This window comes from Streptomyces sp. NPDC026377 (assembly GCF_055567715.1).
The window spans coordinates 1-56729 of record NZ_JBVHPV010000016.1; the positions used below are offsets into that span (position 1 = coordinate 1).

The 56729-nt window shown below is 71.8% G+C and carries 49 protein-coding genes, 5 tRNA genes and 2 pseudogenes (1 of these 56 running past the window's edge); 40 read left to right on the forward strand and 16 right to left on the reverse strand.

The features are described from left to right. From ACZ4MU_RS27435 to ACZ4MU_RS27450, 4 genes and pseudogenes are all read right to left on the reverse strand, one after another. A pseudogene (locus tag ACZ4MU_RS27435) lies at positions 1-67 on the reverse strand (ATP-binding protein); the annotation flags it as partial. Next, complete coding sequence (locus ACZ4MU_RS27440; RefSeq protein WP_067164662.1) at positions 48-455, reverse strand: DUF742 domain-containing protein; 408 nt, start codon at positions 453-455, stop codon at positions 48-50. The gene ACZ4MU_RS27440 and the pseudogene ACZ4MU_RS27435, both read right to left, overlap by 20 nt. Positions 456-565: 110 nt before the next feature. Beyond that, entirely contained in the window at positions 566-979 is a 414-nt protein-coding gene (locus tag ACZ4MU_RS27445) for a roadblock/LC7 domain-containing protein (protein ID WP_067164664.1), read from the reverse strand. A 9-nt stretch (positions 980-988) separates the two neighbouring features. Further along, positions 989-4675, reverse strand: a complete 3687-nt coding sequence (locus ACZ4MU_RS27450) for a sensor histidine kinase (protein ID WP_467881654.1) — start codon at positions 4673-4675, stop codon at positions 989-991. A gap of 583 nt (positions 4676-5258) precedes the next feature. Between ACZ4MU_RS27450 and ACZ4MU_RS27455 the strand changes: the two genes are divergently transcribed. The 9 genes from ACZ4MU_RS27455 (at position 5259) to ACZ4MU_RS27495 (ending at position 9266) form a co-directional block, all read left to right on the forward strand. Continuing rightward, positions 5259-5444, forward strand: coding sequence for a hypothetical protein (locus ACZ4MU_RS27455; RefSeq protein ID WP_467881656.1), 186 nt, complete (start codon positions 5259-5261; stop codon positions 5442-5444). A gap of 145 nt (positions 5445-5589) precedes the next feature. Further along, the gene (locus ACZ4MU_RS27460) at positions 5590-6381 is read left to right on the forward strand and encodes a fumarylacetoacetate hydrolase family protein (RefSeq protein ID WP_467881657.1); all 792 of its coding nucleotides are present in this window, start codon (positions 5590-5592) and stop codon (positions 6379-6381) included. After that, positions 6374-7852 (forward strand): glutamate--tRNA ligase, encoded by a 1479-nt coding sequence (gene gltX, locus ACZ4MU_RS27465; protein WP_467881659.1) that lies wholly within the window; start codon positions 6374-6376, stop codon positions 7850-7852. Before ACZ4MU_RS27460 ends, gltX begins: the two co-directional genes overlap by 8 nt. A gap of 68 nt (positions 7853-7920) precedes the next feature. Then, positions 7921-8640, forward strand: a complete 720-nt coding sequence (locus ACZ4MU_RS27470; protein ID WP_467881661.1) for an HAD family hydrolase — start codon at positions 7921-7923, stop codon at positions 8638-8640. An 89-nt stretch (positions 8641-8729) separates the two neighbouring features. Further along, positions 8730-8801 (forward strand) — tRNA-Gln (locus tag ACZ4MU_RS27475). 41 nt (positions 8802-8842) lie between these two features. Further along, positions 8843-8915 (forward strand) — tRNA-Glu (locus ACZ4MU_RS27480). A gap of 62 nt (positions 8916-8977) precedes the next feature. Continuing rightward, positions 8978-9050: transfer RNA gene (locus tag ACZ4MU_RS27485), tRNA-Glu, on the forward strand. A 16-nt stretch (positions 9051-9066) separates the two neighbouring features. Beyond that, positions 9067-9138 (forward strand) — tRNA-Gln (locus ACZ4MU_RS27490). Between the two features lie 55 nt (positions 9139-9193). Further along, positions 9194-9266, forward strand: a tRNA-Glu gene (locus tag ACZ4MU_RS27495). Positions 9267-9346: 80 nt separating this feature from the next. Here ACZ4MU_RS27495 and ACZ4MU_RS27500 read toward each other — a convergent pair. After that, positions 9347-9994, reverse strand: coding sequence for a MerR family transcriptional regulator (locus tag ACZ4MU_RS27500; RefSeq protein ID WP_467881663.1), 648 nt, complete (start codon positions 9992-9994; stop codon positions 9347-9349). A gap of 107 nt (positions 9995-10101) precedes the next feature. On the opposite strand from ACZ4MU_RS27500, the gene ACZ4MU_RS27505 reads away from it, so the two are divergent. Further along, positions 10102-10566: a DUF4188 domain-containing protein gene (locus ACZ4MU_RS27505; RefSeq protein ID WP_467881664.1), complete on the forward strand. Its 465-nt coding sequence runs from the start codon at positions 10102-10104 to the stop codon at positions 10564-10566. Between the two features lie 229 nt (positions 10567-10795). Here the strand turns inward: ACZ4MU_RS27505 and ndgR are convergent, their stop codons facing one another. Continuing rightward, complete coding sequence (ndgR, locus tag ACZ4MU_RS27510; protein ID WP_005311436.1) at positions 10796-11512, reverse strand: IclR family transcriptional regulator NdgR; 717 nt, start codon at positions 11510-11512, stop codon at positions 10796-10798. A 171-nt stretch (positions 11513-11683) separates the two neighbouring features. Between ndgR and leuC the strand changes: the two genes are divergently transcribed. The 4 genes from leuC to ACZ4MU_RS27530 all read left to right on the forward strand — a co-directional run bounded on the left by leuC (position 11684) and on the right by ACZ4MU_RS27530 (position 15023). Beyond that, on the forward strand, positions 11684-13108 hold the full coding sequence (leuC, locus tag ACZ4MU_RS27515) for a 3-isopropylmalate dehydratase large subunit (RefSeq protein WP_467881666.1): 1425 nt from the start codon (positions 11684-11686) through the stop codon (positions 13106-13108). Positions 13109-13114: 6 nt separating this feature from the next. After that, positions 13115-13708 carry a 3-isopropylmalate dehydratase small subunit gene (gene leuD / locus ACZ4MU_RS27520; protein ID WP_467881668.1) on the forward strand — a complete coding sequence of 198 codons (594 nt, stop codon included), beginning with the start codon at positions 13115-13117 and terminating at the stop codon, positions 13706-13708. A gap of 247 nt (positions 13709-13955) precedes the next feature. Further along, complete coding sequence (locus ACZ4MU_RS27525; RefSeq protein ID WP_467881669.1) at positions 13956-14183, forward strand: SCO5555 family protein; 228 nt, start codon at positions 13956-13958, stop codon at positions 14181-14183. Positions 14184-14327: 144 nt separating this feature from the next. Continuing rightward, positions 14328-15023 (forward strand): HU family DNA-binding protein, encoded by a 696-nt coding sequence (locus ACZ4MU_RS27530; RefSeq protein WP_467881671.1) that lies wholly within the window; start codon positions 14328-14330, stop codon positions 15021-15023. 393 nt (positions 15024-15416) lie between these two features. Here the strand turns inward: ACZ4MU_RS27530 and cofC are convergent. After that, a pseudogene (gene cofC, locus ACZ4MU_RS27535) lies at positions 15417-16010 on the reverse strand (2-phospho-L-lactate guanylyltransferase); the annotation flags it as partial. Positions 16011-16249: 239 nt separating this feature from the next. Here cofC and ACZ4MU_RS27540 point away from each other — a divergent pair. From ACZ4MU_RS27540 to ACZ4MU_RS27550, 3 genes are read left to right on the forward strand one after another with little or no spacing between them, the layout of a single operon-like run. Then, entirely contained in the window at positions 16250-17002 is a 753-nt protein-coding gene (locus tag ACZ4MU_RS27540) for a lysophospholipid acyltransferase family protein (RefSeq protein ID WP_358837620.1), read from the forward strand. Next, complete coding sequence (locus tag ACZ4MU_RS27545) at positions 16999-18012, forward strand: NAD(P)H-dependent glycerol-3-phosphate dehydrogenase (protein WP_467881673.1); 1014 nt, start codon at positions 16999-17001, stop codon at positions 18010-18012. Before ACZ4MU_RS27540 ends, ACZ4MU_RS27545 begins: the two co-directional genes overlap by 4 nt. A gap of 34 nt (positions 18013-18046) precedes the next feature. Continuing rightward, positions 18047-19213 (forward strand): D-alanine--D-alanine ligase family protein, encoded by a 1167-nt coding sequence (locus ACZ4MU_RS27550; RefSeq protein ID WP_467881675.1) that lies wholly within the window; start codon positions 18047-18049, stop codon positions 19211-19213. 57 nt (positions 19214-19270) lie between these two features. Here ACZ4MU_RS27550 and ACZ4MU_RS27555 read toward each other — a convergent pair whose 3' ends face one another. Both ACZ4MU_RS27555 and ACZ4MU_RS27560 read right to left on the reverse strand, forming a co-directional pair. Then, a complete protein-coding gene (locus tag ACZ4MU_RS27555; RefSeq protein WP_467881677.1) occupies positions 19271-19753 on the reverse strand; it encodes a DUF3515 domain-containing protein in 483 nt (160 codons plus the stop codon). 20 nt (positions 19754-19773) lie between these two features. Continuing rightward, positions 19774-20007 (reverse strand): Lrp/AsnC family transcriptional regulator, encoded by a 234-nt coding sequence (locus ACZ4MU_RS27560; RefSeq protein ID WP_064070330.1) that lies wholly within the window; start codon positions 20005-20007, stop codon positions 19774-19776. A 248-nt stretch (positions 20008-20255) separates the two neighbouring features. Between ACZ4MU_RS27560 and ACZ4MU_RS27565 the strand changes: the two genes are divergently transcribed. Next, entirely contained in the window at positions 20256-21218 is a 963-nt protein-coding gene (locus tag ACZ4MU_RS27565) for a thiamine-phosphate kinase (RefSeq protein ID WP_467881679.1), read from the forward strand. Further along, complete coding sequence (gene thiD / locus ACZ4MU_RS27570) at positions 21215-22024, forward strand: bifunctional hydroxymethylpyrimidine kinase/phosphomethylpyrimidine kinase (RefSeq protein WP_467881681.1); 810 nt, start codon at positions 21215-21217, stop codon at positions 22022-22024. Before ACZ4MU_RS27565 ends, thiD begins: the two co-directional genes overlap by 4 nt. A 136-nt stretch (positions 22025-22160) precedes the next feature. Here thiD and rpmB read toward each other — a convergent pair whose 3' ends face one another. Beyond that, complete coding sequence (gene rpmB / locus ACZ4MU_RS27575; protein ID WP_003957616.1) at positions 22161-22346, reverse strand: 50S ribosomal protein L28; 186 nt, start codon at positions 22344-22346, stop codon at positions 22161-22163. Positions 22347-22589: 243 nt separating this feature from the next. Here rpmB and ACZ4MU_RS27580 point away from each other — a divergent pair, with 243 nt between their 5' ends. The 9 genes from ACZ4MU_RS27580 (at position 22590) to mutM (ending at position 31925) form a co-directional block, all read left to right on the forward strand. Beyond that, the gene (locus ACZ4MU_RS27580) at positions 22590-24200 is read left to right on the forward strand and encodes a DAK2 domain-containing protein (protein WP_467881849.1); all 1611 of its coding nucleotides are present in this window, start codon (positions 22590-22592) and stop codon (positions 24198-24200) included. 136 nt (positions 24201-24336) lie between these two features. Continuing rightward, entirely contained in the window at positions 24337-26553 is a 2217-nt protein-coding gene (gene recG, locus ACZ4MU_RS27585) for an ATP-dependent DNA helicase RecG (RefSeq protein ID WP_467881683.1), read from the forward strand. Between the two features lie 126 nt (positions 26554-26679). Next, positions 26680-27264, forward strand: coding sequence for a 16S rRNA (guanine(966)-N(2))-methyltransferase RsmD (gene rsmD, locus ACZ4MU_RS27590; RefSeq protein ID WP_467881685.1), 585 nt, complete (start codon positions 26680-26682; stop codon positions 27262-27264). Between the two features lie 20 nt (positions 27265-27284). Continuing rightward, positions 27285-27767: a pantetheine-phosphate adenylyltransferase gene (coaD, locus tag ACZ4MU_RS27595; RefSeq protein ID WP_467881851.1), complete on the forward strand. Its 483-nt coding sequence runs from the start codon at positions 27285-27287 to the stop codon at positions 27765-27767. Positions 27768-27863: 96 nt separating this feature from the next. After that, complete coding sequence (locus ACZ4MU_RS27600) at positions 27864-28970, forward strand: ATP synthase F0 subunit B (protein WP_467881687.1); 1107 nt, start codon at positions 27864-27866, stop codon at positions 28968-28970. Positions 28971-29176: 206 nt separating this feature from the next. Then, positions 29177-29824 (forward strand): YceD family protein, encoded by a 648-nt coding sequence (locus tag ACZ4MU_RS27605; RefSeq protein WP_467881853.1) that lies wholly within the window; start codon positions 29177-29179, stop codon positions 29822-29824. Between the two features lie 2 nt (positions 29825-29826). Then, complete coding sequence (rpmF, locus tag ACZ4MU_RS27610; RefSeq protein WP_026165248.1) at positions 29827-30000, forward strand: 50S ribosomal protein L32; 174 nt, start codon at positions 29827-29829, stop codon at positions 29998-30000. 19 nt (positions 30001-30019) lie between these two features. Next, a complete protein-coding gene (gene rnc / locus ACZ4MU_RS27615) occupies positions 30020-30853 on the forward strand; it encodes a ribonuclease III (RefSeq protein ID WP_467881689.1) in 834 nt (277 codons plus the stop codon). Positions 30854-31064: 211 nt separating this feature from the next. Then, positions 31065-31925, forward strand: coding sequence for a bifunctional DNA-formamidopyrimidine glycosylase/DNA-(apurinic or apyrimidinic site) lyase (mutM, locus tag ACZ4MU_RS27620; protein ID WP_467881691.1), 861 nt, complete (start codon positions 31065-31067; stop codon positions 31923-31925). Here the strand turns inward: mutM and ACZ4MU_RS27625 are convergent. Both ACZ4MU_RS27625 and ACZ4MU_RS27630 read right to left on the reverse strand, forming a co-directional pair. Beyond that, positions 31898-32296, reverse strand: coding sequence for a winged helix-turn-helix transcriptional regulator (locus tag ACZ4MU_RS27625; RefSeq protein WP_467881693.1), 399 nt, complete (start codon positions 32294-32296; stop codon positions 31898-31900). The two genes, mutM and ACZ4MU_RS27625, sit on opposite strands and share 28 nt — an antisense overlap. A gap of 74 nt (positions 32297-32370) precedes the next feature. Continuing rightward, a complete protein-coding gene (locus ACZ4MU_RS27630) occupies positions 32371-33213 on the reverse strand; it encodes a CAP domain-containing protein (protein ID WP_467881695.1) in 843 nt (280 codons plus the stop codon). A 183-nt stretch (positions 33214-33396) separates the two neighbouring features. On the opposite strand from ACZ4MU_RS27630, the gene ACZ4MU_RS27635 reads away from it, so the two are divergent. The 4 genes from ACZ4MU_RS27635 (at position 33397) to ACZ4MU_RS27650 (ending at position 39708) form a co-directional block, all read left to right on the forward strand. Beyond that, positions 33397-33678, forward strand: coding sequence for an acylphosphatase (locus tag ACZ4MU_RS27635; RefSeq protein WP_467881697.1), 282 nt, complete (start codon positions 33397-33399; stop codon positions 33676-33678). A gap of 382 nt (positions 33679-34060) precedes the next feature. Then, positions 34061-34279 carry a hypothetical protein gene (locus tag ACZ4MU_RS27640; RefSeq protein WP_067164723.1) on the forward strand — a complete coding sequence of 73 codons (219 nt, stop codon included), beginning with the start codon at positions 34061-34063 and terminating at the stop codon, positions 34277-34279. Between the two features lie 228 nt (positions 34280-34507). Then, on the forward strand, positions 34508-38086 hold the full coding sequence (gene smc / locus ACZ4MU_RS27645) for a chromosome segregation protein SMC (RefSeq protein ID WP_467881698.1): 3579 nt from the start codon (positions 34508-34510) through the stop codon (positions 38084-38086). Positions 38087-38292: 206 nt separating this feature from the next. After that, positions 38293-39708 (forward strand): sugar porter family MFS transporter, encoded by a 1416-nt coding sequence (locus ACZ4MU_RS27650; protein WP_467881700.1) that lies wholly within the window; start codon positions 38293-38295, stop codon positions 39706-39708. A 41-nt stretch (positions 39709-39749) separates the two neighbouring features. Here ACZ4MU_RS27650 and ACZ4MU_RS27655 read toward each other — a convergent pair whose 3' ends face one another. After that, complete coding sequence (locus ACZ4MU_RS27655) at positions 39750-40721, reverse strand: LLM class flavin-dependent oxidoreductase (RefSeq protein ID WP_467881702.1); 972 nt, start codon at positions 40719-40721, stop codon at positions 39750-39752. A gap of 86 nt (positions 40722-40807) precedes the next feature. Then, entirely contained in the window at positions 40808-42256 is a 1449-nt protein-coding gene (locus ACZ4MU_RS27660) for a cytosine permease (RefSeq protein WP_467881704.1), read from the reverse strand. Positions 42257-42461: 205 nt separating this feature from the next. Between ACZ4MU_RS27660 and ftsY the strand changes: the two genes are divergently transcribed. Beyond that, the gene (gene ftsY, locus ACZ4MU_RS27665; RefSeq protein ID WP_467881855.1) at positions 42462-43679 is read left to right on the forward strand and encodes a signal recognition particle-docking protein FtsY; all 1218 of its coding nucleotides are present in this window, start codon (positions 42462-42464) and stop codon (positions 43677-43679) included. A 158-nt stretch (positions 43680-43837) separates the two neighbouring features. Here the strand turns inward: ftsY and ACZ4MU_RS27670 are convergent, their stop codons facing one another. Further along, entirely contained in the window at positions 43838-44485 is a 648-nt protein-coding gene (locus ACZ4MU_RS27670; RefSeq protein WP_467881706.1) for a bifunctional DNA primase/polymerase, read from the reverse strand. Positions 44486-44914: 429 nt separating this feature from the next. Between ACZ4MU_RS27670 and nsdA the strand changes: the two genes are divergently transcribed. The 6 genes from nsdA to ftsH all read left to right on the forward strand — a co-directional run bounded on the left by nsdA (position 44915) and on the right by ftsH (position 55067). Further along, positions 44915-46390, forward strand: a complete 1476-nt coding sequence (gene nsdA / locus ACZ4MU_RS27675) for a transcriptional repressor NsdA (RefSeq protein WP_467881708.1) — start codon at positions 44915-44917, stop codon at positions 46388-46390. Between the two features lie 335 nt (positions 46391-46725). Further along, positions 46726-48069, forward strand: a complete 1344-nt coding sequence (locus ACZ4MU_RS27680; RefSeq protein WP_467881710.1) for an ammonium transporter — start codon at positions 46726-46728, stop codon at positions 48067-48069. Next, positions 48066-48404 (forward strand): P-II family nitrogen regulator, encoded by a 339-nt coding sequence (locus ACZ4MU_RS27685; protein ID WP_004924863.1) that lies wholly within the window; start codon positions 48066-48068, stop codon positions 48402-48404. Before ACZ4MU_RS27680 ends, ACZ4MU_RS27685 begins: the two co-directional genes overlap by 4 nt. Positions 48405-48441: 37 nt before the next feature. After that, positions 48442-50889, forward strand: a complete 2448-nt coding sequence (locus ACZ4MU_RS27690) for a [protein-PII] uridylyltransferase (protein WP_467881712.1) — start codon at positions 48442-48444, stop codon at positions 50887-50889. Positions 50890-51387: 498 nt separating this feature from the next. Further along, on the forward strand, positions 51388-52929 hold the full coding sequence (ffh, locus tag ACZ4MU_RS27695) for a signal recognition particle protein (protein WP_467881714.1): 1542 nt from the start codon (positions 51388-51390) through the stop codon (positions 52927-52929). 221 nt (positions 52930-53150) lie between these two features. Further along, positions 53151-55067 (forward strand): ATP-dependent zinc metalloprotease FtsH, encoded by a 1917-nt coding sequence (gene ftsH / locus ACZ4MU_RS27700; RefSeq protein WP_467881716.1) that lies wholly within the window; start codon positions 53151-53153, stop codon positions 55065-55067. A 13-nt stretch (positions 55068-55080) separates the two neighbouring features. Here the strand turns inward: ftsH and ACZ4MU_RS27705 are convergent, their stop codons facing one another. Next, positions 55081-55914: a methyltransferase domain-containing protein gene (locus ACZ4MU_RS27705; protein ID WP_467881718.1), complete on the reverse strand. Its 834-nt coding sequence runs from the start codon at positions 55912-55914 to the stop codon at positions 55081-55083. Positions 55915-56079: 165 nt separating this feature from the next. On the opposite strand from ACZ4MU_RS27705, the gene proS reads away from it, so the two are divergent. Continuing rightward, positions 56080-56729 carry the start of a proline--tRNA ligase gene (proS, locus tag ACZ4MU_RS27710; protein WP_467881720.1) on the forward strand. 763 nt of this gene lie beyond the right edge of the window, so only the first 650 of its 1413 coding nucleotides appear in the window; the start codon lies at positions 56080-56082; the stop codon falls past the right edge of the window.

The window sequence follows — 56729 nt, forward strand, 5'->3', positions numbered from 1 at the left end:
CCGCCACCACGATCTTCGCGGAAGTGGTGGAGCGGGCAGCACCGCCGCTAGAGCTTGCGAAGTCCACTGAGCACCCTTTCGAGCAGTGTCACATCCGGCGTGCCGCCGGCCTCTCCATTGCCCGGCTGGTGGATGGCCACCATGCCGGCCTCCGCCAGGTCGGCGACAAGAATCCGGGCCACACCGAGCGGCATCTGCAGCAGCGCCGAGACCTCCGCCACCGACTTGACCTCGCGGCACAGGTGGCAGATCCGCTGGTGCTCCGGGAGGAGCGTGGCCAGGTGCGCCGGGTCCGCGGTCGTGCTGACCAGCGCCTCGATGGCCAGCTGGTAGCGCGGCCGGGTCCGGCCGCCCGTCATGGCGTACGGGCGGACCAGCGGCTGGTCGCCTTCACTGTCGTAGTGCGCGTCGTGCAGCGCGCCGTACGAATCGTGTGAGGCGGGTGGCGGGGTCATTGATCCTCCGGGCGGGACAGCAGGGACAGCGAGTGTCTTCGAGCCGTCTGATGTGGCCGGTGGGGGGGCGGGGCGCGGCCGGACGGTGGTTTCTGACTGAGTGGGGGGCCTCAGTGGAGCAGGCTCCCCTGGAGCTCCGCTCGCAGGTCCGGGGTGAGGACGGAGCCGGCGCGGTCGACCAGGAGGGCCATCTCGTAGCCGACCAGGCCGATGTCGCACTCGGGGTGGGCGAGCACGGCCAGCGAGGAGCCGTCGGAGACGGACATGAGGAAGAGGAAGCCGCGCTCCATCTCCACCACGGTCTGGGCGACGGTGCCGCCCTCGAAGATCCGGGACGCACCCGCGGTCAGCGAGGTGAGGCCGGACGCCACGGCCGCGAGCTGGTCGGCCCGGTCCCGCGGGAATCCTTCGGACATGGCAAGCAGCAGGCCGTCGGCGGAGACCACCACCGTGTGGGACACCCCTGGGGTGTTGTCCACGAAGTTGGTGATCAACCAGTTCAGGTTCTGCGCCGCCTGGCTCATCTGACTCAACTATCGCTCCTGCTGGTGAGTGGGGTCCATCGAGAAACTGCCGGTCGACGGGCCGTTGCCGGCCTGCCGCCCCTGCTGGATACCCCGGCGGAGATTGGTCAGGCGGCCGCGCACATCGTCGGGCGCGCGCGAGACCTGGGGGCCTGCCTGGTTCTGCTGCTGCTGTGCGGTACCCGCGACCAGGTTGGCACGCGGTACCCGCTTGGGCAGACCGGAAGTGGTGACACCGCCGGCGGCGGGCTTGCGGGCCCGCTCGGCCTGGCGGACGAGTTCGTCGTTGGGCGAGGGCCGCCAGCTGCCGTTGCCGGCCGCGCCGCCCGCGTCGCGCTGCACCGGCGCCGGGCGGCGCTCGGGGCTCTGCGGCGCCGCGGCCGGGGGCTGCGCCGGACGCAGACCCTGGGGCCCGCCCTGACCGGCCTGGCCCGGGTGGCCCGGACCCTGCTGGGGCGCGGGCTGACCCGGCTGCTGACCGTTCTGACCGCCCTGGCCGTGGAACCAGTTGGTCTCCAGGGTGTCATACAACGGCGTACGGCCGTCACCGGCGTTCGGCGCCGGCGGCAGGGCCTCCGGCTGCGACTGCCGCGGCGGGGTCCCGGCGCCCGGACTCCGGCGGCCCTGGGGCTGCTGCGGTGCCTCGTACTGCTGGGGCTGCTGCTGCGCGGGGCGCGGTGCGTCGAAGTCCGGCCGGGCGAACTCGGAGGTGGCCGCGGGACCCTGGCGGTCGTCCATCGGGGGGCGGGCGTACTGGCCGGTGTCCTGGCCGGCGCCCTGACCCTGGCCCGCGTTCTGACCGTACGCGCCGGGGCGCTCGAACTGGCCGGTCGCCTGCGGCGGCAGGGACGCGGGGTCCTGGGAGCCCTGCGGGGCGCCGAAGACGTCCGGGCGCACGAACTGGCCGGTGGACTGCGGCGACTGGGGCGCGTCCTGGCGTCCCGGCGGCGGCCCGTCGAAGTCGGGGCGGGCGAACTCCGCCGTGGAGCCGGGGCCCTGGCGCTCGTCGAGCTGCGGCCGGGGGTACTGGCCGGTGTGCTGCTCGCTCTCCTCGTGACCGCGCGGGCCGTCCTGCGCCGCCTGCTCGTTGCCCCAGCTCGCGGCCTGCGGGCGCTGCGGGGCGCCGCCGCCGGGCAGCTCGGCGCGCGGGGCGCCGCCCTGCGGGGCCTGCGGGCGGTCACCGCGGCGCGGGGCCGGGGGCTGCTGGGCCGGGATGCCGGTGCCGAAGGCGCCCTGGCCGAAGCCGCCCTGGTTCTGGTTCTGCTTCTGGCCCTGGCGGGGCTGCTGGGCGCCGCCGTCACGCGGGGGCAGCGCGGCGCGCGGACCCGTACCGCCGGCCACCGCACCGCGCGGGGCGCCCGTGCCGAGCCGTCCGCCGCCGGCGGGGCCGCCGGCCGGGCCGCTGCCGAGCGCACCGGCGAGACCCGCGCGGGCACCAGGGCCCGGGGTCACGCCGGGACGGCCGGCGCCGGGCCCCGAGGGCGCCTGGCCCTGGGGGCCGCCGGGCTTGCCGGGAGCCTTCTTGCCGCCCTGGGCGACGTCGACGGGCAGCATGACGAGCGCCGTCGTACCGCCGGAGTCGGAGGGGCGCAGCTGGATGCGGATGCCGTGACGCAGGGACAGCCGGCCGACCACGAACAGACCCATGCGGCGCGAGACCGAGACGTCCACGGTGGGCGGCGACGCGAGCCGTTCGTTGATCGCGGCGAGGTCCTCGGGGGAGAGGCCGATGCCGGTGTCGTGGATCTCGACGAGCACCCGGCCGTCGGGCAGGGCGTGACCGGTGACGCGGACCTTGGTCTGCGGCGAGGAGAACGAGGTGGCGTTCTCCAGGAGCTCGGCGAGCAGGTGCACGAGGTCGTTGACCACGCGGCCGGCGACGTCGGTCGCGGGCACGGCGGCCAGTTCGATGCGCTCGTACTGCTCCACCTCGGAGGCGGCGGCGCGGAGCACGTCGACCAGCGGGACCGGGCGGGTCCAGCGTCGGCCCGGCTCCTCACCGGCGAGGACGAGGAGGTTCTCGCCGTTCCGGCGCATACGGGTCGCGAGGTGGTCGAGCTTGAAGAGCGAGGAGAGCTGGTCCGGGTCGGCCTCGCGGGACTCCAGCTCGGAGATGAGCGAGAGCTGGCGCTGGATGAGGCCCTGGGAGCGGCGCGAGAGGTTGGTGAACATCGCGTTGACGTTGCCTCGCAGCAGCGCCTGCTCGGCGGCGAGGCGGACCGCCTCGCGGTGCACGTCGTCGAAGGCCGCGGCCACCTGGCCGATCTCGTCCCGGGAGTGCACGCCGACCGACTCCACGGAGGTGTCGACGTCCTGCGGGTCGGACTCGGAGAGCTGCTTGACGAGCTCGGGCAGCCGGTCCTGGGCGACCCGGGTCGCGGTGTCCTGGAGGCGCCGCAGCGAGCGGATCATGGACCGCGCCACGACGAACGCGCCGACCAGCGAGACGCCGAGGACGATGAGGATCAGGGCACCGTTGAGGATCGCGTCCCGCTGCGACTGGTCGCGCAGCTCGCGGGCCTTCTGCTCCATCTCGCCGAGCAGGGTCTGCTCGATCGTCTTCATCTGGTTGATCTTGTTGGAGTCCTGGTCGTACCAGTCGAGGTACGAGCGCTTGGTCTCCGTGGCGAGGCCGCCCTTGAGGACGCGCTGGGAGTACGCGTTGGCCGCGGTGATCTCCGAGTTGCCCTTGTCGAGCGGGGCCATCAGCTCTTCGGGGTTGCCGTGGTTGCTCTCGTAGACGATCGAGAACGACGACAGCTCCTGGCGCTCGCCGTCCGCCGCGGACTTGGCGTAGAGGCGGTCGGACTCGGCGAGGGTGCCGGTCTTGTCCTTGGTCGCGGGGAGCGCGGCGGCGATGATCGCGCGCTGGATGGAGGCGTACTCCTTGGCGGAGGAGAACGCGGCCAGCGCACGGGTGCGCTTGATCATCTCCGGGTTGGAGGTGGCCTGCGCCATGTCCTGGGAGAGGCTGAGCAGACCGCGGATGAGGCGGCTGTAGCCCTCGACGGTCTGGGAGTCCGAGACGTCGCCGCGGTAGGCGCTCTTGCGGATGTTGTCGAGGTCCTGGAGCTGGATCGCGATGGCCGTGACGTTACGGCGGATCGACTCCAGGGCGTCGTCGTTGTCCGGGTTGTCGACGTCCTGGGTGGCCGTCATGAACGACTGCTTGACCCGGTCGGTGGTGCCCTTGGCCGTCTGGACCATGTCCGCGCCGGTGCGGGTGGCCAGCGGGCCCGCCGACTTGTCGCGCTCCTCCTGGAGCGCGGCGGCCAGCTCGGTGGCCTGCTTGGTCATGTCGGTGAGCAGCTGCATGTGGTCCAGCTGCTTCATGTCGTTCATCGACTCGTTGATGCGCAGCCCGCCGAGGGTGGTCGCGGCGACCACGGGCAGGGTCAGCAGCGCGACCAGTCGGGTGGAGATGCGCCAGTTGCGCAGGGCTATTCGCGACCCGGTGTCCACGGCCGGCTTCGGCTTGGGCGCGGACGTGGGCTTCTCGCCGCCCGCGGCGGAGCGGCCCGTGGGGCCGGAGGGGCCGGCCTTGTCGTCACCGCCCGGCGAAGGAGCCGACGGATTCTGGGTGGCCCGGGGGTTCTGGGCGTGCTGGGGCGAGGAACTGACTGATGTGGGGCCAGTCCCGCCGTGCGGCTCCTGCTCCGCCGCAGCGCTGCCATCCCTCTTGAAACGTCCCTGCACTAGCGTCGCAACCTCTGGACCAGGCGTCCCCCGCTCTGAACGGAAGGGACGGTGTCGGCGTCGTGGGGCAAGTGTGCGCCCCATGTGTTGGTCGTGAGTGACCGGCGCTTGTTGGTCTCCCCCTCCCCGCCGCCACTCGGCGCTGCGTTGCGCCCCTGCGCGCCGGTCAGTGACCCGCGGCGGTGCGTGGAATTCCAGCACAGTGCCGGATCTCCAACAAGGCCCGTGTACCGGGCTGTGACCTGAGTGACACATTGTGATGAACGAGTCACGAGCCGTAGAAACTGGGCACGGATGAATCGGACTTTTGCCCACGAGTCGCTTACGTGGGAGGTGCTACCCAGTCGCCATGATCAAGAGCGGAATGGAGGGTTCAGTGGTGCAATGTCCGATTGGTCGGCCCGAGTTGACGGGTCGTTATGTCCTAAATGGTTACCAACTCGTGAGCAAACTCACATGATGATCGTCGCCTCTACGGCCGTTTGCCGGGAATTCGAATGTTTAGCCTGTCGCTTTACAGGGATGGGCAATCCGACAACCGGCGCCGCCGCGCGCCCCGCAACCGACAGGGTCCGAACGGCAGATGAAGACGACGATGATGATCCGCACCATAGCCAACCCCCGCCGCACCACCCTGGCGCACCTCGCGGACGCCGAGGAGATGGCGACGGAGCTCCTGCCCGAGCACCCGGTCGACCTGCCGGCCCAGACGGCCAACCCGCGCCGCACCACCCTGATGGAAGCCCCGGTCACCGCCGCCGCCCAGTAAGAAGGGGCGCGCGCCCCTTCCCGTACGCCACCGGGCGCTCCCACCGGCCCGGACGGCGTCCTCGGAGCGCGGGTCGCCCCCTCACCCGCGTTAGCCTGGAGCGTCAGTCTCCAGCCAGCGACCAAGTGAGGGGCGACAGCATCCCGTGCGCATCGCCAGATTCTCCATCGACGGCAATGTCGCCTTCGGCGCGGTCGAGGACACCCCGCAGGGGCCCGTGCTCGACATCATCAAGGGCATTCCGTACGCCGACTTCGAGCTCTCCGGGACCAAGGTCCCGCTGAGCAAGGTCCGGCTGCTGCCGCCGGTGCTGCCGAACAAGGTCGTGGGCATCGGCCGCAACTACGCGGAGCACGCCAAGGAGCTCGGCAACGCCGTCGTCGACGATCAGGGGCGTCCCGAGGCGCCCGTCGCCTTCTTCAAGCCCACCACCTCGGTGATCGGCTCCGGCGACGCGATCGAGTACCCCTCCTTCTCCAGCGAGCTGCACCACGAGGCCGAGCTGGCCGTGGTGATCGGCCGGATGTGCCGCGAGGTCCCGCGCGAGCGCGTCAAGGACGTCATCTTCGGCTACACCTGCGCCAACGACGTCACCGCGCGTGATGTCCAGCGCCGCGAGAAGCAGTGGGCCCGCGCCAAGGGCTTCGACACCTCCTGCCCGCTCGGCCCCTGGGTGGAGACCGACCTCGACCCCACCGATCTCACGATCCAGGCGACGGTCAACGGCGAACAGCGCCAGCTGGGCCGTACCAGCGACATGATCCGCTCCATCGAGGACCTGGTCGTCCACATCACCGAGGCCATGACGCTGCTCCCCGGCGACGTCATCCTCACCGGCACCCCCGCCGGGGTCGGCCCCCTCAACGCCGGCGACGAGGTCGCCGTCACCATCGAAGGCATCGGCACTCTCACCAACAAGGTGATCAAGCGTGGCTAACGCGACGAACGTCCGCGTACGTTTCTGTCCCTCCCCGACCGGCAACCCGCACGTGGGCCTGGTCCGGACCGCCCTGTTCAACTGGGCGTACGCCCGGCACACGGGCGGCACCATCGTCTTCCGCATCGAGGACACCGACGCGGCGCGCGACTCCGAGGAGTCGTACGAGCAGCTCCTGGACTCCTTCCGCTGGCTCGGCCTGGACTGGGACGAGAGCCCGGAGCTGGGCGGCCCGCACGCCCCCTACCGCCAGTCCCAGCGCATGGACATCTACAAGGACGTGGCCGGGAAGCTGCTGGCGGGCGGCCACGCCTACCACTGCTACTGCACCACCGAGGAGCTCGACCAGCGCCGCGAGGCGGCCCGCGCCGCCGGCAGGCCCTCGGGTTACGACGGCCACTGCCGCGAGCTGAGCGCCGAGCAGAAGGCGGCGTACGAGGCGGAGGGCCGCACGGCCATCGTCCGCTTCCGGATGCCCGACGAGCCGATCACCTTCACGGACCTGGTCCGCGGCGAGCTGACCTTCACCCCGGACAACGTGCCGGACTACGGCATCGTCCGCGCCAACGGCGCCCCGCTGTACACGCTGGTCAACCCGGTCGACGACGCGCTGATGGAGATCACCCACGTCCTGCGCGGCGAGGACCTGCTCTCCTCCACCCCGCGGCAGATCGCGCTCTACAAGGCGCTGATCGAGCTGGGCGTGGCCAAGGAGACCCCGGTCTTCGGCCATCTGCCGTACGTCATGGGCGAGGGCAACAAGAAGCTCTCCAAGCGCGACCCGCAGGCGTCCCTGAACGTCTACCGCGAGCGCGGTTTCCTCCCGGAGGGCCTGCTCAACTACCTCTCGCTCCTCGGCTGGTCCTTCTCTGCCGACCAGGACGTCTTCTCGCTCTCCGACATGGTCGCCAGGTTCGACGTGGCGGACGTCAACGCCAACCCGGCGCGCTTCGACCTCAAGAAGGCCGAGTCGATCAACGCCGACCACATCCGCATGCTGGACGTGAAGGCGTTCACGGCCGCCTGCGAGCCGTGGCTGAACGCCCCGCACGCCAACTGGGCGCCCGAGGACTTCGACCGCGCCGCCTGGGAGGCCATCGCGCCGCACGCCCAGACGCGTCTGACCGTCCTGTCGGACATCACGGCCAACGTCGACTTCCTCTTCCTGAAGGAGCCGGTCGAGGACGAGGCGTCCTGGGCCAAGGCGATGAAGGAGGGCTCGGACGCGCTGCTGCGCACCGTCCGCGAGAAGCTGGAGTCGGCCGACTGGTCCTCCCCGGAGTCCCTCAAGGAGGCCGTCCTGGCCGCCGGCGAGGCGCACGGCCTCAAGCTCGGCAAGGCGCAGGCCCCGGTCCGCGTCGCCGTCACCGGCCGCACGATCGGTCTGCCGCTGTTCGAGTCCCTGGAGATCCTGGGCCGGGAGAAGACGCTGGCCCGCATCGACGCGGCGCTGGCGAAGCTGGCGGCATAGTCGCTTGACGTATGTCCCGAAGGGGCGTGGGCCGGTCGGCCGACGCCCCTTCGGCGTACCGTCGGGGCATGACCGTCCGCGCCGTCCTCTGGGACATCGACGACACGATCTTCGACTACGCCTCGGCCGCCCGCAGCGGCATGAACGCCCATCTGGAGATGGAGGGCCTGCCCGTCGCGTACGCGTCGATGGAGCAGGCGCTCGCGGCCTGGGACGAGCTCACCGCGTACCACTGGGCGCGGTTCGCCGCGGGGGAGACCGACTGGGAGGGCCAGCGGCGCGACCGGGTGCGCGCCTTCCTCGGCGCCGAGCTGAGCGACCCCGACGCCGAGACCTGGTTCGAGCGCCATCTGGCCCACTACGAGGCCGCCTGGTCGCTCTTCCCGGACACCGTGCCCGCCCTGGACCTGCTGGCCGGCGGCTACCGGCACGCGGTCCTGTCCAACTCCTCCCTCCGCCACCAGGAGCGCAAGCTCGAGGTCCTGGGTGTACGCGACCGCTTCGAGGCGGTGGTGTGCGCGGCCGAGCTGGGGATCTCCAAGCCCGAGGCGGGGGCCTTCCACGCGGCCTGCGAGGCCCTGGCGCTGGCCCCCGAGGAGGTCGCGTACGTGGGCGACCAGCCGGACATCGACGCGCGCGGCGCCGTGGAGGCCGGGCTCCTGGGGATCTGGCTGGACCGCAACGGGCTGGGCGGCAGGCCCGAACTGGTGCGGATCACGGGCCTGGAGGAGCTCCCCGGCCTGCTGCGCCGGGATACCCGTTTTGGAGCGCCGGACACCTTCGGGTAATGTTCTTCCTGCGCCGAGGGGAGCGGGAAGAAAAGCCCCGAACCGAAAGCGCGAGCGGAGCGGGATCCCCGGTGGGGATGGTGTTCCGGTGGCCTATGGTGTAATTGGCAGCACGACGGTTTCTGGTTCCGTTAGTCTAGGTTCGAGTCCTGGTAGGCCAGCTCGCAGAGCTTATCTGCACCGCGGATTCCAGATCCGCAAAGCCCCCGTTGTGTAGCGGCCTAGCACGCTGCCCTCTCAAGGCAGTAGCGCCGGTTCGAATCCGGTCGGGGGTACAGATCCTTCCCAGGGGGACAGTCCGGGTCGCACCCGCTGACTCTCATGCAGGATCGCTAGGGCCCCCGTTGTGTAGCGGCCTAGCACGCCGCCCTCTCAAGGCGGTAGCGCCGGTTCGAATCCGGTCGGGGGTACTGGTCTAAACCACCATGGGCTATGGTGTAATTGGCAACACTACGGTTTCTGGTACCGTCATTCTAGGTTCGAGTCCTGGTAGCCCAGCGGATCGCATGATCGAAAGACATGCGATTCACCGATCCCTCGGGATCGACAACACGCCCCCGTTGTGTAGCGGCCTAGCACGCCGCCCTCTCAAGGCGGTAGCGCCGGTTCGAATCCGGTCGGGGGTACGTGAGGAAGGGGCCCGGCACACACAGTGTGCCGGGCCCCTTCCGCTTGCCCCGGGGGCGGGCCGGTCCCGGGGCGCGCGTCATGGCCGCGCGAAGCGCCGCGCCGACTCCTGCGCCTGGGCCAGCCGCCGCAGACTCAGCAGCACCGGCTCGTAGAGCACGGTCAACGCCACGGCCGCCTCTACCTGTTCGGCCGGGGTCTCCCAGCGCTCCACCAAGTCCAGGTCGGTGACCGCCATGTGGGCGGCGGCCTTCGCGTAGGGCGCCAACTCCTCGGGACCGCAGGGGTATCCGAGCCGGGCGAGCGCGGTCACCGCCGCCAGCAGCGTGCGATACGCGCCCGAGCCGCCCCGCGGGTCCGAGCCGCCGTACTGCCAGCCGAGCCCGTCGATCACCGCGTCCACCGAGGCGCGCGCGGTCTGCGCGCACGGGTCGTCGGGGGCGGGTTCCGGGGCGTTCGGCAGCGCCTCGACGGCGATGCCGAGCCGGGAGTGGTGGTCCAGGGACTCGTCCTCCAGGGCCGCGAGGACCTCCTTGGCGGCGGCCACCGGCACCCGTCCCACCTGGATCAGCGCGCGCACCAGCTTGAGGCGCCGCAGATGCGAGGCGTCGTAGTCGGCCTGGGTGGCGGTGACCCGCCCGCCCGGCGGCAGCAGGCCCTCGCGCAGGTAGTACTTGATCGTCGCCGGGGCGACCCCGCTCCGCTCACTCAGCTCCGCCAGTCTCATACCTCTTGCGCCTTCCCTCGGAGAGTGCCACTATCCAATCATCGGATAGTGCAACTATCCAACCAGTGTCCGGCCCGAACGCCACTGCTACGTCATGGGGGACTGTCATGAGCGCGAGGCTGATCGAGGGACGTATGACCGCCGGCGCCGAGGGGGACGTGGTGGTCTTCCTGATCGGGATGCGCGTCAACCGCTTCCGCTCGCTGCGCAGTTGGCTGCCGGTGACGGCCGCGATGCCGCGCATGCTGAAGGAGCTCGTCAGGGAGGAGGGCAGCGGGCTGCTCGGCTTCCAGCCCGTCCTCGCCGGGCCGCGCGCGGTGGCGGTGGTGCAGTACTGGGAGTCCAAGGAGAAGCTCCTGGCGTACGCCGGGGCCCAGGACAAGGAGCACCGGCCGGCCTGGGCGGCCTTCAACCGCCGGGCGCGCGGGGCGAAGGGGGCGGTGGGCATCTGGCACGAGACGTATGTGGTCCCGGCGGGGTCGTACGAGTCGGTGTACGTCGGCATGCCGGAGTTCGGGCTGGGCAGGGCGACGGGGGTGGTGCCGGTGGCGGGCCGCCTGAAGGCGGCGTGAGCGCGGCGGTGGGGGCTGGTCGCGCCCGGCGTTCGTCTGCGGGCCGGTGGGGGTTGCTCGCGCAGTTCCCCGCGCCCCCGAATGCCTGTGGCTGAGCTGGATTCTCCGGCTGCGGCCGACCCCTGAGGGGCGGGTAACCCGCCTGCCGGCCCGCGGGCAGAGGGCCGGCACGGAGGTGGCCCCCCGCTGCGGCGTTGGAGCGGGGGGCCGGAGGTGGACGTAGGTGCGGCTAGCCGTTGCGGCGCAGGGCCTCGGACAGGCGCGCGGCGGCGTCGATGACCGCCTGCGCGTGCATCCGGCCCGGGTGGCGGGTCAGGCGCTCGATCGGTCCGGAGACCGAGACGGCGGCGACCACGCGGTTGGACGGACCGCGCACCGGCGCCGAGACCGAGGCCACGCCCGGCTCGCGCTCGCCGATCGACTGGGCCCAGCCCCGGCGCCGCACGCCCGACAGGGCCGTCGCCGTGAAGCGGGCGCCCTGGAGCCCCCGGTGCAGGCGCTCCGGCTCCTCCCAGGCCATCAGGATCTGCGCGGAGGAGCCCGCCTTCATCGTCAGGGTCGAGCCGACCGGCACGGTGTCCCGCAGACCGGACAGCCGCTCGGCCGCCGCCACGCAGATCCGCATGTCGCCCTGACGGCGGTAGAGCTGCGCGCTCTCGCCCGTCACGTCCCGCAGATGCGTGAGCACGGGACCGGCCGTGGCCAGCAGGCGGTCCTCGCCGGCCGCGGCCGCGAGCTCCGCGAGCCGCGGGCCGAGGATGAACCGGCCCTGCATGTCCCGCGCCACCATCCGGTGGTGTTCCAGTGCCACGGCAAGGCGGTGTGCCGTGGGTCGTGCGAGTCCGGTCGCCGCGACCAGCCCCGCGAGGGTGGCCGGACCGGACTCCAGGGCGCTCAGGACGAGAGCCGCCTTGTCGAGAACGCCGACGCCGCTAGAGTTGTCCATGAAACGATACTCGCGTCTCACTCTGTGAAACGCAAGTTCAATTTTCTCCGGAACTTGCGAACCTGTACTGGCGGTCCGCACAACGGCCGCAGCCACCGTCCGGTCCCGGGGGCCCGGCGGTACACCCGGTCTCTAGTTGGGCCGGCGACGACGCCGGCCGGAGGGAAAGCGATGGGTAGGACACTCGCGGAGAAGGTCTGGGACGACCATGTCGTCAGGCGCGCCGAGGGCGAGCCCGACCTCCTCTTCATCGATCTGCACCTGCTGCACGAGGTGACCAGCCCGCAGGCTTTCGACGGGCTGCGCAAGAGCGGCCGCCCGGTGCGGCGCCTCGACCTCACCATCGCCACCGAGGACCACAACACCCCGACCCTCGACATCGACAAGCCCATCGCCGACCCGGTCTCCCGGGCCCAGCTGGAGACGCTGCGCAAGAACTGCGCCGAGTTCGGCGTGCGGCTGCACCCCCTCGGCGACGTCGAGCAGGGCGTCGTCCACGTGGTGGGACCGCAGCTTGGCCTGACCCAGCCCGGCACCACCGTGGTCTGCGGCGACTCGCACACCTCCACGCACGGCGCTTTCGGGGCGCTGGCGTTCGGGATCGGCACCTCACAGGTAGAGCATGTGCTCGCCACCCAGACCCTGCCACTGGCCCCCTTCAAGACCATGGCCATCACCGTCGAGGGCGAGCTGCCCGACGGCGTCACCGCCAAGGACCTGATCCTGGCCATCATCGCCAGGATCGGCACCGGCGGCGGCCAGGGCTATGTCCTGGAATACCGCGGCCCGGCCATCGAGAAGCTCTCGATGGAGGCCCGGATGACCATCTGCAACATGTCGATCGAGGCCGGCGCCCGGGCGGGCATGATCGCCCCCGACCGCACCACGTTCGACTACCTCCAGGGCCGCGCCCACGCCCCCGAGGGCGCCGACTGGGACGAGGCCGTCGCGTACTGGCAGACCCTGAAGACGGACGAGGACGCGGTCTTCGACGCCGAGGTCGTCATCGACGCCACCCAGCTCTCCCCGTTCGTCACCTGGGGCACCAATCCGGGCCAGGGAGCACCGCTTTCGGCGTCCGTCCCCGACCCGGCTTCGTACGAAGACGCTTCGGAGCGCCTGGCCGCCGAAAAGGCGCTGGAGTACATGGGATTGACCGCCGGGCAGCCGCTGCGGACCATCGACGTCGACACCGTCTTCGTAGGTTCCTGCACCAACGGCCGTATCGAGGACCTGCGCGCGGCGGCCTCGATCCTGGCGGGCCGCAAAGTCGCCGACGGCGTACGGATGCTGGTCGTGCCGGGCTCGGTGCGGGTGGCGCTCCAGGCCGTGGAGGAGGGCCTGGACAAGGTCTTCACCGCCGCCGGCGCCGAATGGCGGCACGCGGGCTGCTCGATGTGCCTGGGCATGAACCCCGACCAGCTGGCACCCGGCGAGCGCTCCGCCTCCACCTCCAACCGCAACTTCGAGGGCAGGCAGGGCAAGGGCGGCCGCACCCATCTGGTGTCGCCGCAGGTCGCCGCCGCAACAGCGGTTCTCGGCCACCTGGCGTCCCCCGCCGACCTGTCCGACGCCCGTACGCCCGCTGGAGTCTGATCAGCCATGGAAGCTTTCACCACGCACACCGGCCGGGCCGTCCCGCTGCGCCGCTCCAATGTAGACACCGACCAGATCATCCCGGCCCACTGGCTGAAGAAGGTCACCCGGGACGGCTTCGAGGACGGGCTGTTCGAGGCCTGGCGCAAGGACCCGGAGTTCGTTCTGAACAAGCCCGAGCGCCAGGGCGCGTCGGTGCTGGTCGCGGGCCCCGACTTCGGTACGGGCTCGTCGCGCGAGCACGCCGTGTGGGCCCTGCAGAACTACGGTTTCAAAACCGTGATCTCCTCCCGGTTCGCCGATATCTTCCGGGGCAACTCGCTGAAGAACGGGCTGCTCACGGTGGTGATCGACCAGAAAGTCGTGGACGCGCTCTGGGAGCTGACGGAGCGCGACCCGAACGCCGAGATCACGGTGGACCTCCAGGACCGCCAGGTCCGCGCGGAAGGCGTCACGGCCGCCTTCGAACTCGACGAGAACGCCCGCTGGCGGCTGCTGAACGGCCTGGACGACATCAGCATCACGCTCCAGAACGAGGCCGCCATCGCCGCGTACGAGGCGAAGCGGCCCTCCCACAAGCCCAGCACCTCGCTCGTCTGACCGGCCCGGGCCGCCTCTTGGGCGGGTCCGGGGCAGTCGTTCGGCCCAACACGCCCCCTGTCTTTCGGGACAGGGGGCGTGTTGCGTTGCGGGGTGTCAGGGTGGCGTCAACTAGCCTAGGCTGCACAGCAGATGGCCGGATTGGGTCTTGCGCGACCGGTGGTCGTTGGGGAGCCGGAAGCCACCCGGAATCCCTCAGTTGCCCCCGCCGGAGGCGACAACTCGCCCCAGATGGCACAATCGGCGCATGGAACGCGACAGCCAACTCGAGCTCTACCGGCTCGTCGCGGACCGGCTGAAAGAAGCGCACACAGTGGTGCGCGAACTGCAAGTCCCGGAGGGCGTACGGATGGCGCTGTCCCGGAAGCTGCTGGTCATCACAGCGGCTGCCAAACACGATCTCGCCGATGCGGCAAGGCGTCTGGACCGGTTGATGAAGGACCTCGAAGAGGGCCGATTCCCCGAAGACGACTGAGTCACAAGGAGTTCGGTGAAGCCGACTTCGTTGCGGCACTAGGGTGATTAGCCCGTTTCGTGTTTGATTTGCGGTATATATCTGCCTAACGTGCGAAAAAGCCAGAACGGATTCGTTCCGGCCAATGTCTCCGAAGGGGAAGACGTGAACAAGGCGCAGCTCGTAGAAGCGATTGCCGACAAGCTCGGCGGCCGTCAGCAGGCCGCGGACGCCGTGGACGCGGTTCTGGACGCGGTCGTCCGGGCCGTCGTCGCGGGCGACCGGGTCTCGGTCACCGGTTTCGGTTCGTTCGAGAAGGTCGACCGTCCGGCCCGTTACGCCCGCAACCCGCAGACGGGTGAGCGCGTGCGGGTCAAGAAGACCTCGGTTCCGCGCTTCCGCGCGGGTCAGGGCTTCAAGGACCTGGTCAGCGGCTCGAAGAAGCTCCCCAAGGGCGACGAGGTCGCCGTGAAGAAGGCGCCCAAGGGCAGCCTCTCGGGTGGCACCTCCACCCGCAGCACGGTGAAGAAGGCCGCGGCCAAGAAGGCCACCGCCGCGAAGAAGACGACCGCCGCGAAGAAGACCGCGCCGGCCAAGAAGACCACCGCCAAGAAGACCACGCCGGCCGTGAAGAAGACGACGGCGGCCGCGGCCAAGAAGACCGCCACCTCCGGCGCCGCCAAGAAGACCACGGCGACGGCGAAGAAGGCGACCCCGGCCAAGAAGGCCACCACCGCCAAGAAGGCCACGGCCAAGAAGACCGCGCCCGCCAAGAAGACCGCCGCCAAGAAGGCGCCGGCCAAGAAGGTCACCGCGCGCAAGACCACCACCGCCAAGAAGACGACCGCCCGCAAGAAGTAGGCATCGCCGGACGGCTCACGCGCCGGGCCGGGCTCCCCTCGGGGAGCCCGGCCCGCGGCGTGTCGGCCCCGCCCCCGTCCCGGCCGCTGCCGCCGCGTCCCGGCCGCTTCCGCCCCGGGCGGGCGCGGCTCAGAACGTCTGCAGCGTCACCAGGGTGATCCGCAGGGACGCGCCCTCGCCCTCCGTCTCGATGCGGACCCGCTGGCCCACCCGCAGCAGCCGCAGCCCGCCCGCGTCGAAGGCCTCGGCCCCGAAGTCCACCGGGGTGCCGTCGTCGAGCAGCACACTGCCGCTGCGGGTTGCGAAGTCGTATGTGTACGCGGTCGCCTGCATGGCTGGCAGCCTAGCGCCGCCGCCCACCAGCCCGGGTACGCCCTCCACCGCGCCCCGCAGCGCCCCCGTGGCCGGTCCCGTCCCCAGCGCCAGCGCGATTTCGAGGTCCGCTCCGGTGTCCACGTCCCGGCGCACCGAGTCCACCCCGGTCAGCGGGATTTCCGCCGCGCCCGACGCGGAATGCGCGGCCCGGGAGGGACCGCCGAATGCCGGGGCCAAATCCACTCCCGGGGCGGCCGAAAGAAATGTCGTCCCGATTCCCGCCGCGTCGGCCAGAAATGTGCGCGGAAATACGGAGGCGGCATCCAGTACTCGCCCCAATTCCGCCGGCCGCAGCGCGGGAAGATCCGCGTTCAGGGCCGCGACCGCCGCCCCGGGGCGCCCCTGCCGTATCGCGTACGCCCCGTGCGCGAGGGCGGCGTTGAGGCCCGCGCGCGGGCTGTCGGCGACGATCCGCGCGCCCAGCGCGGCCAGCTCCGCGCCCGCCAGCGGATCGTCCGTGACGACCGCCACATCCCGTACCGCCGGGCAGGCGAGGGCCGCACCCACGGTGTCCAGGGCGAACGCCAGAGCGAGCCGGGGCCGCAGCGTCGCGCCGACGGCGGCCGTGAGCCTGCTCTTCGCCAGCGCCAGCGGCTTCAACGGCACGACCAGGGACCAGTGGCCCGGTGATGCGGTGTTCGTGGCGTCCCCCTCGCTCTCGTCGCTCCGCGTCCGGTCGGACGGACAGCCGCCGGACAGGGACGCAGGCCATTGTCACCCGGCCAGGAGCGGCCCCCGCACGGTCGGGGCGTACGGTGTTCTCGACAGACCGGATGGCCGGAGCGACACTTGCTCCCTGCGCAAGTCGCGTGGTGGCCCGCAGTGGTCTGTCCTAGAGGAAGGTGCTCCGAGTGTCCCGCCGCAGAATCGGCTTCTGGTACCGCCTGGCGGCGGTCATCGCCAAACCTCCACTGGTGGTGCTTTTCAAGCGGGACTGGCACGGAATGGAGAACATTCCGGCGGACGGCGGTTTTATCACCGCGGTCAACCACAACTCGTATCTCGACATGTTCTCCTACGGGCACTTCCAGTACAACACCGGACGGGTGCCCCGGTTCCTCGCCAAGGCCGGGCTCTTCAAGGTGCCCGTGGTGGGGCCGCTGCTGCGCGGCACGGGCCAGATTCCCGTCTACCGCGAGTCCTCCAATGCCTTCGGCGCCTTCCGGGCCGCCGTCGAGGCCATCGAGCGGGGTGAATGCGTCGTCTTCTACCCCGAGGGCACCCTCACCCGCGACCCCGACATGTGGCCGATGACCGCCAAGACCGGGGTGGCACGCGCCGCCATGCAGACGAAGGCCCCGGTCATCCCGGTCGCCCAGTGGGGCGCCAACCTGGCGATGCCGCCCTATGCCAAGGAGAAGAAGGTCCGCTTCTTCCCCCGCAAGACCCTCCAGGTGAAGGCCGGTCCGCCGGTCGACCTCGCGCGCTTCTACGACAAGGAGCCCACTCCCGAGGTGCTGCGCGAGGCGACCGAGGCCATCATGGCCGCGGTCACCCGCCAGCTGGAGGAGATCCGGGGCGAGTCCGCCCCCGCCAAGCCGTACGATCCGCGCGAAGTCCGCGCGCAGCTCCGCCGCAAGGCCGCCGGGGAGGGCACCAAGTGACGCACGCCGCCACCAAGGCAGCAGTATTCGGCACCGGCTCCTGGGGTACGGCGTTCGCCATGGTCCTCGCCGACGCGGGCTGCGAGGTGACCCTGTGGGGCCGCCGCCCCGAACTCGCCGAGGCGATCAACACCACCCGCACCAACCCCGACTACCTGCCGGGCATCGAACTGCCCGCGGCCGTGCGGGCCACCACCGACCCCGCCGAGGCCGCGGCGGGCGCCGACTTCACCGTCCTCGCCGTACCCTCGCAGACCCTGCGCGCCAACCTCGCCGCCTGGACGCCGCTGCTGGCGCCCGACACCGTCCTCGTCTCGCTGATGAAGGGCGTCGAACTCGGCACCGCCAAGCGGATGAGCGAGGTGATCGAGGAGGTCGCCAAGGTCCCCGCCGACCGCGTCGCCGTGATCACCGGCCCCAACCTCGCCAAGGAGATCGCCCAGCGCCGGCCCGCCGCCGCCGTGGTCGCCTGCCGCGACGAGGCCGTGGCCCAGCGCCTCCAGGCCGCCTGCCACACCCCGTACTTCCGCCCGTACACCAACACCGACGTCGTCGGCTGCGAGCTCGGCGGCGCGGTCAAGAACGTCATCGGCCTCGCGGTCGGCATCGCGGACGGCATGGGCCTGGGCGACAACGCCAAGGGCTCGCTCATCACCCGGGGCCTGGCCGAGACCACCCGGCTCGGCCTCGCCATGGGCGCCGACGCGCTCACCTTCTCCGGCCTCGCGGGCCTGGGCGACCTCGTCGCCACCTGCTCCTCGCCGCTCTCGCGCAACCACACCTTCGGCACCAACCTGGGCCGGGGCATGACGCTCCAGGAGACCATCGCGGTCACCCGGCAGACCGCCGAGGGCGTCAAGTCCTGCGAGTCCGTGCTGGATCTGGCGCGCCGCCACGGTGTCGACATGCCCATCACCGAGACGGTCGTCGGGATCGTCCACGAGGGCAAGCCGCCGGTGGTCGCCCTCAAGGAGCTGATGTCGCGCAGCGCCAAGCCCGAGCGGCGCTGAAACCGCCGAGTCGAACGGGTACGCTCATCGCGATATGAGCAGCGAGAACCTCCCCCAGAGCCCTGAATCGAGCCCCCAGCAGCCGCGCAAGCCGCGGGTGGCCGTCGTGTTCGGCGGCCGCAGCTCCGAGCACGGCATCTCGGTCGTCACCGCCGGTGCCGTGCTGCGCGCCATCGACCGTACGAAGTACGACGTGCTGCCCATCGGCATCACCACCGACGGCCGCTGGGCGCTCACCGCCGACGAGCCGGAGCGGATGGCCATCGCCGACCGCAAGGTGCCCAGCGTCGCCGAGCTCGCCGAGTCCGCCGAGGGCGCGGTCGTGCTCCCCGTGGACCCGAACAACCGCGAGGTCGTCTTCAGCGAGCCCGGCGCGGTCCCCAAGGCGCTGGGCGAGGTCGACGTCGTCTTCCCGGTGCTGCACGGCCCGTACGGCGAGGACGGCACCCTCCAGGGCCTGCTCGAACTCTCCGGCGTCCCCTACGTCGGCTCGGGCGTGCTCGCCTCGGCCGTCGGCCAGGACAAGGACTACATGAAGCGGGTGTTCACCTCCTTCGGGCTGGCCGTCGGCCCCTACCTGGTGATCCGGCCGCGCGAGTGGGAGCAGGACGAGCAGGGCGCCCGCAAGCGGATCGCCGCGTTCGCGGGTGAGCACGGCTGGCCGCTGTTCATCAAGCCGGCCCGGGCGGGCTCCTCCTTCGGCATCACCAAGGTCGACTCCTTCGACGGCCTGGACGAGGCCATCGAGGAGGCGCGGCGCCACGACCCCAAGTTCCTGGTCGAGTCGCTGCTGCGCGGCCGGGAGATCGAGTGCGGCGTCCTGGAGTTCGAGGACGGGCCGCGTGCGAGCGTCCCGGCCGAGATCCCGCCGGTGAGCGACCACGCCTTCTACGACTTCGAGGCGAAGTACATCGACTCGGCCGACGGGATCGTGCCCGCGCCGATCGGCGCCGAGGCGACCGCCGAGGTGCGCCGGCTCGCCGTGGAGGCGTTCGAGGCCGCGTCCTGCGAGGGCCTGGTCCGCGCGGACTTCTTCCTCCAGGAGAACGGCGAGTTCGTGATCAACGAGATCAACACGATGCCGGGGTTCACGCCGATCTCCATGTACCCGCGGATGTGGGAGGCGACGGGCGTGGACTACGCGGAGCTGGTGGACCGCCTCATCGAGGCGGCGCTGCGCAGGCCGACGGGGCTTCGGTAGCCGTTCGCCGACGGGCCGTCGTCGGCCGGCCGCGCGGTTCGCCGCGGCCCTCGGGCGCTACAGGCTCTCCGGGACCGTCTTCTTGACGGGCCCGGAGAGCTGGGTGAGCCACCCGATGTCCCCGGCGGCCTTCCCGGACGCCGTGCGCAGGGTGACCTCCACGTACGCCTTGCGATAGGTCGTGGTGAAGCGGAAGCCGCCCGTCACCTGCTCCAGGAGCCAGTTGACGCCGTCCACGGTCACCCCGTCCGCCTCGGGATCGTTCATCTTCTCCGGCCGGTCGATCCCGCAGCGCAGTACGATCCCGTCATCGCCCCACCCGGCGGTCAGATCCGACGCCGGGCTGGGATCATTCCGCTTGAGCCCGTCGAGCCTGTGGGGCAGCGTCTTGTGCAGCGCGCCGCAGAGCGAGGCGGTCTCCTTCGGCGGGCTGGGAACCGTGATCGTCGCCTTCGCGTCCGTGGAGGAGCAGCCCGCGGCGGCCAGCAGGGCGAGGGCGGCTGCGGGCACGAGGAGGGACCGGCGGCGAGAAGAAGTCACCGGCCAAGGGTAAGCGGGGGCTACAGATGAACCACCGGGCAGGTCAGGGTGCGGGTGATCCCGTCCACCTGCTGGACCTTGGCGACCACCATGCGGCCCAGCTCGTCGACCGTGTCCGCCTGGGCGCGCACGATCACGTCGTACGGCCCGGTGACGTCCTCGGCCTGGATCACCCCCGGGATCTTCGCGATGGTCTCGGCGACGGTCGACGCCTTGCCCACCTCGGTCTGGATGAGGATGTACGCCTGTACCACGGAACCTCCAGGGCGGCCACGAGGATCATGTCCCCTCCCTGCGGCGAGGAGGCCCGAGGGGGGAAGAAAGAGACGCCACGGTATCGCGTCGCCGTGCGCCCGCGGGAGTACCGCGCAGGCGCGGGCGCTCGCACATCCGCGTGCGCGCGGCAGAAGTTGACGTATGTGTTGACGGTACCCACCGAGGTGACGGCTCGCGACCGCGAGCGCGCCGGGTCCCAAGGGGTACGAGGATGAGAGGTGGCACGGTGAGAGGCACTGTGGGCGAGTTGGGGGAGTTCGGGCTCATCAGGGAGCTGACCTCCCGGCTCACCTCGACCCCCGCGGTACGGATCGGCCCCGGCGACGACGCCGCGGTCGTGACCGCACCCGACCGCAGGGTGGTGGCGAGCACGGACATCCTCCTGGAGGGCCGCCACTTCCGGCGCGACTGGTCGACCGCGTACGACGTGGGGCGCAAGGCCGCCGCGCAGAATCTGGCCGATATCGCCGCCATGGGCGCGGTCCCCACCGCGCTGCTGCTGGGCCTGGTCGTCCCCGCCGAGCTCCCGGCCACCTGGCCGGTCGAGCTGATGGACGGGATCCGGGACGAGTGCCAGGTCGCGGGGGCGGCCGTGGTCGGCGGCGACGTGGTGCGCGGCGACACCATCACCGTCGCCATCACCGCCCTCGGGGACCTGCGCAACCACGAGCCGGTGACCCGCGGCGGCGCGCAGCCCGGCGACGTGGTCGCGGTCACGGGCTGGCTCGGCTGGTCGGCGGCGGGCTTCGCGGTGCTCTCGCGGGGCTTCCGCTCGCCGCGCGCCTTCGTGGAGGCCCACCGCCGCCCGGAGCCGCCCTACCACGCGGGTCCCGCCGCCGCCGGTCTCGGCGCCACCGCCATGACGGACGTCAGCGACGGCCTGGTCGCGGACCTCGGGCACATCGCGGAGGCCAGCAAGGTCCGTATCGACCTGCGCTCGGGCCTGATCGACATCCCGACGCAGATGAGCGACATCGGCCAGGCGGTCGGCGTCGACCCGCTCCAGTGGGTGCTGACCGGGGGAGAGGACCACGCGATCGTCGCGACCTTCCCGCCGGACGTGAAGCTGCCCGCCCGCTGGAAGGTGATCGGGGAGGTCCTCAACCCCTCCGCGCTGCCGCAGGTGACCGTCGACGGCGCCCCCTGGACCGCCAAGGGCGGCTGGGACCACTTCGGGGACGCGGAGTGACCACCGCGCCGCCCCGGGTGCTGACCGTCGCGGGCTCCGACTCCGGCGGCGGCGCCGGTGTCCAGGCGGACCTGAAGACGATGCTGGCCCTGGGCGTCCACGGGATGAGCGTGATCACCGCGGTGACCGCGCAGAACTCGCTGGGCGTCCAGGGCGCCTGGGAGCTGCCCGCCGAGGCGGTCCGGGCGCAGTACCGCTCGGTCGTCGACGACATCGGCGTCCAGGCCGTGAAGACCGGGATGCTCTCCTCGGCGCTCCTGGTGGAGACCGTGGCGGACCTCCTGGCGGACACGGACGCGCCGGTGGTCGTGGACCCGGTGGGCGTCTCCAAGCACGGCGACGCGCTGCTGGCCGCCGAGGCGCTGGAGTCCGTACGCCTGCGACTGCTGCCGGCGGCGACGGTGGCCACGCCCAACCTGGACGAAGTGGCGCAGCTCACGGGCGTACGGGTCGAGGACGAGGACGGGATGCGGCGGGCGGCGGAGGCGATCCTCGCGTTCGGCCCGCGCTGGGCCCTGATCAAGGGCGGGCATCTGGCGGGCTCGGCGTCACCGGAGGCGGTGGACCTGCTCACGGACGGCGGCGAGGAGCACTGGCTCCGGGCGCCCCGCCGGGACAACCGCCACACCCACGGCACGGGCTGCACCCTGGCCTCGGCGCTGGCTTCGTCCCTGGCCAAGGGTCTGACGGTGCCGGAGGCGGCGCGGGCGGCCAAGGAGTACGTGACGGCGGCGATCGCGGCGGGCTTCGCCCTGGGGTCGGGGATCGGCCCGGTGGACCACGGCTGGGGTCTGCGCGCTTCCTGAGCGCGGGGGCCCGCTCACCCGGGGGGCCTCGGTCAGGTCCTTCCGGCCCGCACGAGGACGTCAAAAAGCCGGCCCACCGAGGTGGACCGGCTTTCTGGGCAACCGGAAAGGGCTGCGCTACGACGAAACGTCGGCGTTAGCGCGAGACCTTGCCGGCCTTGATGCACGAGGTGCAGACGTTGAGCCGCTTCGGCGTCCGACCGACCACGGCACGCACGCGCTGGATGTTCGGGTTCCAGCGACGAGACGTACGGCGGTGCGAGTGCGAAATGTTGTTGCCGAAGCCCGGCCCCTTGCCGCAGACGTCGCAGTTGGCAGCCACGGGTCACTCCAAAGACTTCAGATGCACTTACAGTGAAATCCGGCGCACCGGATCAGAGATCTGAGGTGGCTTGCCGGGGGAATGGCCCGACTCTCGCCGGGCAACCGAAGCAGCATACAACGGCTGCTCCCGAGATACGAAACTACCATGACCGCCGCCGCCCCCCGCCCCGGTCCGGAGCCGCTCACCGGGTCTACCCTGCTGCTGGCCCGCAGCTCACCGGCCGCTCTAGGAGGACACCAGGTGCCGCAGACTCTCGACGCCGTCGCGGTACGCACCTGGTGCTCGCTGGCCCTGGACGGGCTCGGCCGGGACCGCGCGGAGATCGACGCGGTCAACGTCTACCCCGTCGCGGACGGGGACACCGGCACCAATCTGTATCTGACGGTGGAGTCCGCCCACCAGGCGGTGGAGGCGGTCTTCGCCGCGTACACCGAGGTGCCCGATACGGCCGACGTCATACGGGCGATGGCCCACGGCGCCCTCCTGGGGGCCCGCGGCAACTCGGGCACGATCCTCTCCCAGCTGCTGCGCGGTATGGCCGAGGTCCTCGCCGAGCGCGGCACGGACCTGTCGGGAGCCCTGCGCCGGGCGGCCGAGTCGGCGTACGAGGCGGTCGCGCACCCCGTCGAGGGCACGGTCCTGACGGTGGCGACGGCCGCGGCGCAGGCGGCCCGGGAGGCGGACGGCGACGGCGGCGCGGGTGGTGGCGCGGCGGCCGTGGCGAGCGCGGCCTACGCCGGTGCCCGGCGGGCCCTGGAGAAGACGCCCGCCCAGCTCGCGGTGCTGGGCCGCGCCGGGGTCGTGGACGCGGGCGGCTGGGGGCTGGTGACGGTCCTGGGGGCGCTGGCGCAGGCGCTCTCCGGCGAGGTGCCGTCCGTACGGCACGAGACGCGTGCGCCGCTCGACGCGACCGGCTGCCCGGCCGAGGACGCCCCGGGCGAGGAGGCCGCGGGCCCCGCCTTCGAGGTGATCTACCTCCTGGAGGCGGACGACGCGGCGGTGGCACGGCTGCGCGGCAGACTGGACGCCCTCGGGGACTCCCTGGTGGTGGTCGGCGGCGACGGCCTGTGGAACGTCCACGTCCATGTGGACGACGCGGGTGCGGCCGTCGAGGCGGGCGTGGAGGCGGGCCGTCCGTACCGGATCCGCATCACCCACTTCGGCGCGCACCCCGAGCCGCGCGAACAGGCCCAGCGGGCCGTCGTCGCGGTGGTGCCCGGCGAGGGCCTGGCCGGGCTGTGCGCCGAGGCCGGGGCCACCGCCGTGCTGGCCCGGCCGGGCGAGCCCCCGGCCAGCGGCGAGCTCGTCGACGCGATCCGCCGCGCCCACGCGCGCGAGGTCGTGCTCCTGCCCAACGACGCCGAGCTGCGCCACACCGCCGCCGCGGCCGTGGAGCAGGCGCGCGCCGAGGGCGTACGGGTCGCGCTCATCCCCACCCGCTCCGCCGTCCAGGGCCTCGCCGCGCTCGCGGTGCACGCCCCCGACCGCCGCTTCGACGAGGACGTGGTGGCGATGACCGCGGCGGCCGGCGCGACCCGTTACGCGGAACTGGCCGTCGCCGAGCGGCAGTCGTGGACCACGGCCGGCATCTGCCAGGCCGGGGATGTGCTGGGCCTCATCGACGGCGACGTGGCCGTGATCGGACAGGATCTGGGCCGTACGGCCGAGGCGGTCCTCGACCGGATGCTGGCCGCGGGCGGCGAGCTGGTCACCCTGGTGCGGGCCGCCGACACCCCGGCGGAGCTGGCCCCCGGCATCGAGGCCCATGTGCGCGAGGCCCATCTGGCGGTCGACACGGTCGTCTACGAGGGCGGCAACCAGAGCTCCCCGCTGCTGATCGGCGTCGAGTGACGGGACCGGCGGCCCGGCGGACGGACCGGCCGGCACCGGCGGGCGGAGCGCGCGCCCGGCCGAGTGGCCGCCGTACGCGCCGAGTTGTCCCCGGGGCGCCGGGGCCTCCTGCGGGATGTCAGTGGCGTGGTGTGCAATGGATCGCGTGCCTGCGCTCGAAGAACCACTGAAGAAGTTGCTCGGCGGACCCACCGCGAAGGTGATGGCCGAGCAGCTGGATCTGCACACGGTCGGCGACCTCCTGCACCACTACCCGCGGCGGTACGAGGAGCGCGGCCAGCTCACCAGACTGGCCGAGCTCCCCCTCGACGAGGACGTCACGGTGGTGGCGCAGGTGGCCGACGCGCGCGTGCACACCTTCAACGGGGGGCGCGGCCAGCGCCTGGAGATCACGATCACCGACGGCAGCGGCCGGCTCCAGCTGGTCTTCTTCGGCCGGGGCATCCACAAGCCGCACAAGGAGCTGCTGCCCGGCAGCCGCGCGATGTTCGCGGGCAAGGTGTCGATGTTCAACCGCCGCCTCCAGCTCGCCCACCCCACGTACGCGAAGCTCGCCGCCGACATCGACGAGGACGGCGACTCCGCCGAGGTGGTCGACTCCTGGGCGGGCGCGCTCATCCCGATCTACCCCGCCTGCAAGGGCCTGGAGTCCTGGAAGATCGCCAAGGCGGTCGACGCGGTGCTGCCCAGTGCCCAGGAGGCCGTCGACCCGCTGCCCGCGTCCCTGCGCGAGGGCCGCGGCTTCGCCACGCTGCCCGAGGCGCTGCTCAAGGTCCACCGGCCGCACACCAAGGACGACGTGGAGCAGGCCCGCCGGCGGCTGAAGTGGGACGAGGCGTTCGTCCTCCAGGTCGCCCTGGCCCGGCGGCGGTACGCGGACGCGCAGCTGCCCGCCGTGGCGCGCAGGCCCGCCCCCGGCGGCCTGCTCGACGCCTTCGACGCCAAGCTGCCCTTCACCCTCACCGAGGGCCAGCGGAGCGTCTCCAAGGAGATCTTCGACGACCTGGCGACCGAGCACCCGATGCACCGCCTGCTCCAGGGCGAGGTCGGCTCGGGCAAGACGATGGTCGCCCTGCGCGCGATGCTCGCGGTGGTCGACTCCGGCGGGCAGGCCGCGATGCTCGCCCCCACCGAGGTCCTCGCCCAGCAGCACCACCGGTCCATCACGGAGATGATGGGCGAGCTCGCCGAGGGCGGCATGCTGGGCGGCTCCGACCTCGGTACGAAGGTCGTGCTGCTCACCGGCTCGATGGGCGCGGCCGCCCGCCGCCAGGCACTGCTCGACCTGGTCACCGGCGAGGCGGGCATCGTCATCGGCACGCACGCGCTGATCGAGGACAAGGTGCACTTCCACGACCTGGGCCTGGTCGTGGTCGACGAGCAGCACCGGTTCGGCGTCGAACAGCGCGACGCGCTGCGCGGCAAGGGCAAGCAGCCCCCGCATCTGCTGGTGATGACCGCCACGCCCATTCCGCGCACGGTGGCGATGACCGTCTTCGGCGACCTGGAGACCTCGGTCCTCGACCAGCTCCCGGCCGGGCGCTCGCCCATCGCCAGCCATGTCGTCCCCGCCCAGGACAAGCCGCACTTCCTGGCCCGCGCCTGGGAGCGGGTCCGCGAGGAGGTCGCCAAGGGCCACCAGGGGTACGTGGTGTGCCCGCGCATCGGTGACCTGGCGGACGAGGCCGACGAGAAGAAGGCCGCCAAGAAGAAGGCGGCCGAGGAGACGGCCGACAAGCGCCCGCCGCTCGCCGTCCTGGACCTGGCGGACCAGCTCCGGGCGGGCCCCCTCCAGGGACTGCGCGTGGAGGTGCTGCACGGGCGGATGCAGCCCGACGACAAGGACGACGTGATGCGTCGGTTCGCGGCCGGCGACGTCGACGTGCTGGTGGCGACCACGGTCATCGAGGTGGGGGTGAACGTGCCGAACGCCACCGCGATGGTGATCATGGACGCGGACCGGTTCGGCGTCTCGCAGCTGCACCAGTTGCGCGGCCGCGTCGGCCGCGGCTCCGCCCCGGGCCTGTGCCTGCTGGTCACCGAGATGCCGGAGGCGAGCGCGGCCAGGGCCCGGCTGAACGCGGTGGCCGCGACCCTGGACGGCTTCGAGCTCTCCCGGATCGACCTGGAGCAGCGGCGCGAGGGCGATGTGCTGGGCCAGGCCCAGTCCGGCGTGCGCTCCTCGCTGCGGATGCTCGCGGTCATCGAGGACGAGGAGGTGATCGCGGCGGCCCGCGAGGAGGCGGTGGCGGTGGTGGGCCGGGATCCGGACCTGGAGGGCCTGCCCGCGCTGCGGACGGCCCTGGACGCGCTGCTGGACAAGGACCGCGAGCAGTACCTCGACAAGGGCTGAGCGGTACCTCGACACGGCTCGGCAGGGCTCGGCAAGGGGTGACCGCCGGGGCGCGCGGGCGGCGTCCGCGCCGCGTTCTGAGAAACTGGGGGCTCCAGTGACACCCGTACACCGACAAGGACTGAGATGACCCGCGTGATCGCCGGCCGGGCCGGCGGACGCCGCCTGGCCGTTCCGCCGGGCAACGGCACCCGCCCCACCTCCGACCGCGCGCGCGAGGGCCTCTTCTCCACCTGGGAGGCCCTGCTGGGCACGCTGGAGGGCATCCGGGTCGCGGATCTGTACGCCGGGTCGGGCGCGGTCGGCCTGGAGGCGCTCTCCCGGGGTGCCTCGCACGCGCTGCTGGTGGAGGCCGACGCGCGGGCCGTGAAGACCGTCCGCGACAACGTGCGCGTACTGGGCCTTCCGGGCGCGGAGGTACGTAACGGAAAAGCGGAACAGATCGCTGCGGGTCCGGCCCCCGAAACCCCCTTTGACGTGGTGTTCCTCGATCCGCCGTACGCGGTGACCGATGACGATCTTCGGGAGATCCTGCTCACACTCCGCACTCAGGGGTGGCTCGCCGACGAGTGTCTGGTCACCGTGGAGCGCAGCACCAGAGGCGGGGAATTCGGCTGGCCGCGGGGGTTCGAGCCGCTGCGGGCCCGCCGTTACGGCGAGGGCACGCTTTGGTACGGTCGCGCCGCCTCTACGTGCGAAGACGCACCATGACCGGGAGCGAGGGACTTCAGTTGCGCCGTGCCGTCTGTCCGGGGTCGTTCGACCCCATCACCAATGGACACCTCGACATCATCGCCCGGGCCTCGAAGCTGTACGACGTCGTGCACGTCGCGGTGATGATCAACCAGTCGAAGAAGGGCCTGTTCACCATCGACGAGCGGATCGGGCTGATCCGCGAGGTGACCGCCGACCTCGGCAACGTGGAGGTGGAGTCCTTCCACGGCCTCCTTGTCGACTTCTGCAAGCAGCGCGACATCCCGGCCATCGTGAAGGGCCTGCGCGCGGTCAGCGACTTCGACTACGAGCTCCAGATGGCCCAGATGAACAACGGCCTCTCGGGCGTCGAGACCCTCTTCGTCCCCACCAACCCGACCTACAGCTTCCTGTCGTCGTCGCTGGTCAAGGAGGTCGCGGCATGGGGCGGGGACGTCTCCCACCTGCTGCCCGCCACCGTCCACGACGCACTCGTGGCGCGGATCGCCGAACAGCGCTGAGCCGACTGCCCGTCAGCTGGTGTCGGGCGGGCCCCGACTGGCCTTACAGTCGTCCCGTCCGTCTCCCAACCAGTCGTAGAGAGTGGCGAGCCCACGGTGGACGTGCAGAAGAAGCTGGACGAGATCGTCGACGTCGTCGCCGGCGCCCGCTCCATGCCCATGTCGGCCTCGTGCGTGGTCAACCGCGCCGAGCTGCTCGCGCTCCTGGAGGAGGTGCGCCAGGCCCTGCCCGGCTCCCTCGCCCAGGCCCAGGAGCTGATCGGCGGCCGTGAGCAGCTGGTCGAGCAGGCCCGCCAGGAGGCCGAGCGGATCATCGAGTCCGCGCACGCCCAGCGCGGCACCCTGATCTCCGACACGGCCGTCGCCCGGCAGTCCCAGGAAGAGGCCGACCGTATCCTCGCCGACGCCAAGCGCGAGGCCGAGGAGATCCGGGCCGAGGCCGACGACTACGTCGACTCCAAGCTGGCCAACTTCGAGGTCGTCCTCACCAAGACCATCGGCTCCGTCGACCGCGGCCGCGAGAAGCTCCTCGGCCGCGGCCCGGGCCTCGACGAGCAGGGGCAGACGGACGCGGACGCGCCGGAGTACAGCGCGGACCCCCAGACGCTCATCCAGCGGGCCGACCAGTACGTCGACGCCAAGCTCGGCGCCTTCGAGGCCGTCCTCGCCAAGACGCTGGAGGCCGTCGGCCGGGGCCGCGAGAAGCTGCACGGCCGGATCGCCTCGGACGAACTGGGCGCCCACATGGCCGCCCAGGACGCCGCGGGTGCCCTCGGCGGCCACACCAGCGACGCGGACTACCTGGCGGGCCTGGCCGAGCTGGCCGACCCGCAGCCCCGGCCCGCCGCGCAGCCCCAGGTCCCCGCCCAGGTCTACGACCCGTACGGCTACGGCCAGGCCCAGGCCCAGCCGCAGCCCCAGCAGGACCCGTACGCCTACCAGCAGCCCCAGCAGCAGTACGCCCAGTACGGCTACGACCAGCAGCAGGACCCGTACGCCTACGACCCGCAGGCCTACGCCCAGCAGCAGGTCCACCAGGACCAGGGCCAGGATCAGGGCCAGGGCCACCCGCGGGGCGGGCACGACCAGGACTACGGCAGGCAGGCCGCGCACCCGCAGCAGCCCGCGCTCGACGAGACCAGCCTCTTCGACACGAGCATGATCGATCTCGAACAGCTGCGGCAGTACGAGCAGGGCCGCTGAGCACTGCGCGTGAGCGGGGCGTCCGGCCACGGTTCGCCGCCCCCCTGCGGGGCGGGGCGACGGGGCCGGATTGGGTCAAACGCGGCCGGTCCAGTATCCTGGCTCTTCGGTCGCGCGTACGTCCGCGATCAACGCTGCCCCGGCATCGCCGCACCCACGGCGACGCATGGTGGCCAACCCTCCACGATCCGAAAGCGGGAAGAACCCTGAGTACGCACCTCGACCACCGCAACCCCCTCGTGTTCGACACGCACGAGCTGGGTCGGCGTCCCGGTGCCCTCCAGCGGATCTCCCGCACGGTCGAGGCGCCCGCCGATCTCGGGATCGACGGCGTCATCGGCGTGCCCCAGGGCGCGCCCGTGGAGATCGAGCTCCGCCTGGAGTCGGTCATGGAAGGGGTGCTTGTCACAGGCACCGCCCGTGCATCGGCCGAGGGGGAGTGCGTAAGGTGTCTGGAGCCGCTGGAGCTGACGCTCGATGCGGACTTCCAGGAGTTGTTCTCGTACCCTGACGCCGACGACCGGGGCCGCAGCAAGCAGGCGGAGCCGGCCGACGACGCCGAGGACGAGGACGTCATTCCACTCGAGGACGGCCTGTTCGACCTCGAGCCCGTGCTGCGTGATGCGGTGGTGCTCGCACTGCCGATGCAGCCGGTGTGCCGGGAGACCTGCCTCGGCCTGTGTTCCACCTGTGGATTCAGGCTCGAGGACGACCCCGACCACCACCACGACGCCGTCGACATCCGTTGGGCGGCACTGCAAGGACTCGCCGGGACCATCCAGGACGGCGAGAAGGACAACATGAGCGGCACTGCCTCTGACGTGCAGCGCGCCGCCGAGAAGCAGGAGAAGTAGCCGTGGCTGTTCCGAAGCGGAAGATGTCGCGCAGCAACACGCGCCACCGCCGGTCGCAGTGGAAGGCTGCGGTCCCCACCCTGGTTTCGTGTGAGCGTTGCCAGGAGCCGAAGCAGCAGCACATCGCGTGCCCGAGCTGCGGCACCTACAACAAGCGCCAGGTCCTCGAGGTCTGAGCGGCTGGTGAGAGGCCCGATGTCTGATCTGTCGAATGCCGGCGCCAAGAAGGCGGGCAGTAGCGACAACAACTCGGCCTCGTCCCACACGCTTCTGGAAGGGCGGCTCGGGTATCACCTTGAGTCCGCCCTTCTGGTGCGTGCGCTGACCCACCGCTCCTACGCGTACGAGAACGGCGGTCTGCCGACCAACGAACGGCTCGAGTTCCTCGGGGACTCGGTGCTCGGTCTGGTCGTCACCGACACGCTGTACCGCACCCACCCGGACCTCCCGGAAGGCCAGCTGGCCAAGCTCCGGGCCGCGGTGGTCAACTCTCGTGCGCTGGCGCAGGTGGGCCGTGGGCTCGACCTCGGCTCCTTCATCCGGCTCGGCCGGGGCGAAGAGGGCACGGGCGGCAGGGACAAGGCCTCCATCCTCGCCGACACCCTGGAAGCGGTGATCGGCGCGGTCTACCTGGACCAGGGTCTTGGGGCGGCTTCCGAGCTCGTCCACCGGCTCTTCGACCCCCTGATCGAGAAGTCCTCGAACCTCGGGGCCGGCCTGGACTGGAAGACCAGTCTCCAGGAGCTCACCGCGGCCGAAGGCCTCGGCGTTCCGGAGTACCTGGTCTCCGAGACGGGTCCCGACCACGAGAAGACCTTCACTGCTGCCGCCCGCGTCGGTGGTGTCTCGTACGGCACCGGCACCGGCCGCAGCAAGAAGGAAGCGGAGCAGCAGGCCGCGGAGTCCGCGTGGCGCGCGATCAGCGCGTCGGCGGACGAGCGGATCGCCCGGGCGAAGGCGGAGGCCGAAGCCCTCGCGACCGAGCCGGACGGCGGGACGCCGACACCCGCCGCCGACCCGGCAGCCTGACCGTTTCCTGAGAGCCCGACTCTGAACCCCTGCCCGTACGGATTCCGTGCGGACAGGGGTTCTTTGCGTCCGCGTCGCACCGCCGCCCCCACTCGCCGCCCGCCGCCCGCCGGTCCGTGGACGGACGGGAGGGCCTGGGCGCGGCCCCGGGCAGGGAGCGGGATACCCTCCAAGCACCCCCCGTCATCCCGCGACCCCTCCGGAGGAGCCCGTGCCAGAACTCCCCGAGGTCGAAGTGGTCCGTCGCGGACTCGAGCGCTGGGTGGCCGGGCGGACCCTGGACGCCGTCGAGGTCCTGCATCCCCGGGCGGTGCGCCGCCACCTGGCCGGCGCGGCCGACTTCGCGGCCCGGCTCAAGGGACACCGGATCGGGGTCGCCCAGCGGCGCGGGAAGTACCTCTGGCTCCCGCTGGCCGACACCGGGCAGTCCGTACTCGGACACCTCGGGATGAGCGGGCAGCTGCTCGTCCAGCCCGAGAGCGCTCCGGACGAGAAGCACCTGCGGATCCGGCTGCGCTTCCAGGACACGGCCGGTACCGAGCTGCGCTTCGTCGACCAGCGGACCTTCGGGGGGCTCTCGCTCCACGAGAACACCCCCGAGGGGCTGCCCGACGTCATCGCGCACATCGCGCGCGACCCGCTCGACGAACTCTTCGACGACGCCGCCTTCTTCACCGCGCTGCGGCTGCGCCGCACCACGGTCAAGCGCGCGCTGCTCGACCAGTCACTCATCAGCGGCGTCGGCAACATCTACGCCGACGAGGCCCTGTGGCGCGCCAAGCTGCACTACGAGCGCCCCACTTGGACGCTCACGCGCCCCAAGACCGCCGAACTCCTCGGCCACGTACGGGAAGTGATGACCGAGGCGCTCGCCGTCGGCGGCACCAGCTTCGACAGCCTGTACGTCAACGTGAACGGGGAGTCGGGGTACTTCGACCGCTCGCTCGACGCGTACGGGCGTGAGGGCGAGCCCTGCCGCCGGTGCGGCACGGCGATGCGACGGCGCCCCTGGATGAACCGGTCCAGCTACTTCTGCCCGCGCTGTCAGCGCCCGCCGCGCGTCGCGTCGTAGCGCTCACGCGCCTTCAGGACCACCGGCATCCGGTCCTCCATGAGGTGGATCAGACCCAGCAGGCGCTCGGCGACCTCCTCGCCCAGCGGGGTCAGGCGGTAGTCGACGCGCGGCGGATTGGTGGGCTGCGCCTCGCGGTGGACGAGCCCGTCGCGCTCCAGCGCCTGGAGGGTCTGGGAGAGCATCTTCTCGCTCACCCCGTCGACCCTGCGCCGCAGCTCGTTGAAGCGGAAGCTGCCCTCGTGGAGCGCGCCCAGGGTGAGGCTGCCCCAGCGGCCGGTGACGTGCTCCAGGGTGCCGCGCGAGGGGCACGCCTTGGAGAAGACGTCGAACGGCAGGTCCGCGGGGCCGGCGGTGGCGGTCTCTTCCATACCCCACACCATACGACGAGACAGCGCTAACCAGAAGTTAGCGCTGTCTCGGATGTGACAGGCGGATCAGGTGGTCAGAAGCCGAAGTCCTGCGTCCACCACGGGCCGCCCTCGCCGAAATGCACGCCGACGCCCAACGTCTTGTAGTCGCAGTTCAGGATGTTCGCCCGGTGGCCGGGGCTGTTCATCCAGGCCTCCATGACCGCCTTGGCGTCCGCCTGCCCGCGTGCGATGTTCTCGCCGCCCAGGTTGCCGACGCCCGCCCTGGCGGCCCGGTCCCAGGGGCTCCTGCCGTCCGGGTCGGTGTGGTCGAAGAAGCCGCGCGCGGCCATGTCGTCGCTGAACGCGGTGGCCAGCGCCGCCAGCGAGGCGTCGGCCTTCAGCGGGCTGCAGCCCGCCCGGGCGCGCTCCTGGTTGACCAGCGAGACGACGGTGGCCGCGGCCGCCTGCTCGGCGGTGGGGGCCTTGACCTGCCGCTGCTCCGGCACGGCCGTCCGCACCCGGGACGGGGTCGCGGACGGCGCGAGCGGTGTGGGTGCCGCCACCGGTGCCGAGGGCTTCTCCCGCGTCCGCGCCGGGGCCGGCGCGGACGAGGAGGGCTTCTGGGACGGTGTGGCGGAGGGGGAGGTGAGGGGCGCGTGGGTGCTCGGCGAGGTGATCGGCGCCGAGGGGGCCGCGCTGGTCGGCCGCGCGGACTGCCCGCCCTGCTGGCGCAGGTCGGAGGCGCCGCCGTCGGCCCGGACGTGCTCGCCCGTGGATCCGCCGTTGAGCTCGAAGGAGGAGCCGCCCGGCAGCACGCCGGAGGCTATGGCCACGGCGCCCACCGCCACGGCGGCGGACGCGCCGAGCAGCCCGGTGCGTACGGGCGCGGCGGGCCGCTTCTTGGCGGGCTCGACGGAGCGGCGATGGCGTCCCATCTGCGGGCCTCCCTCAGTGCTTCAGTGCTGCTCTTTGCTCAGTGCTGCGGTCCCTGGGCCCCGGTCCCCGTCGCGGGTGGCGGACACTGGTCCGAACGGGTGAGGCTCATTGCGTCGGGACTGTACGCCATGGCGCGTGAGGGCGAAGTGATCGTTGAGCTATTGGCCGGTTAGCGTGCACCCATGAACGAAGATGCACGGCTCACCGCCTGGGTGCGCGGCCGAGTACAGGGAGTGGGCTTCCGCTGGTTCACCAGGGCAAACGCTTTGGAGATCGGCGGCCTCGTCGGGTTCGCGCTCAACCTCGACGACGGCCGGGTGCAGGTCGTGGCCGAGGGGTCACGTGATAATTGCCACCGCCTGCTGGAGTGGCTGAGGGGGCCCGACACACCCGGCAGGGTCGACGGCGTCACCGAGATCTGGGCCACACCGCGCGGCGGTTACGACGGCTTCGTCATCCGCTAGGGCCCCCGGGGCGCGGGCGGGACGGCCCCGAAGGGCGCGACCGTCGACGGGTCCGGTTCCGTGGCCCCTGACCTCGTACGACTTCGTTGTTGCCAATCCGGGCCGGGCGTGCAAGGCTGCCGCTAGAAGGATGATCTCCACGCCCCCAGGGCTCCGAGGAGAGGCCTCGCCGGACGCTTTCCGGCTCGACGGCCCCCGGATTGCCCGCCGATGCGGGGCGTGATCGTGTTGACCGTCAAACTTTTTGGTGAGACGCTGAAAGCCCCCCGCACCTTAGCTGTTTGGCATGAAGAACCGCAGTCGAAGTCCAAACATCGCGGGTGCGATTCCCTCACGACCCACACCGCTTCGGTCGGTCACTCATTGTGGAGGACCATCCATCATGGCAAAGGCGCTTCTCGGTTACGTCGGCGGTTCCGACCCGCGACTCCTCGCCGAGATGCGACGGCTCCAGCAGCGTGTCCAGGACCTTGAGTCCGAGCTCGTACGGATCCAGTCCGAGAAGGACGCACTGTCGGCTGCCGTCGCTTCGCACCGCGGAGACTCGCTGCTCGAAGGCATCGACATCGACGTACCCCAGGCGGAGCCTGCGCTCACCTGAGTCCGGGCCGCCCAAAGGCCCGTAGGTGAGATCCACTCTCCCGAGACAGATATGCAAGGGACGCCCTATGGCGTCCCTTCTTTCTTTCCCGGCCCTCCCCGGCCGCCGCCACCCCTCGTCAGCCCCTGCGTCCTCCTCATCCGGTGTGCCCTGCGGGGCCAGAGGTGAAACCGCCGGGGCTGCGCCTTCCCGGGGCGCGGGCGGGGGCGCAGAGTAGAGTCCGACGGCGTGCACCTCAAGGCCCTGACCCTGCGCGGGTTCAAATCCTTCGCTTCCGCGACGACTCTGAAGTTCGAGCCCGGCATCACCTGTGTGGTGGGCCCCAACGGCTCCGGCAAGTCCAACGTCGTGGACGCGCTGTCCTGGGTCATGGGTGAGCAGGGCGCCAAGTCGCTGCGCGGCGGCAAGATGGAGGACGTCATCTTCGCCGGGACGACCGGCCGCCCGCCGCTGGGCCGCGCCGAGGTCTCCCTCACCATCGACAACTCCGACGGCGCCCTGCCGATCGAGTACGCCGAGGTCACCATCACCCGGATCATGTTCCGGGGCGGCAGCAGCGAGTACCAGATCAACGGCGAGACCTGCCGGCTGCTCGACATCCAGGAGCTGCTCTCCGACTCCGGCATCGGCCGCGAGATGCACGTGATCGTCGGGCAGGGCCAGCTCGACTCCGTGCTGCACGCCGATCCGATGGGCCGGCGCGCCTTCATCGAGGAGGCGGCCGGCGTCCTCAAGCACCGCAAGCGCAAGGAGAAGGCGCTGCGCAAGCTGGACGCGATGCGGGCCAACCTCGCGCGCGTGCAGGACCTCACCGACGAGCTGCGGCGCCAGCTCAAGCCGCTGGGCCGGCAGGCCGCCGTCGCGCGCCGGGCCGCCGTCATCCAGGCCGATCTGCGCGACGCCCGGCTGCGCCTGCTCGCCGACGACCTGGTGCGGATGCGCCGGGCGCTGCGCGCCGAGATCGAGGACGAGGCGGCGCTCAAGCAGCGCAAGGACAGCGCCGAGGCCGAGCTGAAGGCCGCCCTCGCGCGCGAGGCGGAGCTGGAGGAGGAGGTCCGCAGGCTCACGCCCCGGCTCACCGCCGCCCAGCAGACCTGGTACGAGCTGTCGCGGCTGGCCGAGAGGGTGCGGGGCACGGTCTCGCTCGCGGACGCGCGCGTGAAGAGCGCCACCGCTCAGCCCCCTGAGGAGCGCCGGGGCCGCGACCCCGAGGACATGGAGCGCGAGGCCGCCCGGATCCGGGAGCAGGAGGCGGAGCTGGAGGCGGCGCGCGAGGCGGCCGAGCGCGCCCTGGAGGACACCGCCTCCCACCGCGCCGAGCTGGAGCGGGAGCTCGCGCTGGAGGAGCGGCGTCTGAAGGACGTGGCCCGGGCCATCGCGGACCGGCGCGAGGGCCTGGCGAGGCTGCACGGCCAGGTCAACGCGGCGCGGAGCAGGGCGGGTTCGGCGCAGGCGGAGATCGACCGGCTCGCGGCGGCGCGGGACGAGGCGGGCGAGCGGGCGGCGCTGGCCCAGGAGGAGTACGAACAGCTGAAGGCCGAGGTCGACGGCCTGGACGCGGACGACCACGAGCTCGGTGAGGCCCATGAGCGCGCCAAGCGCGAGCTCGCCGAGGCGGAGGCGGCCCTCGGCGCCGCCCGCGAGGCGGCCACGGTCGCCGAGCGCCGGCGCGCCGCCGTGGCAGCCCGCCACGACGCGCTCGCCCTGGGCCTGCGCCGCAAGGACGGCACGGGCGCCCTGCTCGCCGCCCAGGACTCCCTCCAGGGGCTGCTCGGTCCCGCCGCCGCCCTGCTCGCCGTCGTGCCGGGGTACGAGGTGGCGGTGGCCGCGGCCCTGGGCGCCGCCGCCGACGCGCTCGCGGTGTCGGGCCCCGCCACCGCTGCCGAGGCGATCCGGCTGCTGCGCAAGCAGGACGCCGGACGGGCCGCGCTGCTGGTGGGCGGGCTGCCCGGCCCCCTGGAACCCGCGCCCGAACCCGTACGGCCGGGCGGGCCGCCCTACGCGGCGGACCTGGTGCGCGGCCCGCAGGAGCTGCTGCCCGCCGTGGGCGGGCTGCTGCGCGGGGTCGTCGTCGTGGACACCCTGGAGGACGCCGAGGACCTGGTCCACGCCCGGCCGGAGCTGACCGCCGTCACCGTCGAGGGCGACCTGCTCGGGGCGTACTTCGCGCAGGGCGGCTCCGCCGGGGCGCCCAGCCTGCTGGAGGTGCAGGCCTCCGTCGACGAGGCCGCCGCCGAGCTCGCGGAGCTGGCGGTGCGGTGCGAGGAGCTGGCCGGGGCGCAGCGCACGGCGGGGGAACTGCGGGCCCGGTGCGCCGAGCGGGTCGAGGAGCTGGGGGAGCGGCGGCGGGCCGCCGACCGGGAGAAGTCGTCCGTCGCCCAGCGGCTCGGGCGTCTCGCGGGGCAGGCGCGCGGCGCCGCGGGCGAGGCCGAGCGCACGGCGGCGGCAGCCGCCCGCGCCCAGGAGGCCCTTCAGAAGGCGCTGGAGGAGGCCGAGGAGCTGACCGAGCGGCTCCTGGTCGCCGAGGAGAGTGCTTGCCTCGGGGAGGAGGGGGCGGAGGAGCCCGACACCTCCGTGCGGGACCGGCTCGCCGCCGATGGGGCCAACGCCCGCCAGACGGAGATGGAGGCCCGCCTTCAGCTGCGTACGCACGAGGAGCGGGTCAAGGGCCTGGCCGGGCGGGCCGACGCGCTCGACCGGGGCGCCCGCACCGAGCGTGAGGCCCGCGCCCGGGCCGAGGAGCGGCGCGCCCGGCTGCGCCACGAGGCCCGGGTGGCGGCGGCCGTGGCGGCGGGCGCGCGGACACTGCTTGCCCATGTCGAGGTCTCGGTGGTGCGGGCCGAGCGGGAGCGGGCGGACGCCGAGGCCGCGAAGGCAGCGCGGGAGCAGGAGCTGGCGGCCGCCCGGGCCACCGGCCGCGACCTCAAGGGCGAGCTCGACAAGCTGACGGATTCGGTGCACCGCGGTGAGGTACTCGGCGCGGAGAAGCGGCTGCGGATCGAGCAGCTGGAGACGAAGGCGCTGGAGGAGCTGGGGGTGGAGCCGGCCGGGCTGGTCGCGGAGTACGGGCCCGACCAGCCCGTGCCGCCGTCCCCGGCCGCCGAGGGGGAGGAGCTTCCCGAGGACCCGGACCACCCGCGCAACCGCCCCCGGAGTTTCGACCGCGCGGATCAGGAAAAACGGTTGAGGTCAGCCGAACGGGCGTACCAGCAGCTGGGAAAGGTCAACCCGCTCGCGCTGGAGGAGTTCGCGGCTCTGGAGGAGCGGCACCAGTTCCTCTCCGAGCAGCTGGAGGACCTGAAGAAGACGCGGGCCGACCTTCTTCAGGTGGTGAAGGAGGTGGACGAGCGGGTCGAGCAGGTGTTCACGGAGGCGTACCGGGACACGGCCAGGGAGTTCGAAGGCGTCTTCTCGCGGCTCTTCCCGGGCGGCGAGGGGCGGCTGATCCTGACCGACCCGGGCAACATGCTCGCCACCGGGGTGGACGTGGAAGCGCGCCCGCCGGGCAAGAAGGTCAAGCGGCTCTCGCTGCTCTCGGGCGGGGAGAGGTCGCTGACGGCCGTGGCACTGCTCGTGTCGATCTTCAAGGCACGGCCGAGCCCGTTCTATGTGATGGACGAGGTGGAGGCGGCGCTCGACGACACCAACCTCCAGCGGCTCATCCGGATCATGGAGGAGCTCCAGGAGTCCTCGCAGCTGATCGTGATCACGCATCAGAAGCGCACGATGGAGGTCGCGGACGCGTTGTACGGCGTGTCCATGCAGGGTGACGGCGTTTCCAAGGTCATCAGCCAGCGCCTCCGCTAGCCCCCGTAACCCATCTTCAAGTGTTGAACAAGCGCGACACGCCAGGGTCGCTCAATTCACATCTCTTGGCCTATTGACTTCGGAACTTGAAGGCATAGTCTCTGCAACGTTGCTTTTTCCTTCAAGTGGTGGGTGACCCGAAGTTGTGCGCCACTTGAAGTGCCCCCAACGCCCGGCGACGCTGCCGGGCGGCCCCAGGAGTTCACGTGACCAGCACTACGCAGCCACCGGCCTCGGGAGCCCGTACGGCGCATCCCGAGCACCTCGCCCACGTCGTCTTCATCGCGGCGGCGGCAGCGATGGGCGGTTTCCTCTTCGGCTATGACAGCGCCGTCATCAACGGCGCCGTCGAAGCCATCAGGGGCCGCTACGACATCGGTTCCGCGGCGCTCGCCCAGGTCATCGCGATCGCTCTGATCGGCTGCGCGATCGGCGCCGCCACCGCGGGCCGGATCGCGGACCGCATCGGCCGCATCCGCTGCATGCAGATCGCCTCCGTGCTCTTCACCATCAGCGCCGTCGGCTCCGCGCTCCCCTTCGCCCTGTGGGACCTGGCCTTCTGGCGCATCATCGGCGGCTTCGCCATCGGCATGGCCTCGGTCATCGGCCCCGCCTACATCGCCGAGGTCGCCCCCGCCGCCTACCGCGGCAGGCTCGGCTCCTTCCAGCAGGCCGCCATCGTCATCGGCATCGCCATCTCGCAGCTGGTCAACTGGGGCATCCTCAACGCCGCGGGCGGCGATCAGCGCGGAAAGCTGATCGGCCTGGAGGCCTGGCAGGTCATGCTCGGCGTGATGGTCATCCCCGCCGTCCTGTACGGCCTGCTCTCCTTCGCCATCCCCGAGTCGCCGCGCTTCCTCATCTCGGCGGGCCGCGACGCGCGCGCCCGTGAGGTGCTCAGGGAGGTCGAGGGCGACATCGACCTGGACGCCCGCGTCGCCGAGATCGAGCACGCCATGAAGAGCGAGCACAAGTCGAGCTTCAGGGACCTGCTCGGCGGCTCCTTCTTCTTCAAGCCGATCGTCTGGGTCGGCATCGGCCTGTCGGTCTTCCAGCAGTTCGTCGGCATCAACGTCGCGTTCTACTACTCCTCGACGCTGTGGCAGTCGGTCGGCGTCGACCCGACGGACTCGTTCTTCTACTCCTTCACCACGTCGATCATCAACATCATCGGCACCGTGATCGCGATGATCTTCGTCGACCGGGTCGGCCGTCGGCCGCTGGCGCTCATCGGCTCGGTCGGCATGGCCCTCGGCCTCGCCCTGGAGGCCTGGGCCTTCAGCTACGACCTCGTGGACGGCAAGCTGCCCGCCACCCAGGGCTGGATCGCCCTGGTCGCCGCCCATGTCTTCGTGCTCTTCTTCGCCCTGTCCTGGGGCGTGGTGGTCTGGGTCTTCCTCGGCGAGATGTTCCCCAACCGCATCCGCGCCGCCGCCCTCGGCGTCGCCGCCGCCGCGCAGTGGATCGCCAACTGGGCCATCACCGCGAGCTTCCCGTCGCTGGCCGACTGGAACCTCTCCGCGACCTACGTGATCTACACGATCTTCGCCGCCCTCTCGATCCCCTTCGTACTGAAGTACGTCAAGGAGACCAAGGGCAAGGCGTTGGAGGAGATGGGCTAAACCCCGCTGCCCTGACTCCTCGACACACGTACTGCCCCGGCTCACCCATGGAGCCGGGGCAGTACGTCGTCCGTGAACAGGCGCAGACCGCGCCACCCCTCCTCCAGCGGCATCCCGCCGCACAGCGGGTGCAGCACCAGGCTCTCGGCACCCAGCGCCGCGCACTCCTGAGGCGTCACGATCCGGTAGACGCCCTCGGCGCGCAGCTCCTGGACCGTGGACGCCGTTGAGCGGACCGCCGAGCGGATGTCCTTGGACTGCCAGGACGCGTACGTCCGCGCCTCGTGCAGGAAGTGCTCCCCGTACAGCGCCCAGGCCCGGTCCGGGTCCTCACTCAGATGGAGCAGCGGCGTTTGCTCGGCCGGCATCATCGTCCAGCCCTCGGTGCCGTGCGCGGCCAGCTGCTCGTGGTAGTACGCCTGAAGCTCCGGCAGGTGCGCGCTGGGGAAGAACGGCAGCCCCAGCCGGGCCGCCCTTCGCGCCGCCGCCTTCGACGAGCCGCCCACCAGCAGCATCGGGTGCGGCTGGGTGAAGGGGCGCGGGGTGACCCGTACCGTACGCCCCCGGTAGGTGAACGGCTCGCCCGTCCACGCCTTCAGCAGCGTCTCCAGGAGCAGGTCCTGGAGCTTGCCGCGCCTGCCCCACTCGACGCCCGCCCGTTCGTACTCCTCGGGCCGGTAGCCGATCCCCGCGACCGTCACCAGGCGCCCGCCGCTCAGCAGGTCCAGCACCGCGATGTCCTCGGCGAGCCGCAGCGGGTCGTGGAGCGGGCCGATGATCGCGGAGACGGTGACGGCGATCCGGCCGGTGGCCCCCAGGACCGCGCCCGCGAAGGTGAACGGGGAGGGCAGCCAGCCGTTGCCGGTGCCGTGGTGCTCCTCGGTCTGGATGGTGTCGACGCCGCGGGCGTCGGCGTACGCGGCCATCTCCACCGCGGCGCGGTAGCGGGCCGACAGGGGCTCGGGCGGCTCGTGCGGGGCCACCAGGTTCATGCGTACGACGGTGAACGGCATGGACAAGTCCCCCTCCGCCGGGCCGGGCCCGGCTGGAACCGGTGGATCCGGTGATCCGATGGAGGGGGACGTTAGCTGACGATGCGTCAGACAGCCAGGGGCGCGGGCTCCTCGGCCTGCTCGCTCTCGGCCGGGGCCGGGACGGCGGGCTTGGGCAGGACCACGTACAGCAGCCCGGAGACCACGATGGTGGCCACCCAGCCCAGGCCGTACTCGCCGACCGGGTTGTTCGCGGCGAGCGGGCCGGTGAACCAGTCCGAGGTGGTGAAGAGCAGGCCCGAGCCCAGGCCCACCGCCCAGGCGGCGACGGCGGCGGGGGAGAAGCCGGCCGTGTACCAGTAGGCGCTGGTGGGCGTGGTGTCGAGCAGCGCCTTCGCGTCGTACTCGGTGCGCCGCAGCATGTCCGCGCCGAAGACGCCGACCCAGGCCGAGAAGGCGACGGCGAGCAGCGAGAGGAAGGCGATGAAGGAGCCCATGAAGCTCTTGGCCACCAGCATCAGGACGCCGCCGAAGGCCAGCGAGATCACGGCGTTGACCGAGACCGCCCAGTGGCGCGGGATCTTGAAGCCGAGGGTCTGCGCGGTGAAACCGGCCGAGTACATCGACATCGAGTTGATCAGCACCATGCCGACCAGCGCGATCAGCAGGTACGGCACCGCGATCCACAGCGGCAGGATCTCGCCGAGGAAGGAGACCGGGTCCGCGGCCGAGGCCAGGTCCGGGGTGGAGACCGCCATGACCGCGCCCATCAGCACCATCGGCAGCACCACGATCCCGGCGCCGCCGACGGAGCTCGCCACCATCGCCCCGGACGAGGCGGTGCGCGGCAGATAGCGGGTGAAGTCCGGGGCGGAGGGGATCCAGCTGACACCGCCGGCGGCGATCAGACCGGTGCCCGCGACCATCAGCGACATCTTCCCGGCCGGACGGTCGAAGACCTCGCTCCAGTCGGTGTTCAGCGCCAGATAGACCAGCACGAGCACGGAGAACGCGCCGAAGAGGTAGGTCGCGTACTTGTTGCACTTCTGGACGACGTTGATGCCCAGGCCGGAGATCGCGAAGGTCGTCACCACGAAGAGCAGCAGCGTCACGATGATCAGGAAGGTGTTGCTCCCGATGCCGAAGACGATGTCCAGGACGGTCAGCATCGCGTAGGCGCCGGTGACCGCGTTGATCGTCTCCCAGCCCCAGCGGGCGACCCAGATCAGCGAGCCGGGCAGCAGGTTGCCGCGCTGGCCGAAGACCGCGCGCGAGAGCGCCATGCCGGGCGCGCCGCCGCGCTTTCCGGCGATGGAGATGAGCCCCACCAGGCCGTAGCTGACGAGGGGCGCCGCGACCGCGACGACGATCGCCTGCCAGAAGTTCAGCTTGTACGTCACGACGAGGCTCGCGCCCATCGTGAGCAGCAGCACACTGATGTTGGCGGCGACCCAGGTGGGGAAGAGCTCGCGGGTTCTGGCGGTGCGCTCGCTGTCGGGGACGGGCTCAAGGCCACGGGTTTCCAGTGCGCCTTCGGACTGGGAGGTGGTGCTCATGAGGGTGCGGTTGCCTCTCGCTCGGCTCACGGGAGAGCCGGTGGGGGTCATCTCGGGGGACTCTACGCGCGTTGATGGCTCCTCTTCCATCGTAACTTAATACGACGATTGCCCCATAATCCCCTTTGATCTTCATGGGAAGACACGAGCGGGGCCCCGCGACGGGCCCTGACGGAGACGGGCCATGACTGATACTGGGGACGTTATGGAATTCGTCATCCTTGCCGTAGTCATCGCCCTGGTCGCGGTCGGCGCGATCAGCGGGCTCGTGGTCAGCAGCCGCAAGAAGAAGCAGCTGCCGCCCACGGCGCCGCCGTCCACGCCGACCATCACTGCCCCGCCCGCCGAGCCGCACGTCGGCGACGACGCCGCGGAGAGCGCCGAGGAGCAGCGCCGCGCCATCGAGGAGATCGCCCTCCCCGAGGCGCCGGCGAGCCCCGTCGTCGTCGAGGAGGCGCCCGCCGCGCCCGAGATCGAGGTGCCCGAGCCGACCGCCGGCCGCCTCGTCCGGCTGCGCGCCCGGCTCGCCCGCTCGCAGAACTCGCTCGGCAAGGGGCTGCTCACGCTCCTGTCCCGGGACAACCTCGACGAGGACACCTGGGAGGAGATCGAGGACACCCTGCTCACCGCGGACGTGGGCGTCGCCCCGACCCAGGAGCTCGTCGAGCGGCTGCGCGAGCGCGTCCGGGTGCTCGGCACCCGCACCCCCGCCGAGCTGCGCGCGCTGCTGCGCGAGGAGCTGGTCGCGATCCTCGGCCCGGAGTTCGACCGCACGGTCAGGACCGAGGGCAGCACCACCGAGAGCGGCTCCGACGTCCCCGGCGTCGTGATGGTCGTCGGCGTCAACGGCACCGGCAAGACCACCACCACCGGCAAGCTCGCGCGCGTGCTCGTCGCCGACGGCAAGTCGGTCGTCCTGGGCGCGGCGGACACCTTCCGCGCCGCCGCCGCCGACCAGCTCCAGACCTGGGGCGAGCGCGTGGGCGCCCGTACCGTGCGCGGCCCCGAGGGCGGCGACCCGGCGTCGATCGCCTTCGACGCGGTCAAGGAGGGCATCGCGCAGGGCGCGGACGTCGTCCTCATCGACACGGCCGGGCGGCTGCACACCAAGACCGGGCTCATGGACGAGCTCGGCAAGGTCAAGCGCGTGGTGGAGAAGCACGGGCCGCTCGACGAGGTCCTGCTCGTCCTCGACGCGACGACCGGGCAGAACGGGCTGGTCCAGGCCCGGGTCTTCGCCGAGGTCGTCGACATCACCGGCATCGTGCTGACCAAGCTCGACGGCACCGCCAAGGGCGGCATCGTCATCGCCGTCCAGCGCGAGCTGGGCGTACCGGTCAAGCTCATCGGGCTCGGCGAGGGCGCGGACGACCTCGCGCCGTTCGAGCCGGGGGCGTTCGTGGACGCGCTCATCGGGGACTGAGCGCGCACCGTCGGCCCGGTCTTCGTCCGCGGGCCGGTGACGGGCCGCCCGCGCGCTTCCCCGCGCCCCTCAGGGGTGTACGGCTGCGCGTGGGGCAGGCGCGTCCCCAGGAGAGGCAGGGCCCATCGCGATGCGGTGGGCCCTTCGTCCTGTACTCCTCAGAACGGCGCCCGGTGGCAGATGTACGCCAGGGTGCCCAGGAGCAGACGGGCCTCCGGCGGACGGCTCGCGGTGTCCAGGGACGGGGGGCGCAGCCAGTGGACGTCTCCCGACGGGGGTGCCTGCACGTACTGCCCCGGGCCCGGGCAGACGAGGTCCAGATCGGCGTCGTCCCAGCCCATCCGGTAGAGCAGGCGCGGCAGTTCGGCCGCCGCCCCCGGGGCCACGTAGAAGTGCGTGCGGCCCGCCGGGGTCGTCGACACCGGGCCCAGCGGCAGCCCCATCCGCTCCAGGCGCACCAGCGCCCGCCGCCCGGCCGGCGCCGCCACGTCCAGGACGTCGAAGCTGCGGCCCACCGGCAGCAGCACCGAGGCCCCCGGGCACTCCGCCCACGCCTTGCCGACCTCGTCCAGGGTCGCGCCCGCCGGCACCTCGGGCGCGAAGGCCAGCGGATGCGCCCCCGGCGCCGGGCAGGCCGAGTCCCCGCAGGAGCACTGGCCGGAGAGCTCCCGCGCCCCCGGGGCGACGTCCCAGCCCCACAGGCCCGTGTACTCGGCCACCGCCGTCACCTCGGTCGCCCGGCCGCGGCGCCGCGTGCCGGGCCGGATTTCGCGGATCCCCCGGCCGCCGCCGATCGTGAAGCCCATGCCTCCTCCAACGGGTATTCCTCGACGGTGGTTACGATCCGGAGTCCCCTGATCGCACACTGCTCACCCAACGGCTCGCTGCGGAAGGGGAGGTGGTGCGAACCGGTCCACGCGCCCCCGCGTGCACCGTTCCATCGACTCCGGTTCGACCTGTGTCAAGTGAATCGCGCACGGCGCCGGGGGAGTTCATTCAAAGGGGTGGCGAATGGTGGCGATTGTGGAATCGCCCTCGCCAGAGGGGTGATCGTAGGATTACTTTCAGTACACGGACCCTGGAATCGCGCCCACGCGTGGGTATGCCAAAGGCAAGGAGCTGTACCGTCCGGAGGGTCGCGTCCTGCGGACAGGAAGCATGAACTCGCGGCATTCTGACAGGGGTTCGCGTGACAGAGAAGACGCGCAGGGCTTTAGCCGAATGGGGGCGTTCCAGTGGGCGGCAGTGGGGCTAGCGGTACGAGCGCCGGCAAGCGCCCCAACGAACAGCTGAGTTCGTGGTTCGTACGGAGCGGCTGGTCGAAGGGCGAGCTGGCGCGCCAGGTCAACCGACGGGCGCGCCAACTGGGCGCGCACCACATCAGCACGGACACCTCCCGGGTCCGGCGCTGGCTCGACGGCGAGATGCCGCGCGAGCCGATCCCGCGCATCCTCTCCGAGCTGTTCTCCGAGCGGTTCGGCAGCGTCGTGGCCGTGGAGGACCTCGGGCTGCGCACCGCACACCAGTCCCCGTCCGTCTCCGGCGTCGACCTGCCCTGGGCGGGCCCCCAGACCGTCTCCCTGCTCAGCGAGTACTCGCGCAGCGACCTGATGCTGGCCCGGCGCGGCTTCCTCGGCACCTCCCTGATGCTCTCGGCCGGCCCCGCCCTGATCGAGCCCATGCAGCGCTGGCTGGTGCCCGCGCCGCCCGGCGAGTCCGTCAACGTGGAGACCCCCGCCAACGCCCGGCGCCCCTCCCGGCTCTCCCCGCCCGAGCTCGACCTGCTGGAGACCACCACGGAGATGTTCCGCCAGTGGGACGCCCAGTGCGGCGGCGGACTGCGCCGCAAGGCCGTCGTCGGCCAGCTCCACGAGGTCACCGACCTCCTCCAGGAGCCCCAGCCCGAGGCCACCGCCCGCCGGCTGTTCCGGGTCGCGGCGGAACTCGCGGAACTGGCCGGATGGATGAGCTACGACGTGGGCCTCCAGCCCACCGCCCAGAAGTACTTCGTGCTCGCCCTGCACGCCGCCAAGGAGTGCGGCGACAAGCCCCTCGGGTCGTACATCCTGTCCTCGATGAGCCGCCAGATGATCCACCTCGGCCGCCCCGACGACGCCCTGGAACTCATCCACCTCGCCCAGTACGGCAGCCGCGACTGCGCCACCCCCCGCACCCAGGCGATGCTGTATGCGATGGAGGCGCGCGCGTACGCGAACATGGGCCAGCCCAGCAAGTGCAAGCGGGCCGTCCGGATGTCCGAGGACACCTTCGGCGACACCGGGCTCGACGGCGAGCCCGAGCCCGACTGGATCCAGTTCTTCTCCGAGGCCGAACTCAACGGGGAGAACGCCCACTCCTTCCGCGACCTCGCCTACGTGGCCGGCCGCAGCCCCACGTACGCGACGCTCGCCGAGCCCGTCATGGAGCGCGCGGTCGAGCTCTTCGCCAAGGACGAGATCCACCAACGGTCGTACGCGCTCAATCTCATCGGCATGGCCACCGTCCACCTCCTCAAGCGCGAGCCCGAACAGTCCACCGTGCTGGCCGGAGAGGCGTTGAAGATCGCCAAGACGGTCCGCTCCGAGCGGGTCAACACCCGGCTGCGCAAGACCGTCGACACCGCCGTGCGGGACTTCGGGGACGTGGCCGAGGTCATCCAGTTCACCGACCTCCTCGGCCGGGAGCTGCCCGAGACCGCGGAGGCCGTCTGACCGCCCCCCCGGGGCACCGCCACGGTGGCATACAGAACGCCGGCCGCGACGCCCATCCCGGCACACTCCGACTCGGCTCCCCCCGCCAGGTCAACCGGGAGACGTCGCGGCCGGTCACCCGTGAGCGTGCATGGCACGGGCGGCCGGCCCCCTGGGCGATGATCCGGCAGTTCATGTCCGCGTAACACGCCCGACCTCTTCGTCACGGCGGCGAAACATCGAGCGGCATCGACGGAAACCGCGCTGCGCCAACCTCATGGCGCATAACGGCCCACCCCTTCGCAGCCACTCGTTCGCCCCGCACGGGCCGCCGTACCGACGACGAGGAGACGCCGATGCCCCCAGGCATCACGCTCGCAGCCGACACGCCTCAGCTGTCCAGCGCCAACACCGGATTCATGCTGATCTGCTCAGCGCTGGTGATGCTCATGACCCCCGGCCTGGCCTTCTTCTACGGAGGCATGGTCCGCGTCAAGAGCACACTCAACATGCTGATGATGAGCTTCATCAGCCTCGGGATCGTGACGATCCTGTGGGTGCTGTACGGCTTCAGCCTCAGCTTCGGCGAGTCCAACGGCTTCGTCGGCTGGTCCAGGGACTACCTCGGGCTCAGCGGCATCGGCATCGTCCAGCTGTGGCCCGGCTACACCGTCCCGGTCTACGTCTTCGCGGTCTTCCAGCTGATGTTCGCGGTCATCACCCCGGCGCTGATCAGCGGCGCGCTCGCCGACCGCGTCAAGTTCAGCGCCTGGGCGCTGTTCATCACCCTGTGGGTCACGGCCGTCTACTTCCCGGTCGCGCACTGGGTGTGGGCCTCCGACGGCTGGCTCTTCAAGAAGGGCGTCATCGACTTCGCGGGCGGCACCGCCGTGCACATCAACGCCGGAGCCGCGGCCCTCGGCGTCATCCTCGTCATCGGCAAGCGCGTCGGCTTCAAGAAGGACCCGATGCGGCCGCACAGCCTGCCGCTGGTCATGCTCGGAGCCGGACTGCTGTGGTTCGGCTGGTTCGGCTTCAACGCCGGCTCCTGGCTCGGCAACGACGACGGCGTGGGCGCGGTGATGTTCGTCAACACCCAGGTCGCCACCGCCGCCGCCATGCTCGCCTGGCTCGGCTACGAGAAGCTGCGCCACGGCTCCTGCACCACCCTCGGCGCCGCCTCCGGCGCGGTCGCGGGCCTCGTCGCCATCACCCCCTCCGGCGGCTGCGTCAGCCCGCTCGGCGCGATCGCGGTCGGCGCCATCGCGGGTGTGCTGTGCGCCATGGCCGTCGGCCTCAAGTACCGCTTCGGCTACGACGACTCCCTCGACGTCGTCGGCGTCCACATGGTCGGCGGCATCGCCGGCTCCCTCCTCGTCGGCCTCTTCGCCACCGGCGGCGTACAGTCCGACGCCAAGGGCCTCTTCTACGGCGGCGGCCTGGACCAGCTCGGCAAGCAGGCCATCGGCGTCGGCGCGGTCCTCGGGTACTCGCTCGTCGTCTCCGCGGCCCTCGCCTTCGCGCTCGACAAGACGATGGGGATGCGGGTCGCCGAGGACGACGAGGTCTCGGGCATCGACCAGGTCGAGCACGCCGAGACGGCGTACGACTTCAGCGGGGCCGGCGGCGGCACCGCCGTGCGCACGCACGCCCCGGCCCCGAGCGAGAAGGCAGCGCAGAACAAGAAGGTGGACGCATGAAGCTGATCACCGCGGTCGTCAAGCCGCACCGCCTGGACGAGATCAAGGAAGCCCTCCAGGCCTTCGGGGTGCACGGCCTCACGGTCACCGAGGCCAGCGGATACGGCCGCCAGCGCGGCCACACCGAGGTCTACCGCGGCGCCGAGTACACCGTCGACCTCGTCCCCAAGATCCGCATCGAGGTGCTGGTCGAGGACGACGACGCCGAGCAGCTGATCGACGTCGTGGTCAAGGCCGCCAGGACCGGGAAGATCGGTGACGGCAAGGTGTGGAGCGTGCCGGTCGAGACGGCGGTGAGGGTCCGCACCGGCGAGCGCGGACCCGACGCCCTCTGAGCCGGCCCCCCGATTCGGTACGGACAGGAGCTGCCGGGTGACGAGCACAGACGTCAGCACAGACACAGAGGACTCCGGATCCGGCGGCTACGCGGCGGCCCGGCTGCGCCTCCTCCAGCAGGAGGCGCGGTCCGGGCCGCCGCGCCGTGCCGCCCTGGCCCGGCTCACCGACGACTGGCTGGCCCAGCTCTTCACCGGCGCCGCCCGTGCGGCCGGGGTGCGCGGCGCCGCCCTGCTGGCCGTCGGCGGCTACGGACGCGGCGAGCTGTCGCCCCGCAGCGACCTCGACCTGGTGCTCGTCCACGACGGCAGCGCGAGCGCGAGCGCCGTCTCCGCGCTCGCCGACGGCCTCTGGTACCCGGTCTGGGACCTGGGCCTGGCCCTGGACCACTCCGTCCGCACCCCCGCCGAGGCGCGCAGGGCCGCGGGCGCCGACCTCAAGGTCCACCTCGGCCTGCTCGACGCCCGCCATCTGGCCGGTGAGCAGAGCCTGACGGCCGCCCTGCGCACCACCGTCCTCGCCGACTGGCGCAACCTCGCGCCCAGACGGCTGCCCGAACTCGACGCGCTCTGCCGCGAGCGGCATGAGCGCCAGGGCGAGCTGCAGTTCCTGCTCGAACCCGACCTCAAGGAGGCGCGCGGCGGGCTGCGGGACGCCACCGCCCTGCGCGCGGTCGCCGCGTCCTGGCTCGCGGACGCGCCCCGCGAGGGCCTGGACGAGGCCCGGCGGCGCCTCCTGGACGTCCGCGACGCGCTGCACCTGGTCACCGGCCGGGCCACCGACCGCCTCGCCCTCCAGGAGCAGGACGCGGTCGCCGACGCGCTCGGCGTGCTGGACGCGGACGTGCTGCTGCGGCAGGTGTACGAGGCCGCGCGGACCATCGCGTACGCCAGTGACGTCACCTGGCGCGAGGTCGGGCGGGTCCTGCGCGCCCGCTCGGCCCGGCCCCGGCTGCGGAGCCTGCTCGGCGGGCGCACGGCCGCCCCCCAGCGGACCCCGCTCGCCGAAGGGGTGGTCGAGCAGGACGGGGAGGTGGTGCTCGCGCTCGCCGCGAAGCCCGAACGGGACCCGGTCCTTCCGCTGCGGGCCGCCGCGGCCGCCGCCCGCTCCGGGCTGCCGCTCTCGCTGCACGCGGTACGCCGGCTCGCCGCCGCGGTCCGGCCGCTGCCGGTGCCCTGGCCCGCCGAGGCCCGCGAGGAGCTGGTGACGCTGCTGGGCGCCGGCGAGTCCACCGTGCCCGTCTGGGAGGCGCTGGAGGCCGAGGGCCTGATCACCCGGCTGCTGCCCGACTGGGAGCGGGTGCGCTGCCGCCCGCAGCGCAACGCCGTGCACACCTGGACCGTAGACCGCCACCTGGTGGAGACCGCCGTACGGGCCTCCTCGCTCACCCGCCGCGTCCACCGGCCCGACCTGCTGCTCGTGGCGGCCCTGCTCCACGACATCGGCAAGGGCTGGCCCAGCGACCACAGCGTGGCGGGCGAGGTCATCGCGCGCGACGTGGCCGCCCGGATCGGCTTCGACAAGGACGACGTGGCCGTGATCGCCGCGCTCGTCCGCCACCACCTGCTGCTCGTCGAGACGGCGACCCGGCGCGATCTGGACGACCCCGTGACGGTACGGGCGGTGGCCGACGCGGTCGGTACCTCCTCCACGCTGGAACTCCTGCACGCGCTCACCGAGGCGGACGCGCTGGCCACGGGGCCCGCTGCCTGGTCCGCCTGGCGCGGCTCGCTCGTGGCGGAGCTGGTGAAGCGGGTGGGGGCGGTCCTGGCGGGGGAGCCGGTGGACCCCGAGCCGCCCCTCACCACGGCCGAGCAGGAGCGGCTCGCGATGGAGGCGCACCGCACGCGCGGGCCGGTCCTCGCGCTGCGCGCCCACCCGGAGGAGCCGGCCGACGACAGCGCCCGCGAGCCGCTCGGCGTCGAGCTGCTCATCGCGGTCCCGGACCAGTCCGGGGTGCTTCCGGCGGTGGCGGGCGTGCTGGCGATGCACCGCCTGACCGTACGGACTGCCGAGCTGCGGGCGATCGAGCTGCCCGATCCCCTGGCCGGGGACATTCTTCTGCTGCAGTGGCGGGTGGCGGCCGAGTACGGCTCGCTCCCGCAGGCGGCCCGGCTCCGCGCCGACCTGGTGCGCGCCCTGGACGGCTCCCTGGACCTCCCGGCCCGCCTCGCCGAACGCGAGGCGGCCCGCCGCCGTGGCCCGGCCGCGCCCCCGCCCCGCGTCACGGTCGCCCCGGCGGCGTCCCGCCTGGCCACGGTGATCGAGGTCCGCGCCCAGGACGCGCCGGGCCTGCTGCACCGGATCGGCCGCGAACTGGACCGTGCGGGGGTACGGGTGCGCAGCGCCCACGTCTCGACGCTGGGGGCGAACGCGGTGGACGCGTTCTATGTGACGGACGGGGGAGGGGAGCCGCTGGGGGTGGAGGTGGCGGTGGGGGTGGCGCGGGGGGTGGAGCGGGCGCTGCATCCCACGGGGGGTTAGCCCCCCACCCCGCCCCTTCCCTGAACCCTCCGGGGGTGGGTGGGGGCTGAACTGGATCTTCCCGGGGCCCCCGGCGGGGCCTGCGGCCCCCGCACCCCGCTGGGGGCCGCGCCCCTGCCCCGCGAGGGCGGCTGCGCTTCTGGGCCCCACGAGGGGGCTGCGCCCCTGAGCCCGTTACGGGGCTCCGCCCCGGACCCCGCTCCTCAAACGCCGTCGGGGCTGAATCGCTCCGGGCCGCGCCTCCGAAGACGCAGCGGCCGGAAGTACCCAAGGGGCGCGGGGAACTGCGCGACTGGCCGCCCAGCGGTCCGCAGACGAACACCGGGCACTCCAGGGGCGCGGGCCAGGGGTTTGGGGGCGTAGCCCCCGGCCGGCTGCCTCCACCCCCACTCGCCCCCCCGGGGTAAAGGGAACGGGGCGGGGTGGGGAAAACCTCTCCCGGGATACCCTGGGGGGCGTTCACCCGACCGCCCTACGAGCCGAGGATCCGCGACCACCGTGTTCGACACCCTCTCCGACCGCCTCAGCGCGACATTCAAGAACCTCCGGGGCAAGGGCCGCCTGTCCGAGGCGGACATCGACGCCACGGCACGCGAGATCCGTATCGCCCTGCTCGAGGCCGATGTCGCCCTGCCCGTCGTCCGCGCCTTCATCAAGCAGGTCAAAGAGCGCGCGTCCGGCGCCGAGGTCTCCCAGGCGCTCAACCCCGCCCAGCAGGTCGTCAAGATCGTCAACGAGGAGCTCATCACCATCCTCGGTGGTGAGACCCGCCGGCTGCGGTTCGCCAAGACCGCCCCGACGGTCATCATGCTCGCCGGCCTCCAGGGCGCCGGTAAGACGACGCTCGCCGGAAAGCTCGGCCACTGGCTGAAGGGCCAGGGCCACGCGCCCCTGCTCGTCGCCTGTGACCTCCAGCGCCCGAACGCCGTCAACCAGCTCTCCGTCGTCGCCGAGCGCGCCGGCGTCGCCGTCTACGCGCCGGAGCCCGGCAACGGTGTGGGCGACCCGGTCAAGGTCGCCCAGGACTCCATCGAGTACGCCCGGTCGAAGCAGTACGACGTGGTCGTCGTCGACACCGCCGGCCGCCTCGGCATCGACCAGGAGATGATGCGGCAGGCCGCGGACATCCGCGACGCCGTCAAGCCCGACGAGATCCTCTTCGTCGTCGACGCCATGATCGGCCAGGACGCGGTCAACACCGCCGAGGCCTTCCGCGACGGCGTCGGCTTCGACGGCGTGGTGCTCTCCAAGCTCGACGGCGACGCCCGCGGCGGCGCCGCGCTCTCCATCGCGCACGTCACCGGCAAGCAGATCATGTTCGCCTCCAACGGCGAGAAGCTCGACGACTTCGACGCGTTCCACCCGGACCGCATGGCGTCGCGCATCCTCGACATGGGTGACCTGCTCACCCTGATCGAGCAGGCGGAGAAGACGTTCAGCCAAGAAGAGGCCGAGAAGATGGCCTCCAAGCTGGCGTCGAAGAAGGGCCAGGACTTCACGCTCGACGACTTCCTGGCGCAGATGGAGCAGGTCCGCAAGATGGGCTCCATCTCCAAGCTGCTCGGCATGCTGCCCGGCATGGGGCAGATCAAGGACCAGATCAACAACATCGACGAGCGCGACGTCGACCGCACCGCCGCGATCATCAAGTCGATGACCCCGGGTGAGCGCCACGACCCCACCATCCTCAACGGCTCGCGCCGCGCCCGTATCGCCAAGGGCTCCGGTGTCGAGGTCAGCGCGGTCAAGAACCTCGTCGAGCGGTTCTTCGAGGCCCGCAAGATGATGTCGCGGATGGCCCAGGGCGGCGGCATGCCGGGTATGCCCGGTATCCCGGGCATGGGCGGCGGTCCCGGCCGGCAGAAGAAGCAGCAGAAGCAGGCCAAGGGCAAGCGCAAGAGCGGCAACCCGCTGAAGCGCAAGGCCGAGGAAGAGGCCGCTGCCGCCCGCCGCGAGCAGGGTCCCCAGGCCCTGCCCGGCGCCGCGCAGGTCCCGCAGGACTTCGAACTGCCCGACGCCTTCAAGAAGTTCATGGGCTGACCGGCGGGTCCACCCCGCCCGTACCTCCCGCTGAGGACACGTACCTCCTGATGAGGGCTCGTACCTTCTGACCAGGACTCGTACATCCTTATAAGGAAGAGAGAGGGTCCGCTGCCCCGTGGCAGCGGGCCCTCTCGCGTTCCCCGGCCCCTTCGGCCCACCCGGAATGCCCCCCTCCGCCCGCTCTTCGATAATCGCCGTACCGGCCCAAGGAGAGCAGTGTGCCCAGTCCCGTCCCCCCACGAGATCGCACCGATCAGCCGTGGCGCTCCGAGGGCGCGCCCCCGCCGCCCCCGCCGAAACGCAAGATGCCCGGAGGCTGGGGCGGCCTCGTCCTCACCGCGCTCGTCGTCTACCTGATCACCAATCTGATCCTCTCGTTCTTCGACGAGGCCAACGAGCCGACGCTGTCGTACACCGAATTCAGCAGGCAGGTCGCCGCCGGCAACGTGGAGAAGATCTACTCCAAGGGCGACGCCATCCAGGGCCAGCTCAAGAGCTCCCAGAAGGAGCCCGGCGGCAGCGACACGTACACGAAGTTCACCACCCAGCGCCCCACCTTCGCCGACGACGACCTGTGGGCGCAGCTGACCAAGCAGAAGGTCACCGTCACCGCCCAGCCGGTCGTCGAGCACCGCAGCTTCCTGGCCAACCTGCTGATCTCGCTCGCCCCGATGCTCCTGCTCGTCGTGCTGTGGCTGTTCGTCGCGCGGCGGATGAGCGCCCGGATGGGCGGCGGGATGCTGGGCCGCAAGGCGCCGCCCAAACCGGTCGAGGTGACCGAGGACAAGCGCACCACGTTCGAGGACGTGGCGGGCATCGACGAGGTCGAGGGTGAGCTCAACGACGTCGTCGACTTCCTCAAGAACCCCGCCGCGTACCGGAAGATGGGCGCCCGCATGCCCGGCGGCGTCCTGCTCGCGGGCCCGCCCGGCACCGGCAAGACCCTGCTCGCGCGGGCCGTGGCGGGCGAGGCGGGAGTGCCGTTCTTCTCCGCCTCGGCGTCCGAGTTCATCGAGATGATCGTGGGCGTGGGGGCCTCGCGGGTGCGCGAACTGTTCGCCGAGGCACGCAAGGTGGCCCCCGCCATCATCTTCATCGACGAGATCGACACCATCGGACGGGCACGCGGCGCCGGAGCCGGAATGGGCGGCCACGACGAGCGCGAGCAGACGCTCAACCAGATCCTCACCGAGATGGACGGCTTCTCGGGATCCGAGGGCGTCGTCGTCATCGCCGCCACCAACCGGGCCGACGTCCTGGACCCGGCGCTCACCCGGCCCGGCAGATTCGACCGGATCGTGCAGGTCAGCCCGCCCGACCGGGGCGGCCGCGAAGCCATTCTGAAGATCCACACCCGGGAGATCCCGATGGCCGGGGACGTGGACCTCGCCCAGCTGGCCCGCACCACCCCCGGCATGACCGGCGCCGAACTCGCCAACCTCGCCAACGAGGCCGCCCTGCTCGCCGTCAAGCGCCGCCAGAGCGAGGTCACGCGGTCGGACCTCTCCGACGCCCTGGAGAAGGTCCAGCTCGGCGCGGAACGGCCGCTGGTGATGCCCGAGGAGGAGCGCCGCCGCACCGCCTACCACGAGAGCGGCCACGCCCTGCTCGGCATGCTCCAGCCCGGCGCCGACCCCGTCCGCAAGATCACCATCGTGCCCCGGGGGCGGGCGCTCGGCGTGACGCTGTCCGCCCCGGACGCCGACAAGTACGCGTACACCGAGGACTATCTGCGCGGCCGCATCATCGGCGCGCTCGGCGGGATGGCGGCCGAGCACATCGTCTTCGACGTGATCACCACCGGCGCCGAGAACGACCTCGAGCAGGTCACCAACCTGGCCCGCGGCATGGTCGCCCGGTGGGGCATGAGCAAGAAGATCGGCCCCCTCACCGCCCTGCCCGGCGACTCCCAGCAGGCGTACGGGCTCGCCGCCGCCCCCGAGACCCTGGACACCATCGCCACCGAGATGCGCCGCATCGTCGACGAGTGCTACGCCGAGGCGTGCCGGCTGCTGCGCGAGCACCGGCCCCGACTGGACGCGCTCGCCGAGGCGCTGCTGAAGAACGAGACGCTGGAGGAGGAGGCCGCCTACCGCGCGGCGGGCATCGCGCGCGCGGCCGGGGCCGGCACCTGAACGCCCCGGGGCCTCACGGCGTACGGGCGATCAGATAGCGGAACACGTTCGGCATCCACACCGTGCCGTCCCCGCGCAGATGCGGATGCAGCGCCTCCGTCAGCTCCTTCTCGACCTGGACCTGGTCGGTGGCCCGGGCCGCCGCGTCGAACAGGCCCGTCGAGAGCAGCCCGCGCACCGCGCTGTCGATGTCCGCGTAGCCGAAGGGGCACGCCACCCGGCCCGACCCGTCGGGCCGCAGACCGGCCCGGGAGGCCAGATCCTCCAGATCGTCGCGCAGACTCGGCCGCCAGCGCGGGGAGTCGGTGAGCCGGGCCGCCACCCGCAGCACGCCCGAGGTCGCACACCGCTCCGGCGGACCCCAGCCCGCCAGCACCACCGCGCCACCGCGCTCGGCGAGCCCCACCACGGCCTCCAGCGCCGGCCCGAGGCCGTCCGCGTCGCCCGCCGCACAGCCCACCGGCTCGAACGCCGTCACCAGGTCGTAGCGGGCCGCGGACGGATCGGCCGCGATGTCCGGCCCGCCCTCCAGGAGGCGGGCCCCGCCGGACCCCCACACCCCCTCCGGGCGCAGCCGCTCACGGGCCAGCGCGAGCCGCTCCGGCCGGGTGTCGACACCCGTCACGCGCGCGCCGCGCGCGGCCGCCATCAACAGGGCCAGCCCGGAGCCGCAGCCCAGACCGAGCAGCCGGGTGGCGGCTCCCACCTCCAGCCGCTCGTACACCGCTTCGTAGAGCGGTACCAGCATCCGCTCCTGGATCTCCGCCCAGTCGCGCGCGCGGGCATGCGCCTGCGCGGGCGGGGCCGAGGCCGTGGGGGACTGGTGCCGGACGAGCGTGGGTGTCATGGAAAGCGCCCCAATCCGCAGAAGAGGTTAGCTGTGCGCTGATGGAAAGCCCCCGTGCACGTGCGGTCGCACTCCCCCCGTATGCCAGGGAACTCCGCATCCGCCATCCCGTCCAGAGGGAGGGCGATTCACGTTCGGGGCCACCGGGCCCGTACCATTCGCGCCATGGCAAAGGCACCCGTTCTCACGCCCCAGGCGGAAGACTTCCCCCGCTGGTACCAGGATCTGATCAACAAGGCCGAGCTCGCGGACAACGGTCCCGTGCGCGGCACCATGGTGATCCGACCGTACGGCTACGGCCTGTGGGAGCGGATGCAGCAGGAGATGGACGCACGCATCAAGGACGCCGGCGCCCAGAACGCGTACTTCCCGCTGTTCATCCCCCAGTCTTACCTGACTCGCGAGGCTGAGCACGTCGAGGGCTTCGCGCCCGAGCTCGCGGTGGTCACGCACGGTGGCGGCAAGGAGCTCGAAGAGCCCGTCGTGGTGCGCCCCACCTCCGAGACGATCATCAACGACTACTTCTCCAAGTGGGTGCAGAGCTACCGCGACCTGCCCCTGCTCATCAACCAGTGGGCCAACGTGGTCCGTTGGGAGATGCGTCCGCGCGTCTTCCTCCGTACGAGTGAGTTCCTCTGGCAGGAGGGCCACACCGCCCACGCCTCCTACGAGGACGCCCGCGACTACGCGGCCCGCATCCACAAGGACGTCTACGCCGACTTCATGGTCAACGTCCTGGGCATCGACGTCGTCCTGGGCCGCAAGACGGCCAAGGAGCGGTTCGCCGGCGCCATCAACACCCTCACGCTCGAAGG

Bases quoted from the DNA above. Each gene is read 5' to 3' on its own strand.
- leuC (WP_467881666.1), top strand. From the start codon at position 11,684: ATGGGTAGGACACTCGCGGAGAAGGTCTGGGACGACCATGTCGTCAGG.
- ACZ4MU_RS27655 (WP_467881702.1), bottom strand. From the start codon at position 40,721: ATGCCGTTCACCGTCGTACGCATGAACCTGGTGGCCCCGCACGAGCCG.
- ftsY (WP_467881855.1), top strand. From the start codon at position 42,462: ATGGAATTCGTCATCCTTGCCGTAGTCATCGCCCTGGTCGCGGTCGGC.
- ACZ4MU_RS27625 (WP_467881693.1), bottom strand. From the start codon at position 32,296: ATGGAAGAGACCGCCACCGCCGGCCCCGCGGACCTGCCGTTCGACGTC.
- ACZ4MU_RS27660 (WP_467881704.1), bottom strand. From the start codon at position 42,256: ATGAGCACCACCTCCCAGTCCGAAGGCGCACTGGAAACCCGTGGCCTT.
- ACZ4MU_RS27670 (WP_467881706.1), bottom strand. From the start codon at position 44,485: ATGGGCTTCACGATCGGCGGCGGCCGGGGGATCCGCGAAATCCGGCCC.
- ACZ4MU_RS27445 (WP_067164664.1), bottom strand. From the start codon at position 979: ATGAGCCAGGCGGCGCAGAACCTGAACTGGTTGATCACCAACTTCGTG.
- rnc (WP_467881689.1), top strand. From the start codon at position 30,020: ATGTCTGATCTGTCGAATGCCGGCGCCAAGAAGGCGGGCAGTAGCGAC.
- ACZ4MU_RS27635 (WP_467881697.1), top strand. From the start codon at position 33,397: ATGAACGAAGATGCACGGCTCACCGCCTGGGTGCGCGGCCGAGTACAG.
- ACZ4MU_RS27680 (WP_467881710.1), top strand. From the start codon at position 46,726: ATGCCCCCAGGCATCACGCTCGCAGCCGACACGCCTCAGCTGTCCAGC.
- recG (WP_467881683.1), top strand. From the start codon at position 24,337: ATGGATCGCGTGCCTGCGCTCGAAGAACCACTGAAGAAGTTGCTCGGC.
- ACZ4MU_RS27685 (WP_004924863.1), top strand. From the start codon at position 48,066: ATGAAGCTGATCACCGCGGTCGTCAAGCCGCACCGCCTGGACGAGATC.
- rsmD (WP_467881685.1), top strand. From the start codon at position 26,680: ATGACCCGCGTGATCGCCGGCCGGGCCGGCGGACGCCGCCTGGCCGTT.
- ndgR (WP_005311436.1), bottom strand. From the start codon at position 11,512: ATGGACAACTCTAGCGGCGTCGGCGTTCTCGACAAGGCGGCTCTCGTC.
- ACZ4MU_RS27525 (WP_467881669.1), top strand. From the start codon at position 13,956: ATGGAACGCGACAGCCAACTCGAGCTCTACCGGCTCGTCGCGGACCGG.
- ACZ4MU_RS27550 (WP_467881675.1), top strand. From the start codon at position 18,047: ATGAGCAGCGAGAACCTCCCCCAGAGCCCTGAATCGAGCCCCCAGCAG.
- ACZ4MU_RS27505 (WP_467881664.1), top strand. From the start codon at position 10,102: ATGAGCGCGAGGCTGATCGAGGGACGTATGACCGCCGGCGCCGAGGGG.
- leuD (WP_467881668.1), top strand. From the start codon at position 13,115: ATGGAAGCTTTCACCACGCACACCGGCCGGGCCGTCCCGCTGCGCCGC.
- ACZ4MU_RS27500 (WP_467881663.1), bottom strand. From the start codon at position 9,994: ATGAGACTGGCGGAGCTGAGTGAGCGGAGCGGGGTCGCCCCGGCGACG.
- ACZ4MU_RS27470 (WP_467881661.1), top strand. From the start codon at position 7,921: ATGACCGTCCGCGCCGTCCTCTGGGACATCGACGACACGATCTTCGAC.
- ACZ4MU_RS27630 (WP_467881695.1), bottom strand. From the start codon at position 33,213: ATGGGACGCCATCGCCGCTCCGTCGAGCCCGCCAAGAAGCGGCCCGCC.
- ACZ4MU_RS27640 (WP_067164723.1), top strand. From the start codon at position 34,061: ATGGCAAAGGCGCTTCTCGGTTACGTCGGCGGTTCCGACCCGCGACTC.
- ACZ4MU_RS27440 (WP_067164662.1), bottom strand. From the start codon at position 455: ATGACCCCGCCACCCGCCTCACACGATTCGTACGGCGCGCTGCACGAC.
- ACZ4MU_RS27455 (WP_467881656.1), top strand. From the start codon at position 5,259: ATGAAGACGACGATGATGATCCGCACCATAGCCAACCCCCGCCGCACC.
- ACZ4MU_RS27705 (WP_467881718.1), bottom strand. From the start codon at position 55,914: ATGACACCCACGCTCGTCCGGCACCAGTCCCCCACGGCCTCGGCCCCG.